This is a genomic window from Haloarchaeobius iranensis (genome assembly GCF_900103505.1).
Classification (GTDB): Archaea; Halobacteriota; Halobacteria; order Halobacteriales; family Natrialbaceae; genus Haloarchaeobius; species Haloarchaeobius iranensis.
Genome location: NZ_FNIA01000018.1, coordinates 1 through 55681, shown reverse-complemented (window position 1 = coordinate 55681; position 55681 = coordinate 1). Strand labels below are relative to the sequence as shown.

Below are 55681 nucleotides of genomic sequence, written 5' to 3'. Positions count from 1 at the left end.
AGACCACGTTCGAGCGCATCAACCGCGAGATGCACCGCGGCCACGGCGTGCAGGCGAGCGTCGACGCGAACCGCCGGCTGCGCGACGCCGCGTTCAAGGTCGGCTTCCACATGATGCCCGGGCAGCCCGGGATGTCGCAGGCGATGTGCCTGGAGGACTTCCGGCGCATCTTCGAGGAGGAGCAGTGGAAGCCGGACTACCTGAAGATCTATCCGACGCTCGTCGTCCGCGGCACGCGGGTCTACGACTCGTGGTACCGCGACGAGTACGAGCCGCTGACGAACGAGGAGGCCGCCGAACTGGTCGCCGAGGCGCTGTCGATGGTGCCGAAGTACACCCGCGTCCAGCGGGTCCAGCGGGACATCCCTGCCGACTTCATCGATGCGGGCGTCTGGAAGTCGAACCTCCGTCAGCTCGCGTGGCAGAAGATGGACGAGCACGGCTGGGACTGTGACTGCATCCGCTGTCGCGAGGCCGGGATGAACGACGAGACGCCCGAGAACGTCACCCTCGACACCATCACCTACGAGGCCGGCGGCGGGACGGAGCACTTCATCAGCTTCGAGGACCGGGAGCAGGACCTGCTCGTCGGCTTCTGCCGGCTCCGGTTCCCGAGCGTTGCCACGAGCGGAGCGAGTGGCAGCTCGTCGGACGTGTCCGACGGTGACCCGGTTCGCCGCGAGCTCGAAGACGCCGCGCTCGTCCGCGAGCTGCACGTCTACGGCGACCAGGTCGCGGTCGGGCAGTCCGGCGACGAGGGCGACCAGCAGCACCGCGGCTACGGCCGTCGGCTGCTCGCCGAGGCCGAACGACGCGCCCGCGAGGCCGGCTTCCGGAAGCTCTCGGTCATCTCGGGCATCGGCGTCCGGCAGTACTACCGCGAGAAGCTCGGCTACTACCAGGACGGGCCGTACGTGAGCAAGCGGCTGTAGTCAGGACGTAAGCAGCGCCAGGATCTCCTCGCGCTCGCGACAGTCGGGCAGGAGCTCGCGGTCGACCGTGAGCGAGCCGCCGGCGCGATGGCCGGCGAACTGCGCGAGGGGGAGCGTGACGCTCGCGCCGTTTCTGTACTGGAGCCGGAAGCGTCCCGAGTAGCGCAGCTCCGTGAGTTCGACCTCCATCCCGGTCTCCTCGCGGGCGTCGGTGTAGAAGACGACGACCGACGCGATGCCGGCGATTCGCTCCAGCTGTCCGTCGACGGTCTCGGGCGGCTCGCTCGGGTCGTGGGGGCGCGCCCCGTGCTCGAACGGCTCGACGGTTCGGTCGGTGTCCCACCGGTCCCGGAGGTCGTCGAGCACCGGTCGGTCCGGTCGGCGACTCGTTCACGGAGGGTGGGCCAGTCCTCGGTCATCGAGGTGTCGGTACTCCACTCGGCCATTTCCAAGGTATGTGATGAACGACCATGTGGTACTCTATCACGCCGCTCCAGTCACGCGGGAACCGGCATCGCCCGGCAGCAACGGGTGGACTGAAACCCCCGGCCGCTGTTGGACGGGTATGGTCAGGACGGTGTCGAGCGACCGGCTCCGGGAACGGTTCGAGGCGTTCAACGAGATCGGGACGACCGAGCGCGGCGGGGTGAACCGGCCGTCGCTCTCGGACGCGAACCGGCGCGCCAGGGACACGCTGGTGGAGTGGTTCGAGGCCGCCGGCCTCGGGGTCACCGTCGACGAACTCGGGAACATCTTCGGCCGCCGGTCGGGGCGGAACGACGACCGGTCGCCGGTGCTCGTCGGCTCGCACGTCGACAGCCAGTACAACGGTGGACGGTACGACGGCGTCGTCGGCGTCCTCGGGGGATTGGAGGTCGTCGAGACGCTGAACGACGCGGGCATCGAGACGGAGCGACCCATCGAGGTCGTCGCCTGGAGCAACGAGGAGGGCGTGCGCTTCCAGCCCGACATGCTCGGGAGCGGCGCGTTCGCGGGCAAGTTCGACGCCGACTTCGCGTACGACCTGACCGACAAGGCGGGGAACCGCTTCGGCGACGAACTGGAGCGCATCGGCTACCGGGGCGACGCGCCCTGCGAGCCCCGCGACCTCCACTGCTACCTCGAACTCCACGTCGAACAGGGGCCGAAACTGGCGGACGCCGGCCACAGCGTCGGCGTCGTCGAGGGCGTCTACGGCTTCGTCTGGCTCGACGCGGCGTTCGAGGGGACGGCCGACCACGCCGGCCCGACGCCGATGCACCAGCGGCACGACGCGCTCGTCGCCACGGGCGACGTGGTCGAGGCGGTCCGGCGAATCGCCGGCACGGGCGGCGACGACCTCGTCGGGACCGTCGGCTCGGTCGACGTCTCACCCAACGCCATCAACGTCATCCCCGAGCGCGTGGACTTCACCGTCGACTTCCGGTCGTACGACGACGGGACCGTCGAGCGGGCGGCCGAGAAGGTCCGGAAGGAGATTGCCCACGCCGCGGACCGCGAGGGCGTCGACTGGGAGTGCGAGGCGGTCATGCGAATCGAGTCGCAGTCGTTCGACGACGACCTCGTCGAGACCGTCGCCGGTGCGGCCGACGACCTCGACGCCGAGTACACCCGGCTGGTCAGCGGGGCGGGCCACGACGCCAGCTACCTGAACCGGGTCTGTCCCACGGCGATGGTGTTCGTCCCGAGCGTCGACGGCGTCAGCCACACCGAGGCCGAGTTCACCGAGTGGGACGACGTCGTGACCGGCACGAACGTCCTCCTGAACGCGGTACTGGCGGAGGCAGGCGGGGCGGCGGACGCGGCGTGAGCGTGGCGTCGGGCCTCGGAGACTCGACGAGGTCGATGAGATGGTCACAGCCGACGAGCACCGGCCCGAGTGCGACGAAGCGGGCGACACCGAGCACCCGGGGCGGCAGCGGAAGCAGCGGGCCATCGTCGCCCGAGCCCGAGGAGCCGGAGATGGGGCCGCCGTGCATCTTCGTCCCCGCTGCCACGTCGGTTCGGAATCGTCCTTTCGAAGCCCGCACACACGAACGACAGGCCCTTACCCCAGCCACGAAAAATCGGGAGCATGGAACCGAAGCGCGAGCTGACCAGCGTCGACCTCGCCGCGCTCGTCTCCGAGCTGAACGCCTACAAGGGCGCGAAGCTCGACAAGGCGTACCTCTACGGCGACGACCTGGTCAGGCTGAAGCTGCGCGACTACGACCGGGGTCGCGTCGAACTCATCCTGGAGGTCGGCGACGTGATGCGTGCCCACGTCGCCGCGCCGACGCACGTCCCGGACGCACCCGGTCGGCCGCCGAACTTCGCGATGATGCTGCGGAACCGCCTGTCCGGCGCTGACTTCGAGGGCGTCGAGCAGTACGAGTTCGACCGCATCCTCGAGTTCGAGTTCTCCCGCGAGGACGGCGACACGAAGATCATCGTCGAGCTGTTCGGCCACGGCAACGTCGCGGTCTGCGACGAGACGTACGAGGTCATCGACTGCCTCGACACCGTGCGACTCAAGTCCCGCACGGTCGCGCCGGGGTCGACCTACGGCTTCCCGGACTCCCGCATCAACCCGCTGACGGTGGACTACGAGGGCTTCGCCCTGCAGATGGACGACTCCGACACCGACGTCGTCCGCACCCTCGCCACCCAGCTGAACTGGGGCGGGCTCTGGGCCGAGGAGCTGTGTACCCGTGCGGGCGTCGAGAAGACCCTCGACATCACCGAGGCCGGCGACGAGGAGTACGAGCAGGTGTACGAGACCGTCCAGCGGCTCGCCGAGTCGCTCTCGTCGGCGGACCTCGACCCGCGAGTGTACTACGAGGTCGACGGGGAAGACGCCGGGGACGCCCCCCGCAACGTCGTCGACGTGACACCGGTCCCGCTGGAGGAGCACGAGATGGACGACGCGCTCGCGAGCGACGCCTACGAGACGTTCAACGGCGCGGTCGACGACTACTTCTACGAACTCGACCGGAGCGAGGACGAGGGCAGCGAGGAGATCGGCGACACCGGCCCCGACTTCCAGGAGCAGATCGAGAAGCACGAGCGCATCATCGAGCAGCAGGAGAACGCCATCGAGGGCTTCGAGGAGCAGGCCGCGGAAGAACGCGAGAAGGCCGAACTCCTCTACGGCAACTACGGGCTCGTCGACGAGGTCATCTCGACGGTCCAGGCCGCCCGGGACGACGACGTGCCCTGGGACGACATCGCCGAGACGTTCGAGGCGGGCGCGGAGCAGGGCATCCCCGAGGCCGAGGCCGTCGTCGACGTCGACGGCTCCGAGGGGACGGTGACGCTCGAGCTCGACGGCACGCGCGTCGCCGTCGACGTGCAGGACGGCGTCGAGAAGAACGCCGACCGCCTGTACACCGAGGCCAAGCGCATCGAGGGCAAGAAGGAGGGCGCGATGGCGGCCATCGAGGACACCCGGGAGGAACTGGAGGCGATCAAGGAGCGCCAGGCGGCCTACGAGGAGCGCGACGAGGACGGCAGCGACGGCGAGGAGGGCGACGAGGACCACGAGGTCGACTGGCTCGCCCGCTCCTCCATCCCCGTCCGCCGCGACGAGAAGTGGTTCGAGCGGTTCCGCTGGTTCCACACGAGCACCGGCTACCTCGTCATCGGCGGCCGAGACGCCGACCAGAACGAGGAGCTCGTCAAGAAGTACGTCGAGGGCGGCGACAAGGTGTTCCACACGCAGGCCCACGGCGGCCCCGTCACCGTGCTGAAGGCGACGGACCCGAGCGAGCCCTCCCGGGAGGTCGAGTTCGACGACGAGACGCTGGAGCAGGCCGCCCAGTTCGCGGTCACCTACTCCTCGGTCTGGAAGGACGGACGCTACGCCGACGACGTCTACATGGTCGACGCCGACCAGGTGTCGAAGACGCCCGAGAGCGGCGAGTTCCTGGAGAAGGGCGGCTTCGCCATCCGCGGCGACCGGACGTACTTCCGTGACACCCCGGTCGGCTGCGCGGTCGGCATCCAGTGCGAGCCCTCGACGCGGGTCATCGGCGGCCCGCCGGCGGCCATCGCGGACCGCGTCGAGACGAGCATGCACGTCGAGCCAGGGCGGTACGCGCAGGGCGACGTGGCAAAGCGCATCTACCGCGAGTTCCGCGAGCGCTTCGCCGACACGTCGTTCGTCCGGAAGGTCGCCAGCCCGGACCGCATCCAGCACTTCCTGCCGCCGGGCGGGAGCCGCATCGCGGAGGAGTGATCGGCATGCGGGCCGGGATTCGGCGGGGGACCGACCGTGGTCGCTGAGTCGTTCCTCTACCCGTTCCGCGACGGGAGCGACCGGTCCGCCCTCGCCGCGTTGTTGGGCTGCGGCCTCGGCACCGCTATCGCCGGCCAGCTCGCAGTCGCGCTCTACCCGGCGACGCCGTGGCTCGTCCCCGCGCTCGTCGCTCCCCTCCCGCTCGTCGCCTGGGCGGGCTACTGTCGGCACGTCGTCGCGTCGACCGTCGCGGACCGGGACGCTCCACTCCCTTCGTTCGGCGACGCCCGGGCGCGACTGCGCGACGGCGTCGTCCTCCTCGCGGTGACGGTCGCCTACCTCGCCGTGCCGGCCGGAATGTTGCTCGTCACGGTGCAGGGCGCGACGCGCATCGACCCGGCGACAATCACGATGGAGACCGGCACGGTGGTCCTCCTCGGCTCGACACTGACGATGTTCGTCGCCCTCGCTGTCGGCTACGTCTATCCCGCCGTCGTCGCCCGACGGCTGGACCGCGAGGACGCCCCGCTGTTCCACCCGGGCGGGCTGCTGTACGTCATCCGGAACCCCTCCTACCTGGTCGCGTGGGCCGCCGCGATGGTCGTCGCCTTCGTCGGCTTCGGCGTCTCCGGCCAGCTGTTCGGCGGTCGCGGGGTGCCGGGCCTGCTCGCCGGGCTGGTGGCGGTGTACGCGAGTGTCGTGGCGGCGCGGTTGGTCGGTATCGGGTACGTCCGGTCGCGGTAGTCGGGCTGTCGGCGCTGGAGCCCACCGCGGAGACGCCCACCGAACCACACCGAAAGGAAAACCATGTACCTGCGGCACCCGCATTCGGAGACATGCAGGTGAAGAGCCGGGTCCGCGTCGAGGGCGGCCGCGAGCGCATCACGCTCGTCCCCGAGAGCCTCGACGACCTCTGGCACCTCCAGTACGTCCTCGAGCCCGGCGACCTCGTCGCCGGCGACACCACCCGCCGCATCCAGCGCGACGACGAGGAGTTGCGGGATACGGGCGGCGAGCGCGAACATATGCACGTCACCATCGGCGTCGAGGAGGTGGAGTTCCACAAGTTCGCGAACCGGCTGCGCGTCGCGGGCACCATCGAGGACTGCTCCCGGGAGGACCAGCTCGGGCTGCACCACACGCTCAACGTCGAGGACTACGACGAGGTCGAGGTCACGAAGGACTGGAAGCCGGACCAGCTCGACCGCCTCGACGAGGCCGAGGAGTCCGCGGACAACCCCGACGTCGTCATCGCGACCGTCGAGGAGGGCGAGGCGCACATCCACACCGTCACGCAGTACGGCACCGAATCCCGGGGCACCTTCACCGGCACGACCGGGAAGGGCGAGTACGCCCGTGGCCGCGGCGAGCTGTTCGCCGAGCTGGCCAGCGCGCTGGCGCGGATGGACGCCGACGCGTTCATCCTCGCCGGGCCGGGCTTCACGAAGCAGGACGCATACGACCACATCGAGGCCGAACACCCCGAGCTCGCGGAGAAGATGACCGTCGTCGACACCGCCTCCGTCGGCGACCGCGGGGTCCACGAGGTGTTAAAGCGGGGCGCGGTCGAGGACGTCCAGCGGGAGACGCGCATCGCGGCCGAGGCGGACGCCATCGACGAGCTGACAAAGCGCATCGCGACCGGCCACGAGGCCGCCTACGGGCCCGAACAGGTCCAGAAGGCGGCGGAGTACGGCGCTATCGACGAGCTCCTCATCCTCGACGAGAAGCTCCGGGAGGAGCGCGGCCCCGACGGCGAGTGGGACATCGACGTGAACGACCTGATCACCGATGTCGAGCGCAAGGGCGGCGAGATTACGGTGTTCTCGAGCGAGTTCGACCCGGGGCTGCAGCTCCGGAACCTGGGCGGTGTCGCGGCGCTGCTGCGGTACCGACTGGAGTGACCGCCTACACGGTTCGGGGTCGGTTATTGGGGCGTGGCGGACCGAGTCCCGAGTGCGGCGTTCAGCCGCCGGCAGTTGCGGACTGCCGAGACGACGACCCCCTGCCAACCGTCGATTCCGTCCCCCCTCGCTTGTCCGTTGTCACGCGGCCCGGACGGCCCTACTCCGGCCGTCCGGCTTTCGGTTCTGGCTAGCGGTCGACCGGCGAGATGGTCGTCTCGACAAGCTGGACCAGCACCTCGGCGAAGCCGGTTCTGGCGCTCCAGAACGCGGTCTCGCGGTTGATACCCGGCAGCTCCTCGTCGTTGCCGAGCACGCTCAACAGCAGGATGTCGTCGTCGCCGAGCAGCGCGCGGCCGGTGTGCTCGTCGTTGACGTGGTGGTCCGTCGCCGGCTCGACCGCCCGGACCTCGTCGTGGTCGTCGTACAGCGCGCGGACTGCTGGGTCCTCGCTGAACACGACGACGGCGAGCCCGTCCTCGGCTCGCTCTCGCAGTGCGGTGTCGATGTCTTCCCCGACGAGTTCGGGTGACCGGGCGGCGAACAGCACCGAGTTCTCGGCCCGGCGGATCAGGTCGGCCGCGCGGTCCGCGATGCGGTCCTGCCCGCGCACCATCCAGATGTCCTCCTGTTCCTCCTCCTGGTCGGGGCCGAACTCCTCGTGGACCGTCTCGACGTAGTCGAACGCCCGGTCGGACTCCTGCTCGAACCGCTCGCGCAGCGTCGAACGGGCCTCGTCGATGCTGACCGCCCGGTACTGGATGGGACTGGACTGCTGGACCTCGACCAGGCCGCGGTCCTCGAGGCTCTCGGTGACGCTGTACACCTGCGACCGCGGCACGTCCGTCACCCGTGAGACGTCGCGGGCGGTGCCGGTGCCGAGCTTGTGCAGGGCGACGAACACCTTGCCCTCGTAGCTGGTGAGGCCGAGGCGTTCCAGCGACTCGATGGCGTCGTCCTCGTCCACAGCCATCACTCGTCCCCGTCGAGCCAGCGGTCGTACAGCGACTCGAGCTCGTCGCGGGTGAGGTCCCCGTCGCTCGCGAGGTCGCTGGCGCGGTCGAGCGTCTCGCGGGTGACCGGCCCGTCGAGCGCCTCGCGAAGGAACGGCGTCGTCACCGTCAGCGCCGCGGGGCCGTCGAAGGTGGCCTCGCCCGACGCCGAGGAGAGCGTCGCGTCGAACGACAGCTCCTCGCCGGCGGTCGCGCCGGCCGGGACGGTCGCCTCGTAGGTCAGCGTCAGCTCGGTCGGTTCGTCGAACTCCCAGGCGACGTACAGCCGGCGGCCGACCATCGAGTGCGAGGTCGGATTCGGCGAGAGCGTCGTCACGCGCCCGCCGGAGCCGGGGACCGTCTCGGAGAGCACGACCCGCCCCTGGACGTCTTCGACGGACAGCGTGACCTGGAAGTCGGTGCCGGGCTCGGGGCGCTCGTCGGAGACCGTGCGGGTCGCCGTCGGGTTGTCGTCGTCGGCTGCGACCCCGGCCGCGGCCGCACTCCCGACTGCGGTGGCGTCGGGTGCGTCGTCGGTCGCCTCGGGGTCCATGACCGCCGACTCGCCGTCGCTCGTCGTCTCGCCTGTGTCGGCCGTCGCCTCTGCCTCGGTCACGTCGGCCAGCTCGGTCCCGTCGCCGCCGAGGTCGAGGTCGTTCGATGGGACGGCCTCCCCGGACGCGGACTCTGCGGCGTCGTTCGACGTGCCGGACGTGGTGTCCGACTCCGCCGTCGCGGGCCCGGTAGCGGCCGTCGTGTCGGCCTCGGTGGTCTCTCCGGGGGTGGGCGTGGGGTCGCTCGTCCCCGACTCCGCCGTCGTCTGTTCGTCGGTCCCGCCGTTGGCAGTTGCCACGGCGTCGCCGGCGTCCGTATCGTCGTCGAACATCGACTCGGTCTCCTCGGGGCCCAGGTAGCGCTGCCAGACGACGAGCAGGCTCGGCAGCACCAGCACGCTCGCGAGGAACGCGTAGATGATGGTGAGCGCGGTGATGACGCCGAACTGCTGGAGCGCCGGGAAGATGGCGAAGCTCAGGACGCCGAAGCCGCCGACCGTGGTGGCGGCGGAGCCGAGCAGCGCGCCGCCGGTGCCGGTGATGGTCTTGTCCATCGCGTCCCACTTGGTGTCGCGGCGGCCGAGTTCGAGGTTGAACCGCTCGGAGACGTGGATGCTGTAGGCGACACCCAGCCCGACGGTCAGGCTGGTGATCATCCCGGTCAGCACGTTGAACGGCATCCCGATGAGGTACATCGTCCCCAGGATCCACGTCACCGAGAGGGCGACGGGCAGCAGGGTGACGATGCCCAGCGTCGCGCTCCCCTCCGTGATGCGGTAGGCGATCATGAGGAACGCGAACACGGCCACGAGCGTGATGACGAGGCTCTGGATGACCGTGTCGAGCAGCTGGTTCTGGACGACCTCGTTGACGACCGGGGAGCCGGTCGCGATGACCGTCACCGAGTTCCCGCCGTCCTCGATGGCGGTCGCGATTGCACGCATCTCCTCGGTCTGCTCGGTGGTCGTCGTACTGGCGTCGGTGGGCACGACCAGCCGCATCGCCGCGTAGTCGCCGCCCTCGGTCCGGTAGATGACGTCGCCGGCCTGCTGCGGCGCGACCTCGAACAGCTGGTCGTACAGCGCCGTGACGTTCTCCTCGGGCACGCCGTTCGGGCCGAGCGAGGCCCGATAGCTCTCGTTGAAGCTGGCGTTCTGTGCCGCGACCGTCTCCATGACCGTCAGCGGCGAGCGGTAGGCGACCTCGTCTGTCGCGCCGACGAACGGCGTCTGGTAGGTGGCGTTATCGCCGAGTAGCTCCTGTTGTTCGTGCAACGCCTGCAACGTGGCGGGGTCGTCGATGCCGGTGCCGTCGCCACCGGCCTTTATCAGCACCTGCGCCTGCGAGTCCTCGCGCTGGAAGTTGTCGTTGACGTAGTCGAGGTTGGACTTCGCGGAGTACTCGCCGGGCGCGAGCGGCTCGGGCAGGTCGTACATCCAGTTCGGCGGTTCGTCCGCGATGAAGTCCTCGTTCTGGAACGACGTGTCGACCTGCGTTGCGCCGGCCGCTCCCCCGACGGAGAGCAGCAGCGCGACGAGGATGACCGCGACGGGCGCCTTCTTGGCGAGCGTCGAGCCGACCGAGAGCACCTGGCTGAAGCGGCCGCCGCCGGTCCCGAACGCGCGCTTCTTGCGGTCCCAGCCGAGGCGCTCCTCGAGGAACCCGTCGAACTCGACCTTCAGCGCGGGGATGAACGCGCCGAAGACGACGAGCGCGGCGACGATGCCGACGGACGAGACGACGCCGAACTCCTGGATGGGTGCGAGCGGGCTCGTCAGGTTCGAGAGGAACCCGATGACGGTCGTCGCGGTCACCCAGATGAGGGCGACGCCGACGCCGGCGAGCGCGTAGCTCATCGAGCCGCGCACGTCGCTCGGCGTGTTGTCGTCGAGGCGCTCCTCGCGCTGGCGCATGAAGATGTGGATGGCGTAGTCGATTGAGAGCCCGATGAGCAACACCGGGACCGCGATCATGATCTGGTTGAACGAGATGCCGGCGTAGCCCATGTACCCGAACGTCCAGGTCAGGACGACGCCGATGCCGAACAGCCCGAGCACGATGTCGAGCGCGTCGCGGTACGCGACGGTGAGCGTGATGAGGACGAACAGGATGGCGAGCGGGCCGACGATGGCCAGCGAGTCCTCCATCGACTGGTCGATCTCGTTCGAGATGATGCCGAAGCCGAAGACGAGGTAATCCTCCCCGGAGTCCACGTTCTGAGCGTACTCCTGCATCACCAGCTGTGCGTCGATGGTCACGTCGCTGACGCTGGCGCCACCGCCCACGTCGCTGCTGGACTGTGCCGCCTGCTGGATGACCATCGTCCGTGCGTTGGCCTCGGTCGAGCCCGGCGAGTACTCCTGCTCCATCAGCCGGATGGCCTGCCCGGCGAACGGCGAGTTACCACCCTCGCCGCCGCTGTTGCCAAGAACCGTCTCGAGTACGGAGTCGAGCTCCGACTCGTTCATCGACTCGAGCTGCTCGCGCTGCTCGGCGAGCGTCGGCGTCGAGGCGCTCTGGAGCGCTGCCTGCTGCTCCTGGAACGCGGCGAAGTCCGCCTCCAGTTCCGCGCCGCGCTCCTCGAGCGAGTCGCGCTGCTCCTGGAGTTCGGCCGCGCGCTGCTGGAGCGCCGCGCCGCGCTGTTCGACCGCCGCGTACTCGTCCTGCAGGACGCCGACGGTGCCGAGCTGGTACGCCCGCTCGACCTGCGACTGGTTCGTCGCGTTCCGGATGTCCTGGCCGGCCTGCTCGAAGACGGCGTAGTGGGACTCGTTCAGCGTGACCGAGCTGTTCGCCCGGACCCCCTCGAACTGCGTGCGGATGCTCGCGTTGGGGTTCTCCCGAACCTCGGTGAGCGCGGCCTGGAGCTGGTCGGCCGTCGCGTTCAGGGTGTCGGTGCGCTGCTGGAGCGCCGCCCGGTCAGCCTGGAGCTGCTCGAAGGCGTCCTCCAGCGCCGCCTGGTCCGCCTCCAGCTGTTGTTGGCGCGCCTGGAGCTGTGCGCCCTGGGCCTCCAGTTCGGCGATGCGCTCGCCCTGGATGGACGCGATAGCGACGATGTTCGAGACGCCGACGATGGGCCGCTCGTCGATCAGCGTCGCGTTGATATCGGCGTCGTTCCGCAACGTCTGCTGGAACTCGAGCGAGCGGAGCAGCGACTCCTGCGAGAGGACGTTCCCGTTCTCGCTCCTGACGATGACCTGTGTCGTCTGTGTCTCCTGGTCACCGCTGGTCAGGTTCTCGCTGATGTAGGTTTGTGCCGCAGCCTCCGGCGTGTCACTCTCGAACTGACTGAGCCCGGACTCGCTGCTGACGCTGCCCGCCCCCGCGCCGAGGACGACCGTCATGACCAGCATCACCGCGATGATTAGCTTGCTGTACGACGTGATTCCATCCGTGAGCCGGCGCAGCGCCTTCATTCGGCGCCCTCCGTACCGAACGCGCCGCCGACCTTCCTGTGTGTTCGAAGCATAACGACAGTGGTGTTGTTATGGCGCTACTAACAAACTCTCTGAGATAAAGCTGTCGCTGTCCGAAGAGGAACGCGAACGCCGGGTGGGCACAGTTCACTCGATGGTCAGCGAGAGCATGTCCTCGGCGAAGCGGACATCGCCGTCGTAGTGCTCGCCGATGGAGGACAGCATGGCGTCGTGCTCGCCGGTCGTGTGCGGGTAGAGGTGCGTGAGGTACACCCGGCCGATCTCGTGGCCCGACAGCGCCCGGCCCAGCTCCGACGGAGTCGGGTGGTTGTCCACGTCGACGCCGTCCGGGAAGGAGCAGTCGTGGGCCAGCACCGCCGCGCCCTCCGCGAACGCCGCCAGTCCGGGGAACGCCTCCGTGTCGCCCGAGAACGCGAACGCGCCGTCGAACTTGTAGGCCAGACACGGCAGCGAGTGGCGCACCTCGAACCCCTCGACGTCGAAGCCCGCGACGGAGAACTCGTGGGGCCCGACCTCCCGCACCGTGAGGTCCACCCGGCCGTCGAGGTAGTCGTGCACGTCCAGCAGCCCGTCGACCAGGTCCTTCGTGCCGGTCGGGCCGACGACCTCGAGGTGTTCCTCGCCGGCCAGCCAGCGGGCCTTCAGCAGCGCCAGCAGGTCCGAGACGTGGTCGAGGTGGTGGTGCGTGAGCAGGACCGACGAGACTCCCTCGTAGCCGACGTTGGTGCGGGCCAGCCGGTGGAGCGACCCCGCCCCGCAGTCGACCAGGAGCGGCTGCTCGTCGCCCTCCAGCAGGATGCCGGTCTGGTGGCGGTCCGCCGTCGGCATCGCACTCCCGGTTCCGAGAAACGTGACGCGCATGTATGTCCTGTCGCGTGGGGTCCGTGAAATGTGTGACGCCACTCGTTCGAGCTGTGTGCCGCTCCGGCGGGGATTCGTCGGTGACGACAACACCCAGAGAGCCCCGAGGCGCTCTCGGTCCCACCCCGCACGCCACACGGCTGCCCGGTCGACGTCGACCCGCCATGACGGGGACGCACGACTTCGCGAGTGCAAAGGCACTTGCCGGTCCGTCCCTCAGGGGCCATCAATGGACGCGAGGGCGTTGCTCGCCGCCCTGGATGGGTTCGAGGGTGACCCCGAGGCGGTCGGTATCGACGACGAGGACGTGTTCGAGCTGCTGGACCCCGCCGTACAGGAGTGGTGGGTCGAGCAGTTCGGCGCGTTCGTCCCCGAGAACGGCGGGTTCTTCACGCCGCCACAGAAGGGAGCCATCCCGCACGTCCACGCCGAGGAGAACGCCCTCATCTGCGCGCCGACGGGCAGCGGGAAGACGCTGGCGAGCTTCACCGCCATCCTGAACGAGCTGTTCGCCAGAGAGCGCGAGGACGGCCTCGAGAACGCGGTGTACTGCCTGTACGTCTCGCCGCTGAAGAGCCTCGCGAACGACATCCACCGGAACCTGGAGGAGCCGCTGTCTGGCATCCGCGAGATCGCCGAGGAGCGCGGCGAGCCCGTGGGCGAAGTGCGCCACGCCATCCGCCACGGCGACACCGACCAGTCCGAGCGACAGAAGATGCTGGAGGAGACGCCGCACGTGCTGAACACGACGCCGGAGACGCTGGCCATCCTGCTGAACGCGCCGAAGTTCCGCGAGAAGCTCCGCACCGTCGAGTACGTCGTCGTGGACGAGATACACAGCCTCGCCGAGAGCAAGCGCGGGACGCACCTCTCGGTGTCGCTGGAGCGGCTGGAGGCGCTGGCCGACGGCTCGCCGACCCGCATCGGCTGCTCGGCGACCATCGACCCCCTGGAGGACGTGGCGGAGTTCCTCGTCGGGAACGACGTGCCGGACGACCCGGACGCCGCCGACGGTCGGGGCGGGTTCCCGGAGCCCGAGCCACGGGACTGCGAGATAGTCGACACGCGCTTCGCCCGCGAGTTCGACCTGCAGCTCACCTGCCCGACGGACGACCTCGTCGACACCCGCCGCGACGTCGTAACCGAGCGGTTCTACGGTCAGCTGCACGACCTCATCCAGGCGCATACGAACACGCTCGTCTTCACGAACACGCGGTCGGGGGCCGAGCGCGTGCTCCACCGGCTCAGGGAGCGCTTCGACGGCTACGACGAGGCGAACTCGGGCTGTCACCACGGCAGCCTCTCGAAGGAGGTCCGCGAGGACGTGGAGTCGAAGCTCAAGTCGGGCGAGCTGGACGTGGTCACCTCCTCGACGAGCCTCGAACTCGGCATCGACATGCCCCACGTCGACCTCGTGGTGCAGGTCGGCTCGCCGAAGTCCGTCGCCGCGCTCCTCCAGCGCGTCGGCCGGGCGGGCCACCGCGTCGGCCAGACCGTGACCGGCCGGGTCGTGGCGCTGGACCGCGACGAGCTCGTCGAGTGCGCGGTGATGCTGAAGAAGGCCGACGAGGGCTTCGTCGACAGCGTCGACGTGCCCGAGCGCGCGCAGGACGTGGCCGCCCAGCAGGTGTACGGGATGGCCATCGCGGACATCAGGCCGGAACGGGAGCTCCGCCGCATCCTCCGGTCGGCGTGGCCCTACCGCGAGTACGGCGAGGCCGAGTGGGAACAGCTCATGCGCTACCTCACCGCCGACTACGACGGGCTGGAGGAGAAGAACGTCTACGCGAAGATCTGGCGCGACACGAACGACGCGCCATCGGGTGAGCATCACTACGAGGAGTACCCGGTGGGGGAGCACCTCGTGGGGAAGCGCGGCCGGCTCGCGCGGGTCATCTACATGACGAACATCGGCACCATCCCGGACTCGTTCACGTGCGACGTGTTCACCCGTGGCGGCGACGAGTGGGTCGGCCAGCTCGACGAGGAGTACCTCGACACGCTCGAATCCGGCGACGTGTTCGTGCTGGGCGGCCAGCACTTCGAGTTCCGCTACCGCCGCGGCTCGAAGGTGTACGTCGACCCGACGAGCGCCGCGCCGACCGTGCCGTCGTGGTACTCGGAGCGCCTCCCCCTCTCGTACGACCTCGGGCGGGAGCTGGCCGCGTTCCAGGGCGAACTGCTCGACCGCCTCGCCGACGGTGGGGCACCCGCCGTCCGGCACTGGCTCCGGGCGTTCCCGCTGGACGACAACACCGTCAGGGCGGTCACCCGGATGTTCGAGGAACAGGTCGCCTACGCCGGCGTCGAGAGCGTCAGCACGAGCGACCGGCTCGCCATCGAGGAGGTCGTGGACCGGAACGACTACGAGCGCCGGTACCACGTCCACTCGACGTACGGCCGGCGGTTCAACGACGGGCTCTCGCGGCTGCTCGCCTACCGCTGTGCGCAGGCGACGAACGCGAACGTCTCCGTCAGCGTCGCCGACAACGGCTTCACCCTCTCGATGCCGCTGAACCGGAAGGTCGACATCGTGGGCGTCGTCGAGAGCCTGGACGCGGGCGACGTGCGCCCCGACCTGCGGGCGAGCCTGCAGGGCACCGAACTGCTCCAGCGCTACTTCCGCATCGACGCGACGCGCTCGCTGATGATTCTGAAGCGGTACAAGGGCTACGAGAAGTCGGCGAAACAGCAGCAGGTCTCCAGCGAGATGCTGCTCGGTTTCGCCGAGGACCTCGACGACTTCGCGGTGATGGAGGAGACCTACCGCGAGATTCTGGAGGACAAGCTGAACGTCGCGGCCGTGCAGGCGGTCGTCCGCGCCATCGGGGCCGGCCGGATACGGGTCACCCACACGCGCGTCGAGTCGCCGACGCCGCGGGCGTTCGGGCTGGCGACGCTGTCGGCCAGCGACGTGGTGCTCGCCGAGGACGAGAGCGCGGTCCTCCAGGCGTTCCACGAGCGCGTCGTCGAGGCCATCGGCGACGAGGCAGGCGGCGTGGACGACCTCGCCGGCACCATCGAGTAGTCGGCGGTGCGTCGCGAGGCCGTCGGACGACGGCAGGGGGACGACAGGAACGAACGTCGCGCCGGACTAGCTCGTCATGCCCGTCGAGACGATGGGACAGTTCACCGTCGCCGCGTCGTTGTTCAGGATGTTCGCCTCGCTGGCGGATTCGAGGTCCATCACGGCGTCGAAGTCGGCGTTGTCGTAGACTGCGACCTGCCAGAGCGGCGAGTAGCCGTCGTCGCCGGGGAGCGTGGCGACGACGTTGTGGGTCTGACTGCTGCCCATCTCGGTCATGAACCCGGATGCGGGACCGCCGCCGTCCTGTCCGGGGTTCGCGTTGAACGAGACGAAGATGGGGGAGAGCGGGACGGACCCGTCCGTCACCGTCAGCGACGCCTCGACGAAGGTGAAGTAGTGGACGACCTGGCCGTCGTACCAGCCCTGCACCAGGCCCGTGTCGCCGTCGCCGGCGCGCTTCGTCGCGGTCGAGCCCTCGGGGACGATGGGGCAGTTCACCAGCATGTCGGTCGCCTCGACGTCGTAGTCGCCGTCCATCACCGCGGCGGCGCTCGTGATGGTGTTCGCGGTGTAGTCCTCGGGGACGGTCACACGGTGGACCTGCCAGAAGTCGTTGTAGCCGTCGTCGCCCGGGACGACGCCGACGACGTTCAGCTGCCCCTCGACCGGTGTGTCCTCGCCCTCGTGGAACAGCACGTAGATGGGTGCGGGCGCGGTCGTCTGGACGTCGAAGTTGTAGTACTCGACGGGCTCGCCGCCCGGCCCGAGCCCGCGGGTGACGAACGGAGCCTGGTCGAAGTCGATTGCCTCGCCGGGGCCGGGGAGGCCGTTCTCCTCGGTCCGGACCATGAGGGTGCCGGCGTCCTCGCTGAATCGGTCGATGGTCGGCCGGGGTGCAGAGGCGGGGTCGGCCGCCTCCGACTCCATCATCTCCTCTTCGGTGGCCATGTCGTCGTCGTCGGTCATCCCGTCGTCGGTCATCCCGTCGGTCATTGCATCCTCCGCTGGTTCGTCGCCGCCGAGACAGCCGGCCAGGGCCGCGAGGCCGGCCGCGCCGGTCACCGAGACGAACGTCCGTCGCGTGTGGTCTGGATTCGACATCACATCCGTCCGGGACGGCGAACCGGTAAAAGAGGGTTTTTCGAGTTTCGAGCAGACTCTCCACCGACTGGGTCCGAACTGGTTCTAGATTCCGACTCGATTCAGACGGCGATGTCGGGCGACTCGCGGTGTCCCGTCAGCCGGCCCGCGACGAAGCCGAGCAGGTAGCCGTAGGCGATGTGGGTGGCGACCGACGTGACGACGAACACCGCGAGGTCAGCCCCGGCGTACCTGGTGCCGAACGCGACGACGAAGCCGGTCCAGAGCACGAGCGCGAAGACGATGCCCTGCTGGGCACGGGTCCCGCCCGGCAGGTACGCGCCGAGCGTCGCGAACGTGAGCGGCCAGGCGAGCGCCCCGGCTCCGAGGAACATCGCCATCCCGAGCGCGACGTTGTCGGCACCGACGCCGGCGAGTTCCGCGAGCGTCGCGAACACGCTGATCTCCGGCGCGTAGATCGCGTTCACCGCGAGCAGGACGCCCGTCATGACGGTAGTGCCGACGATGCCGCCGGCCACGGCACCCATCGCGGCCCGGAGCTCGTCCTCTCGTTCGGCCGCTCGGTCGAACCCCTCGTTCTCCTCTTCTGCACCCGAGTGACTGCTTGCCATGTCACGACATACCACCGCCACAACTATAAACGATTGGCCGCGCGGACGAATGTGTTCGGGACGGCGTTTATACGCCGCTCACGTCGCCCGACCGGTGAGGCGGCGGACGACGGCGAAGGCCCCGAGACGGTCGAGCGACGCGGGGAGCGCGAGGATGGTCGCCACGGTCACCACACCCAGGACGAACTGCGCCGGCCCGTTCGTCTCCAGTACGCCGCGTGCGACCACCAGACCGAGCGCGAGCAGGACACCCACGGCGAGCAGGAACGCCAGCTCGGCGCGGTCCGGGTCGCTGGGGAGCGGCGTGACCGTCCGACACGCCCAGACACCGCCGAGACAGGAGCCGAGCAGCGCCACCGTCTGGGGGTCGCCGTCGGAGACGAGGACGGCCGGCGCGGCGACGACGGCACCGAGACCGTAGCCGACCGCTGGCCGGTCCCGCCAGAGCGAGTGTCCGGCGACGAGGACGACCAGGCCGAGCGCGGCCCCGACCAGCACGTCCCCGAGGTAGTGGACGCCGAGGACGATCCGCGAGAGCCCGACCGAGAGGGCAAGCAGTCCCGCCCCGAACGCCTTCGGCGGCTCCTCGAACCAGTCGAACTCGAGCGCGAGTCCACCGTAGACGACGACCCCGGCGATAGCGTGACCGCTCGGGAAGCCGTAGCCGTCCTCCCCCACGAGCATGACCGACTCGGGCGGACGCGGCATCGCGAAGAGCTCCTTCAGGAACAGCACGAGCGCGAACGCGAGGAAGGCGTAGCCGACGACCGTCGCGGTCCCCTCGCGGCGGTAGCCCCAGTAGACGAGCGCCAGCAGCACCGTCAGCACCCCCGGGTTGCCGAGGGCCGTCACGCCCGCGTACACGTCGACCAGCCCGTTCGGGAACGTCGTGCGGATGGCCTCGCTCGCGGCCTCCAGTCGAACCATACCTTGCACGTTGCCCGGCCGTGAACTGAACGCTTTCGCTTCAGCGGTCGGCCCAGTCCACCATCCGGCCGTACACCTCGTCGGTCGAGAGCGTGTCGCTGTCGCCGACGAGGACGAGCGAGCGCTTCGCCCGGGTCAGCGCGACGTTCACGCGCCGGTAGTCCTCGAAGATGGGGCTGTCGAGGTCGTCCGAGGCGACGAACGAGACGACGATGACCTCCTTCGCCGACCCCTGGAAGCGGTCGACCGTGTCGACGGCGACGTCGTCGGGCACGTCGCGGGTTATCTCGGCGACCTGCGCCCGGAACGGCGCGATGACGCCGATCTCCTCGGGCTGCAGTCCTGCCTCCAGGTGGGCATCGACCACCCGCCGGACCTCGGCGGCCTCGACGGCGTCGGTGTGGCGGCCGTCGTCGCCCGGTGTGTCGACCATCGAGACGCCGCCACGGAGCGAGTCGGGGAGCGCCGTCACGTCGACGTGGTCGAGGTCGGCGAGCGAGCGCCCGGCCACCGCGCCCGTTGCGGGCCTGAGCTTGCCGTCGTAGAACTCCCGCGACGGGAACGCCTGGATGCGCTGTGACATGCGGTACTGCCGGTCGAGCAGTACGCCCGCATCCGGGTGGGTGTCGATGAGGCGCTCGAACAGCGACCGCGAGAGGTCGGTGTCGGCGCGGACGACCGGCGGGAGCTGCTGGTGGTCGCCGACGAGGACGAACCTTTCCGCGAGGTTGACCGCCGCGAGCGTGCCGGGCTCGGTGAGCTGCCCGGCCTCGTCGACGAGCGCCACGTCGAACTCCTGTTCGCGCATCACCGTCGAGCCGCAGGTGGCGGTCGTCGCCGCGACGACGCTTGCGTCCTCGAGTTCGCCGGCGCGCTCCTGGGGGTCGCCGTGACGGCGGAGCCGGAGGTCCTGCATGTCCTCGCGGACGCCCGACTTCGTCCCGATGCGGACGATGTCGCCGCGGTCGTCGTCCTCGAAGCCGGCGTCCCGGATGGCCTCCAGCGCGTTGTCGACCGCGCGGTTCGTGAAGGCCGAGAGGAGCACCCGCTCGCCGCGCTCGACCATCGCCCGGACCGCCTGCGCGATGGTGTAGGTCTTCCCCGTCCCCGGCGGGCCGTGGATGAGCGCGCAGTCGTCGGCGGTGACGGCCATGCGGACCGCCTCGTCCTGGGCGTCGTTGTTGTCGACGAACGTCTCGTCGGTGGGGTCGAAGGAGGGGGACTCCCGCCCGAACAGCACGTCCTTCCGGCGCTCGTCGCCCTTCAGGAGCGCGTCGTGGACCGCCGTCAGCAGCCGTGACGGGCCGATGTCGGAGGGGTAGACGTCGAGGCGGTGCACGTCGACGGGCTCGTCGGCGGTGAGGACGACCTCCTCGTCGCCCAGCCGCTCGACGGTCGCGAGTTCAGCGTGGCCGCGGATGGGGTCGCCGTCGCTCGCGAGCACGTAGTCGCCTTCGCGTATCTTCGAGACGGCGGCGGAGGTGCGCCGGGCCGTCAGCTCCCAGCGGCCCGCCGGCAGCTCGCGCTTCTCGACCGGTTCGAGGTCGACGAGCGCGCGGTCGTCGTCCGCGCGCTCGGCGGGGGTCTGCCGCCAGAGCTTCACGAACTCGTCGTGGGCCGCGTCGCGCTCGGCCTCGATGGCGTCGTAGGTCCGCTCGAAGTACTCGCGTTCGTCCTCGGGGATGGCGGTGCCGATCTGGCCGGCCTTGGACTCCTGGTCCAGCCGCCCCGAGACGACCATGCAGGTGTCCTGCTCGAAGCAGTACTCGCATTTCGCGTCGGCCTCGTAGCCCGTCGGCACGTCGGCGTCGAACTCCATCGCGGCGATCTCGTTGCGCGCCCGGACCACGAACCTGAGCAGGCCGTCGCCGATGGAGAACTCCTTCGCCGGCGAGAAGTCGCCGGTGAACTCGTCGCGGTCGAGCGCCTCGTTCTTCGTGTACAGGAGCGTACCGGTGTCGGCCGGCACGCCGCGCTCCCGGAGCAGCAGCGCGTACGCCGCGGCCTGTATCTTGTCGTGGAACCGGGGCTCGCTCTTGAGGTTCTTCCCGGTCTTCAGCTCGACGGGCTGGCCCCGGCGGATGGCGTCGGCCCGGCCCTTGATGCCGAACGTCTCCGAGACGAGCAGGCGCTCGGAGCGCCACTCGTCCTCGTCGGCCAGTCGGCCCTGCTGGAGCCAGCCCGCGATGGCCTGGGCGTTCTGGGCGACCTCGCGCTCGACGTCCGCGGCGGTGTAGTCGAGCAGGCCGAGCTCGAGCGCCTGCTCCGCGACGCGGTCCTCGACGGCCTCGTCGAATTCACGGCCGCGGAGCAGGTCCCCGAACACCTCGTGGACGACGGTCCCCTTCACCACCGGGTAGGCGAGCGGGACACTGGAGAGCTTGTTCAGGTAGTACATCCGGGGGCACTGGACCCACTGGCGCACGTCGGTCACGTTGACGAGGAAGTCCGGCTCGACGACGACGTAGGAGTCGCCCGTCGTCGAGAACGAACGCTCGCCCTCGTACTCCTCCCGTTTCGGCTCGGTGACCAGCAGCTCCATCCCCGGTTCGAGCACCGCGGCGGTCTCGGTCCAGCGTCCCCACAGCGTGACGGTCGTCGGAGTGTCCTCGGGCCGCTCCAGCCCGACCTCCACGAGCTCGCTCGTGCCGTGGCTCGTGTCGACCGACCGTTCCTCCCCGACCGTCGTGACGATACCGCGAACGCTCACGTGCACCCCTCGGTCGTCACCGGTCATAAACCCGGCGCGGTCACGCGCCCTCGTCGTGTCGGGGTTTGATATGGGCCGCGGCAGAACCCTGGGAGCATGTCACAGTCGGACGACGGCGTCCCGGTGCTCACACCGATCGCCGACGCGCTGGAACGGGTCGTGTTCGCTCCGTGGTACCGGTGGTTCGTCCGCGGGCTCCTCGTCGCGGCCGCGCTCGTCGCGCTCGTCCACTTGGTCCGGGCGACCACGGACGCGCTGGCACTGTCGCCCAGCAACACCCAGTTGCTCGCACAGCTCACGAGCGTCGTCGTCACGCTGTTCGTGCTCGCCGGCGCGCTCCAGCTGCTCCTCGTCGCCCGCGGGGTCCGCCGCCGCGAGGAGACGGTCGCCGAGTCCGCAGCGGGCGTCGAGCAGTCCGCCGAGCAGGTCAGATCCGCCGCCGAGGAGCTGGAGGAGACCGTCGAGCAGTCCGTCGAGGAGACAGGCGCATCCGAGGAGACCGCCGAGGAGCTCACCGAGCGCGCGAAACACGTCGAGGAGCAGGCCGACGAGGTCAAGGAGACCGTCGAGGGCGTCAAGGAGGAGCTGCAGGGGTCCGAGGAGACGGACGAAGAGAACTGATTCTGGGTCGTTACTCCCGATTTTCATCACCGGCGCGCGGCTGGCGTGACGCGCGACCGCCAGGGAGCGCGTCGCGCCGCACTCGTGCGAGGGATGAGCATCACAGCGAAGCGAGAAGCGCAATCGGCTGGGGAGGGTGAGGCGCGGTGCGGGTCGGGACTGAAACGGGCGACCGTCTCGACGAACCCCGACGAAGTAAGCACCGCAGCGCAGCGAGGAGCGCAGCGAGTCGCGGGAGTCGAGACGGTCGGGGGTTTCTGGGCGTTCGTGGGTGCGGTTGTTCGCGGGACGGTCGGGGGTTTCTGGGCGTTCGTGGGTGCGGTTGTTCGCGGGACGGTCGGGAGTTTCTGGGCGTCGTCGAGACACTCGATGGACACCGGGTTTCCGGAACAGCCGACCGCAAGGGCCGCTGTCACAGCGTTCAGGCACCGATACGTTCTTGCGACAGTACGAACTAGCCCCGGCCATGCGCGTTCGAGACTGGGACGACATCGTCGCGGACGTGGTCGATTCGGGAGCGGACCCGGAGGGCTGGCGCGCGGTCGCAGGTGACCGTGCGAACGGCCTCGGCGAGGACCTGTACCTCGGACACCCGAACAGTGGCGTCTACCACCTGAAGACGTACGCGAAGAACCCGTTCGAGGTCCACGGCGTCGGGACCCAGGTGGCGCGACGGCTGGACGACGAACTGGCGCCGCTGTTCCCGACGAAGACCGACGGGAGCCGCTTCGCGGTGCAGTCGCCGCCGGAGGACGAAGCCGAGGCCGAGGACGCGGCAAAGCGCCTGGAGGCGGTCGTGGAGGCGCACGCGGACGCACCCACGACGCCGGGTGATTTCTTCGACGACGTGATGGACGCGCTCGACAGCCCGGCGTTCGGGCCGATGGAGTTCGACAACTACGACCGGCCGGCGGGACTGGACGACCTCGCGACGACGTTCGAGGACGCCGAGGCGGTGCTGGACGCCGAACTCGACGATGTCATCGAGGACGACGGGGTCGACCGCGGCTTCATGTGACGGCGGGGCCGGGTCGACACACCGGGGAACGGGGGTTTCAAACCCGCCCGGGCCGTTGCTGGAGGTATGACTCCGGAGGAGACCGTTCTGGACTACTACGAGGCGTTACGCCGGGGGGAGCCGCTGTACCCGTACTTCGTCGAGCGCGCGGAGACGTGGAAGGCGGCGATAAGCACCCAGTACAGCGGCTACGACGCGGTGAGCGAGGCGCTACGCGAGCAGAGCCGGACCACCGACGAGTGGACCGTCGAGAGCGAGGCGCTGTCGGTCACCGAGCGCGACGGGTTGGCGCTGTTCGAGGACGCCGTCCGCCTCGCCTGGACGGACACCCGGACGGGCGAGCGGCGCGGCTTCGACTCGCGCTGGAGCGGTGTGCTGGAGGCACTCGACGGGGACGACGAGGAGTGGGAGTTCCTCCAGCTGCACGTCTCGGCCCCGCGGTCGATCTGAGATGGTCGGGCCATCGATGACCGACGAGGACCGCGAGCGTGGGATGCAACGCATCCGGTACACGTTCGTCGTCATGGTCGCCGCGTCGGGGGCGCTCGTCGCGCTGCAGGCGGAGGCGTCGCTGGCGGTCATCGCGGCGGCGGCAGCCGGCGGGGCCGTCGTCGGCGCGCTGCTGTGGTGGTACCTCGTCAGCACGTTCCACTCGGCACAGCGGGAGACGGAGTCGCGGTCGCGTCGGTAGCGACGCTGTCGGCGGCGGCAGGAATCAGACGCCGACGCGGCTGACCCACGCGCCGGGGTCGTCGAGTTCGTCGTCCGTGGGCAGCTGCTCGGGGGACTCCCAGACCGCCCCGGCCGCCTCCAGTCCGCGCAGGGCAGCGACACCCTCGAAGAACTCCTTGCCGCGCTCGTACTGCTGACGCTTGAGTCCGAGGCCGAGCAGCCGCTTCGCGAGCTTCGAGAGCGGGCCGCCGGCCTGTCTGCGGGCGTCGACCTTCGCGCGGAGGTCGGCGTACTCGTCGTCGAAGGCGTGGTCCATCAGCAGTTCCGCGTAGCCCTCGACGACGGTCATCGCGACGTTCATCTCGCGGAAGGCCTCGCGGTCGAAGCCCCCGTGGGAGAGGTCCTCGAGACCCTCCTCCATCCTGTCTTCGAGGTAGGACGAGAGCCAGGGTGCAGCACCGAACTCGGCGGCGTGGGTCACCTCGTGGAAGGCGATCCAGCGCCGGAACCGGGGGAAGTCGACCTGGAGGTCTGTGGCGACCTGCCGGATGTTCGGGTGGACGAAGTAGAGCGCGTGGTCGGCGTCGGCCTCGTCGGCGAGCAACAGCGGGTCGTACTGCCCGAGGACGTTCCGCGCGAGGAAGCCGAGCATGAACGACATCGTGCCGGTGTTCACCGTACGGGCGACGCCGGGGAGGAACTCCGACTGCTGGGCCTCGAGCGGGCCGAGCACCCGGCGGAACGTGGCGACGTTGGCGTCGATCCAGTGGTGGCGGTGCTGTATCTCGATGGTGTCCGGCACGTCGAAGTCGACGGCGGCAACCTCCCGGACGCGGTCGCGGGCGTCCCGCACGTCGGTCGCGTAGCCGGACCGCTCGGCCTGGGTCAGCTCGACGGAGCCGGGGTCGGTCCCGGCCCGGGCCGCTTCGACGACGGCGTCCCAGTCGATGGCACCCTCGCCGTCGCCGGAGGATGCGACCGCCCGGACGCTATGAAAGAGGTTCACACGGCCGGGTTGGGACCGCGTACGCAAAACCCTTCTGTGTGCCGGAAACGCCTCTACTCCTCGATTTCGACCATCTCGGGCTCGAAGTCCTCGGTCTCGGTCTCCTCGCTACCGCCGAGCGCCTTCTTGACGCCGACCGCGACGAGGACGAGCAGGACGAGCCCGACGAGCACCGCGACGGGGCTCGGGCCCGGGAGGCCGGTGGACTCGGTGTCGTCTCCCCAGTCGATGTCGCCCTCGTCGTCATCGGTCTCCGCCACCTCGGCGGCGTCCTCGTCGTCGCCCCCGCCGAACGTGGGACCGAAGCTCGTGTCGCCGTCGAAGTGGAGTTCGAACAGTGTAATCTCCATACGAATCAGTTCTTCGACAGGCAACTTAGCGGTTGTGCCTCGGCAGGTGGGGACGCCGGGCGGTGTCCCCGCGACCACTGCTGGTGCGACCACCCCATCGGGGCGCGCCGGGACCGTCGGGTTCAAACGGGGGCCGTCCCATCGACCCGTATGGACGACACCGAACGCGGGTTCCTGACGGAGCTCCTGGAGACGCCGAGTCCGTCGGGCTACGAGACGCGCGGGCAGCGGATCTGGGTCGAGTACGTCGAGCAGTTCGCGGACGAAGTACGGACGGACGCCTACGGCAACGCGGTCGCGGTCGCCGAAGGGAGCCCGGACGCCCCGACGGTGGCCTTCACCGGCCACGCCGACGAGATCGGGTTCTCCGTCAACCGCATCGACGACGACGGCTTCCTCCACCTCGCGCCCATCGGCGGCTCCGACCGGACCGTCTCGAAGGGCCAGCACGTCACCGTCCACACCGGCGACGGCCCGGTGTCCGGTGTCGTGACACAGACCGCCATCCACCTCCGCGAGCGCGACGGGGACGAGTTCGAGGACATCTCCCAGCAGACCGTCGACATCGGGGCCGCAGACGGCGAGGCAGCGCGCGAGACCGTCGAGGTCGGCGACCCCATCACCTTCTCCAGCGGCGTCGAGGGGCTCATGGGCAGCCGGCTCGCGGGCCGCGCGCTGGACAACCGCGTCGGGACCTGGGCGGCCGCCGAGGCGCTCCGAAGGGCCGTCGCGGCCGACGTCGACGCGACGGTGTACGCCGTCTCGACCGTCCAGGAGGAGGTCGGCGCACAGGGGGCGAAGATGGTCGCCACGGAGGTCGACGCCGACGCGGTCGTCGTCGTGGACGTCTCCCACGTCTCGGACTACCCCGGCGGGAAGGCCGACAAGGCGGGCGACACCGAGCTCGGTGGCGGTCCCATCGTCGGTCGTGGCGGCGCGAACCACCCGGTCGTCGCACAGGCCGTGCGGAAGGCGGCGGCCGACGCGGACATCGCCGTGCAGCTGCAGGCCGACCCGAACGCCGGCGGCACCGACGCGCGCTCGTTCTACACCGCCCGCGGTGGCGTCCCGACGCTGAACCTCGGCGTCCCGAACCGCTACATGCACACGCCGGTCGAGGTCATCGACACCGACGACCTCGACGCAGTCGCCGACCTGCTCGCCGCTTTCGCCGACCAGAGCGCCGAGTACGAGACGTTCGGCGTGGACGTGTAGGAAATCCGATATCCCGTCCGCGACTCGGTACGTTTATGAAGGCGTCGCAAGGCCGTGTGAGTATGAGTGAATCGAGTGGCAGGCCGCTTGACGTGCTCGAAGCCTCCGTGGGCGAGCAGGTCACGGTCCGACTGAAGGACGGCGAGGAGTACGACGGCGAGCTCACCGGCTACGACCAGCACATGAACCTCGTGCTGGACCGAGGCGACAACACAACCATTATACGCGGCGATAACGTCGTTTCGATAACTCCATGACTGGTGCAGGAACCCCCTCCCAAGGCAAGAAGAACACCACGACGCACGTGAAGTGCCGACGGTGTGGTGAGAAGTCCTATCACGTGAAGAAAAGCGTCTGCTCCTCGTGTGGCTTCGGCAAGTCCGCCAAGCGCCGCGACTACGAGTGGCAGTCGAAGGCCGGCGAGTAACTCCCCGATTCTCACTCGCGTTCTCCACCGACCACGAGCCCCGGCTCCGTGGCTCGGGCCAACATTCTATGCAAGAAAGTGCATACATCTTCCTGTAGCAGCGGTCAGGAGAACACAACCACGGGGATTTTTACCGTCCGGAACCTGACCCTCTCACATGACACACGGGTCGGGGCAGTCCCCGCACCGGAGCGGACCAACCGAGAAATGCGGCGTCGTCGGCGTCGCGCTCGACGACCGCGCCGCCGCGCGGCCGCTGTACTACTCCCTCTACGCGCTCCAGCACCGCGGGCAGGAGTCCGCGGGCATCGTCACCCACGACGGCTTCCAGCAGCACGACCACGTCGAGATGGGGCTCGTCGGCGACGCCTTCGACGAGGCCGACATCGAACGGCTCAACGGCGACTCCGGCATCGGCCACGTCCGCTACCCGACGGCGGGGAGCGTCGACAAGTCCTGTGCGCAGCCGTTCACCGTCTCGTTCAAGTCCGGCTCGCTCGCGCTCAGTCACAACGGGAACCTCGTCAACGCCGGCGAGATCCGCGACGAGCTGGCGGGACTCGGCCACGCGTTCACCTCCGACGGCGACACCGAGGTCATCGCCCACGACCTCGCGCGGAACCTGCTCGAGGCCGACCTCGTGCGCGCGGTCAAACGGACCATGAGCCGCATCCACGGCTCCTACTCGCTGACCATCATGCACGACGAGACCGTCCTCGGCGTCCGCGACCCCGAGGGCAACCGCCCGCTCTGCATCGGCGAACTCGACGACGGCTACGTGCTCGCCAGCGAGTCCGCCGCCATCGACACGCTCGACGGCGACCTCGTCCGCGACGTCCAGCCCGGCGAGCTCGTCGTCCTCCACGAGGACGGCTCCGGCTTCGACTCCTACCAGCTCGTCGAACAGGAGAACACCGCGCACTGCTTCTTCGAACACGTCTACTTCGCCCGTCCCGACTCCGTCATCGACGACGAGCTCGTCTACGAGGTGCGACGCGAGCTCGGCCGCCACCTCTGGGACGAGTCCGGCATCGAGACCGACGTGGTGATGCCCGTGCCAGACTCCGGACGGGCGTTCGCATCCGGCTACGCCGAGGCAGCACAGGAGGCCGGTTCGACCACCGAGTTCGCGGAGGGCCTGATGAAGAACCGCTACGTGGGTCGGACGTTCATCATGCCGACCCAGGACGAGCGCGAGCGAGCCGTCCGCCTGAAGCTCAACCCCATCAAGTCGACCGTCGAGGGCAAGACAGTCACGCTCATCGACGACTCCATCGTCCGCGGCACGACCTCGACCCAGCTCGTCGCCCTGCTCAAGGACTGCGGGGCGGAGGAGGTCCACATGCGCATCGGCGCGCCGCCCATCGTCGCGCCCTGCTACATGGGCATCGACATGGCCACGCGCGAGGAGCTCATCGCGGCCAACCAGGACGTCGAGGACATCCGCGAGGCCATCGAAGCCGACTCCCTCTCCTACCTCTCCATCGACGCCGTCGCCGACGCGCTGAACCGCTCGCGGGCCGACCTCTGTCTCGGCTGTGTCACCGGCGAGTACCCGTACGACATCGACGGCGAGTCGACCGACCGCGAGGTCGAGCGGCCAGTCATCGGTGGGCAGGACCTCGCTGCCGACGACTGACCCGAGAGCCACGTCCCGTGGTACCACACGTGGCCGGCCGTTTAAGAGCCGTCCGCGTGACGGTGTTCCTATGCCCGGAGCAACCTTCCTCGAAGGCGACCGCGTCGACCTCTGCACCATCGAGACGGAGGACGCCGAGTTCCTCACCGAGGCCCTGAACGACCCCGAAGTACGGGTCCCCCTGGGTATCGCCGAGCCACAGAACGAGACACAGCACGAGGAGTGGATCGAGGAGGAGGTGTCGAGCGACGACGGCTTCAACCTCCTCGTCGTCGCTGGTGACGAGCCCATCGGTGTCATCAACTCGAACTGGATGAGCGAGCGCCACGGCCATGCGGTCATGTCGGCGTGGATTGCGAGCGACGCCCACGGACAGGGCTACGGCACGGACGCGACCACCACCTTCATCGACTTTCTCATCGGCGAACGACGCATGGAGACCGTGCGTGCGGAGGCGTTCGCGTTCAACGAGAAGTCCAACGCGATGCTGCAGTCCATCGGCATGGAGCGCGTCGGTACCATCCCGAACTGGGCGTTCGTCGACGGCGAGCACCACGACTCGCACATCTACGCCGTCACGGCCGACCAGTGGCGGAACCGGGACTGATCAGTAGGCGCTCGCCGGCACCAGGTACAGCATGACGTAGACGACGGTGCCGAGCACGAACGATATCAGCCAGAGCGGGGCGGCGATGCGGCCGATTTTCGGGTGTACCGTCTCGGAGAGCTCGCTCATCGGCCGGGTCACCGCGAGCAGGAGCACGTAGTACAGCAGCGGGATGCAGGCGATGGCGAGTATCATGTGGATCGCCAGGATGGCGAGGTACGCCAGCTCCGCGACGCCCGAGCCCGGGAACGTGTTCGGGCCCTTCAGTGCGACCTTGTAGAGGTAGAGCGCGAGGAATATCACGAACAGGACGACGCCGGTTCCCATCAGCTTCCGGTGGCGGTCCCACCGGTCCTGCTTGATGGCGCGGAGGCCGGCGAGGATGACGACGACAGCGACGACGCTGATGACCGCGTTCACGTGCGGGATGGCCGAGACGAGCCAGTCGGGCGCGGCCGGGAGCAGCGACTTCGGGATGAGCTGCCGCGCCGCGCCGAAGACCAGCGCGAGGGAGACGATGGAGAGGACGGCTGTCACCGCCGGGACGTTCCGCTTGACCATCTGTTGCATATCCGGCGCTCGGGGCTGGACACCCAAAGCCGTTACTCAGTGGACTCGACGAGGAGGGTGCCGGTCATGCCGATGGCCTCGTGTGGCTCGCAGTAGAACTCGTAGCGACCCGGCGTCTCGAACGTGTGCTCGTACTCGAAGCCAGCGTTCTCGACGAGCTCGTGGTCCGTCCACGACGACCCCGCCGGCGTCTCGTCCATCCGCAGGTTGTGGTTGTCGGAGTCCCAGACGAACGTCACCCGCGTTCCGGGGGGCACGCTCACCGAGCGTTCGGTGCCCGGTTCGAAGACGAAGTCGCCGTCGGCACCGACGAGTATCTCGGCGGTGCCGTCGTCGCCGAGGCGGACGGGTCCCTCGGTGCTGGGCTGTTCAGTCTCGGGTTCGGGCGGCCGGCCGGTCTCGTTGACGACGATGGTGCCGGTCATGCCGAGGCTCCGGTGCGGCTCGCAGTGGAACCGGTACTCGCCGAGCGTCTCGAACGTGTGTCGGTGCGTGAACCCGGCGTCCTCGACCGTCTCGTGGCCATCCCACGTCGCACCGTCTGGCGTCTCGCCGACGACGATACTGTGGCTGCCGGACTCCCAGCCGAACAGCACCTCGGTCCCCGGCGTGACGTACAGGGGCTCCTCGGTACCGGGCTCGAAGACGAAGTCGCCGTCCGCGCCGACCTCGACGACCGTCTCCGCCGTCGACTGCCCGGCCGAACCGCTCTCTGTCCTCGGTTCGGGTTCGTCCGTCGCGGTCGGTTCAGCCGTGGCCGTCTGGGTATCGGTCGGGGTGTCCGTCGGCGTCGACGTTCCATCGCCGTCCGCACTACAGCCCGCGAGCCCCCCGAGCAGGAGGGTCGTTCCGGCCGCTTTCAGTACTGTGCGCCGTCGCGTCGCTGGTGTGTCGTCGGAGTCGTACATCGGGGACCAGACCTCGGTCAACCTTCCGAAGCCAGGGTAAAAGTATCCCGGAACACGTTCCCACCGACTGGGAGCCCGAGTACACCGGAACCCTGCACTGTCAGGTTCGATACGGACGGCGAGCCGGCGTTCCGGGACAGCGCACCGTCGGGGACCACCTCCTTCCCGACGCTCGGCCCGGCCCAGAACACCGTCACGACCGCCACGAACGCGATGGCCACGATCGACACGACCGCGACCTGCGAGTTCATCCCTCGGTCGTCCGTAAGCCGCATCACTCTCAGCCGGAAGTATCAGCAGGAGTACGGCGTTCGCGCGGCCCGCCGGCCGTCGAGGCCGCGTCCGGCGTCGGAGACGACGGCACCGCTGCTGTTCGTGTGTTGCGCCGAAAGGATTGTGCGTGGGTGCTGTCCACGAGGGAGAGCACCCGCATCGTGTCGGTGGTCGAGTTGGTGACCACCTGTGCGATGCGTGGGACCGGATTTGAACCGGCGGACCTCTACAGGACAGCGCCCTCAACGCTGCGCCGTTGGCCTGGCTTGGCTACCCACGCTCGCTGTGTCTTGCTGCATTCCTGCGTTTCACCGGGATAAATAAAAGCGTGTCCTTTTCCCGCCGCCGGAGGCCGTGGTAGCGACCAGCAGGGTGCGTGACACGAGACGGCAAAGCGGGGTATTCAAATGTACGCCCCGGATAGGGGTGCGTATGGCGAAGTACTCGACGGGTGACTCGTCGGGTGGCGGCGACGGTGACACCTGCGAACTCTGCGGTGCGGCCAGCGACCGACTCCGGATGGCGAACGTCGCCGGAGCGGAACTGGAGGTCTGTCCCGACTGCGCCCCGCACGACGACGCCCAGAAGACGACGAGCGGTTCCAGCGGCGACGGCAGCAGTCGTGACTCCGGCGAGCGCAAGCGCAACGCCGCCCGGAACACGGCAAAGACATCCAACTGGGACGGCGACACCTCCCACTGGGAGGAGGGCGGGACGAACTACGACGACGACCAGCTGCCCTACCTCGTGAAGGACTACGGCAAGACGCTGACCGACGCGCGCCAGGACGCCGGCCTCCAGCGCGACGAGCTCGCCGACGAGCTGGATACGGACGAGGCGGACATCATCGCGGTCGAGCAGGGTCGTGCGGCCCGCGCCGGCATCGGCGGCGGCCTCATCGCGAAGCTCGAGGATAGACTCGATGTGCAGCTCTCTGAGGGCTGAACTGTTCTATCGGCGGTCGGCTGCTGTCGACCGACTGGACGCCGGTGGGACCGTCCCGGTTCCGGTTCGATGTCGGCAGGCGAGCCGGTATCGCGCCGTCTCGACCACGTCTCCGTCCTCGTTCCGGAGGTGGAACTCGAACGTGACCGTCCACTCGTCTGGCGTCGCCCGCTCCCAGACGAGTTCGTAGCTCCCGTCGGCGTTCGGCGTCGCTCTCGTCTCAGTCGACCCGTTCGAGCGCAGGACCAGCGTCGTGTCGTCGGTCCCGTTCCGGACGTCGACGGCGGCCTGGATGGCACCGCCCGACACGTTCATGTCGGTTATTCTGAAGATGTCGGCGTCACCGCCGACCTGCCGTGTGCCACATCGGCGCTGCTCGATGGTCTGCGTCAGACAGCCCGTAGTAGAGACGACCAGCACGCAAACGAGGAGTAGCCAGCGAGCGGTGCGGACCGAATCCTCATGTGTGGCCCGACACCGACTGGGGAGTTATATCGAACGGAGTATCTGTCTTCCAGGGAGATCGTCGACCTCACCCGGCCGTCTCGTTACTCGTACAGCGGGTTCGCGTCGCACAGCTCCGCGACCGTCGCCTCGGCCTCGGCCTTGACGTCCTCGTCCTCGGGCGCGTCGACGACCTGCTTGATGCAGTCCGCGACGACCCGGAGGTCCTCCTCGTCGAACCCACGCGTCGTGAGTGCGGGTGTGCCGATGCGGATGCCCGACGGATTGAACGCCGAGCGCGTCTCGCCGGGGACGGTGTTCGCGTTCAGCACGATGCCGGTCTCCTCCAGGGCCTCCTCGGCGTCGCCGCCGGTGGTGTCCGGGTGGGACGGCCGGAGGTCGACGAGCACGAGGTGGTTGTCGGTGCCCTCGGAGACGAGGCTGAAGCCGTGCTCCTGGAGCCGGTCGGCGAGCGCCTTCGCGTTCCGGACCGTCTGTGCGGCGTACTCCTCGAACGAGGGGTCGAGTGCTTCCTTGAAGCCGACGGCCTTGCCCGCGATGTTGTGCATGAGCGGACCGCCCTGCCCGCCGGGGAAGACGGCCTTGTCGATGTCCTCAGCGTACTGCTCGTCGCACATGACGATGCCGCCGCGGCCGGCGCGGATGGTCTTGTGCGTCGAGCCGGTGACGAAGTCCGCGATACCGACCGGCGAGGGGTGTGCGCCGCCCGCGACCAGCCCGGTGATGTGCGCGATGTCGGCGAGGTGGAGCGCGTCGACCGCGTCGGCGGCCGCCTGGATGCGCTCCCAGTCCACCGTGCGCGGGTACGCGGAGTAGCCCGAGACGACGATGTCGGGCTCGAACTCCTCGGCCATCGCGTGGAGCTCCTCGTAGTCGATGTAGCCCGTCTCGGGGTCGACCTCGTACGACTCGACCTCGTAGAGCTGGCCGGTGAAGTTCGCGGGGTGCCCGTGGCTGAGGTGGCCGCCGTGGCTCAGCTCCATCGAGAGGATCTTGTCGCCGGGGTCGAGCATCGCGAAGTAGACGGCCTGGTTCGCCTGCGTGCCCGAGTGCGGCTGGACGTTGACGTGCTCGGCACCCCAGAGCTCCTTCGCGCGCTCGATGGCCAGGTTCTCGACGTCGTCGGCGTACTGACAGCCGCCGTAGTAGCGCTTGCCGGGGTAACCCTCGGCGTACTTGTTCGTCAGGGCCGAGCCCTGGGCCTCCAGCACCGCCTCGGAGACGTGGTTCTCGCTCGCGATCATCGCCAGCGTCTCGTTCTGGCGTGTGACCTCGCCAGAGAGGGCGTCTGCGACCGCCGGGTCGACCTCGCGGACGTGCTCGTAGTCCATGCGAGAAGACCCGGTCGGTTCGGGCATAAGTGTACTCGTCTCCGGGCGATACTGCCACCGAATATGTACTCTCGTACGTCTCCCGATACATCTAACTGCTATTAGTTACATCTACCAACGCGAATGATAGAGTGGGAGGTGACGGCCACCGGTCTCCGGGTGGTCGACCCGGGGAACTCGGAGTTCACGGTCGAAGGGCCGAACCTCTCCGTGGCCGACGATGGCGTCCCCCTCCCACGACCGGTCGATGCGACCCTCTCCTGTCGAACCGACGAAGTCCGCTTTCCCATCTCGGTGGTGTACGTCGCCTCGGAGTCGAGCGACGCCACCTACGAGCTTGAGAACGACACCGGCCCCCTCGAGCTGCCGGCAGGGGAGTACATCGTCGACCTCGATACGGACATCAAGACCTACCTGCGCGCGGAGGGGCCGCTGGCGATCTCGAAGACCCCGGACTTCGAGGAGGTCGTCGTCAGCTTTGCCGACGAGACGGAGGTGACGCTCGGGTTCCGGAGCAGGAACGTCCGGCCGTCGGGTAGTATCACCGTCCCACCGACGCCGAAGGGCCTGGCGGTCGCGCTCAGTCACCTGCCGGCCTCGCACAAGACCACCGCGCCGGACCGCACCTACCCGACGCTGCGTGGCCACCCGCCGCTCATCGAGGCGGGTGACACCGTCGAGGTGTCCTCGACAATCAGGAACGCCACACCCGATGTCGGCATCGAGCTGCTGGTGCCGCCGTCGTTCGACGAGCTGTACGTCACCGCGCCGCTGGCGTACTATCTGCAGGCCGACGTCGAGACCGTCCCCGACATCGAGGCCCCGATGCTCTGTGCGCCGGGGGCGGGCATCCGCCACGACCTCGGACCGCTGCCCGACCTCGAACGCCGGACGACCCGGCTCCTCCGGAAGACGTTCTTCCTCGACTGCCTGGTCCGGAACGCCGGGCCGTACGGGACGAACCTCGCCGAGGAGAGCCTGCTCGACGCGCTCGACCTCGACGCCGAGGCACTGTACCACGGGACGCCCGTGGACCGGCTGGAGACCTACCTCGACGTCCCCTACGCCGCGCTCGAACACCGGCTGCCGGACTGGCACCTCTCGATGTACGTCGAGCCGAGCCCGGAGACCTTCGAGACCATTCCGTTCCTGCTCCACGACCTCGCGGCGATCTACATGCCGCGGACGTCGGAGCTGGCGGGCTCGGAGCTGGTCGAACGCTCGCTCGACGACTTCTACCGCGCGACCGGCCCCGGCGAGGTCGCCTCGGTGGACGTCGTCAAGCCGGAGCTGCGCGGGGGCCGGGTCCACGGCTGGCTGGCGGACGGCGTCCCCATCGACGTGTTCAAATGTACGCCCGCTGCGTACCGGAACCGGCTGTCGGTGCTCGACCGGCAGCACGAGAGCGCCGAGGTGACCGTGGTGCTCAACGACGAGAAGATGGACGACGAGCACATCGACGTGGGCCGCATCTACCGGGAGCACGCGACCGACCTGCCGCTGTCTGTGAACGTCGTCGACCACCTCGGGACCGCAGAACTCGCGCGGGTGTTCGAGGGCGAGAACGACTTCGTCCACTACATCGGCCACTGCGAGACCGACGGGTTGCGCTGCCCCGACGGCTACCTCTCGGCCAGCAGCCTCTCGTCGTGTGGCACCCGGACGTTCTTCCTGAACGCCTGTGGCTCGTTCCACGAGGGCATGGAGCTCGTCGAGAAGGGTGCAGTCGCCGGCGGCGTCACGTTCACGCAGGTGCTCAACGACCACGCCGTGAAGGTCGGGTCGGCGTTCGCTCGCCTGCTCATCCACGGGTTCAGCTTCGAGCGCGCGCTCCGCATCGCCCGTCGACGGATCATGATGGGCAAGGACTACGCCGTGGTCGGCGACGGCACCTACACGCTGACCCAGACGACGAACCGGCTCCCGACGACGGCCGAGCTCGAACGGCTGGACGACGACCGGTTCTTCCTCACGTTCGACCAGTTCTCCCTCCAGCACGCCGGCAGCTACTACCACCCGTACGTCGAGGGCAACGAGTACTCGTACCTCTGCGGGAACGAGTCGGAGTTCGCGCTCTCGAAGGCGTCGCTGCTCGAGTTCCTCGAACGGGCGGACACGTCGGTCATCTACGACGGCGAGTTCTGCTGGTCGGACGACCTCTACGCTCGGCTATCGAACGAATAGCGCGGCACAGTGGACCGAACTCAGGGGCCCGTGTACGGGCTGCTGCCGCCGTCGAGTCCGACCGTGGGTTGCCGGTTGGAGCTGGGGATGCCACGTCGCATGCGAGAGTACCACATCCTGTCTCTCGACCCGACTTATAGATTGTGGAGCGGGGCTCCGCTCGGATCGATCGTCGGTTCGGCCAGCGAAGCGAAGCACGATAGCTGCCCTCGAAGCTGAAGCCGTGGCCACAGCCGTCGATTTTTGAAACGAAAGCATTTCGGCGAAATATGTTATAATAACCCACGTGAGGAACTCACAATCTTCCTCTCGATTACATTGGCTCGGAATCAAGAGCAGATTGCCAAGATTTGAGGCCACGATGGCCAATAAAATTAAGTAGCGCGGGGGCGTTTTGTTGTGCATAGGCATGAGTTCGAATTTACTCGACAGACAGATTGACGATATCCTCCAGACCGTGCTGGAGGATACCACGGGCGACGTGTTCGTGGTGAACCCGTCGGCCGACGCGATCGAGGAGTTCGTCCGCGTCGCGACTCGCTTCGAGGGCGAGCTTCCGACGGTGCACATGCTCGCCGACGAACGCACCCTGAAGGACGTCATGGACGACTTCATCGTGGCGTCGAACGCGGCCGACCTCGTCGACCGCGACTCGCTCGAGCTCCGGACGGTCGAGGAGACCCCGGAGAACTCGCTGCTGGTCACCGAGGACAGCGTCGTCGCGCTCGTCACCGCGGGCAACCGCGTCGGTGGGCTGACGACAGCGGACGACGAGTTCGTCTCGACCGCCTACGACGCCTACACGGCGGCGTGGGAGGAGGCAGCGGCGTTCAAGCTCCGAACCCCGCCGATTTCGCGTGTCCGCGAGTCGCTGGAGTCCGACATCAGCCCCGAGGCCGAGGCGGACTTCACGAACATCCTCGACTCGCTCGAGACCGCCCGCGGTGACGGTGAGGGCCTCGACGAGGTCACGATTTCACTGCTCGTGGCCGCGAAGAACGAGGCGCTCCTGTACGACATCAGCAAGTGGGGCGAGGACGTGGGCATCGCGAGCAAGGCGACGTTCTCCCGCACGAAGACGAAGCTCGAGGACATGGGCCTCATCGACACCGAGAAGGTCCCCATCGACGTCGGTCGTCCGCGCCTCCGCCTGAAGATCGGCGACGACCGCCTGCGGAGCGCCGACAACGGCCAGCTCGCGACGGTCGCACAGTCCATCCTCAACTGAGCACCTCCCTCGTTCTTCGGTCACACGACCCGACCAGTGCCGACGCCGTCGGCGGGGTTTCTGTCCTCCGCGAGAGGGCACCAGACTGGCCGTTTGCGGTACCTTTAAGAGTCTGGCACCGATTGTTTCAGGTGACGCTTCGCTTGGAGGGCCGAAGCGTCAGCGGGGACCAATTCAGGGCGGCAAGCGACCACGCGGGCCCACTATTCCCGCGTGGTCTGCTTTCCTGTTTCGGACACAAAACGCTGAGGAGCACCTCCGTCGTGAACGACGAGAAAGACCGTCGCCGAGCCACAGCCCCGTCGATTACTCGATAGCGAGGTCGCCGGTGTCGCCGGCGCTGCCGGACTGCCGTTCGTCCCACTCGAGCTCGAACTCGATGCTGAGTTCGCCCTCGCTTGCCCCCGTGCTCGTCTCGCGCTCGGCTTTGACCTCGAACTCGACCCGCTCCGGGGGGTCGAGCGTGACCGAGTCGTTGCCGGCGGTCAGTGTGAGCGAGTCGCCGCCGTCGAGTTTGTCGGCGACGGTCCGCAGGTAGTCTGCGACGTCGCTTCGGGTCCGTATCGCCTCAGTCTTGAACAGCACTTCTTCTGGCATACCACCCGGTACGCGCCGAGGGACTATAAGTGTCCCAACTCAGACGACATAGACAGATTCCGTATGTTTTTGCCTGTTCCGCCGCGAGCAGTCACTATCGGTGAGTTCCTGTAGCTACAAGAAACAGGATAAATAAGGCAATATCCGCGGTCAGACATTGAATATGCATGGGTAGGCCGACATACTTAATAATAACCGACAATAAATCGCGAGCGACGTTCCCCCAATGCACGACCTGACAGGATTCCAGCGCGATTTACTGTATGTAATCGCCGGGAAAGACGAACCACACGGACTCGCGATCAAAGAAGAGCTCGAGAACTACTACGAGAAGGAGATCCACCATGGTCGCCTCTACCCGAACCTCGACACACTCGTCGACAAGGGCCTCGTGGAGAAGGGACAACGGGACCGCCGGACCAACTTCTACACGTTGACCCGCCGTGGGCGCAGGGAGATCAGCGCACGCGACGACTGGGAGTCGCAGTACGTCGAGTAACGGGCACAACGACGGGTGACCAGGCACTCACCCGTCACTCCCACCGACAGGGGAGCCACCGGGCACATCTTCTGTTCCAGTCTCCGCGGACGCCTCCGTCGCCGTCTCGAAGCGCGATGGGTCGACCGCGTACGGCTGGACTCGTTCCGCGTCGAGTAGCTCCGGCAGCACCAGCCGTGCGAAGTGGACCGACCGCACCAGCGGCATCGGTCCGAGGAAGACGCTGTCCCAGCCGACCGGGAGCGAAGTATCACCCGTGCGACCACCCCCTGCCGAGGACAGGTTTTTTACATGGGAGCGGGGTATGATGTGGGGTGAACATCCTACTCCAGGGCTCCGCGAGCCTCTCGCTGGACGGTTCGGTCATCCAGCTGATCCTCGCTGGAGCGCTCGGGATGTTCCTCGGGCTCGAACGCGAGTGGTCACAGAAGTCGGCCGGGGTCCGGACGTTCTCCCTCATCGCGGTCGCGGGCGGCGTGTTCACGCTGCTGGCCATGGAGACGCAGTGGGGAGGTCTGCTGCACGTCGTCGGTGGCGTCCTCGTCGTCGCCCAGGGCGTGTTGCTGGCGGTCCGCGGGCTGATGGAGGGCGGGGAGAGCGGGCTGGCGCTGACCACCTCGATGTCGATGCTCGTGACCTACGGGGTCGGCGCGCTCGTCGTCGTCGGCTTCGTCCTCGAAGGGGTCACCGTCGCAGTGCTCTCCTCGATGCTGCTCGTGCTGAAGCGGGAGCTGCACTCGTTCGCCGACAACCTCTCTCGTGAGGAGGTGCGCTCGGGTGCCGAGTTCGCAATCCTGGCGTTCGTGGTCTACCCGCTGTTGCCGACCGGCGAACGGACCTACGCGTACGAGCCACTGGGCGTCGAGGGAATCACGATAGAGCCGCGTGTCGTCTGGCTGATGGTCGTGACGGTCGCGGCCATCGGTATCGTCAACTACGCGGTCGTGATGACCTACGGGAGCCGCGGTATCGCGGTCACTGGCTTCTTCGGCGGGCTGGCCTCGTCGACGGCGGTCGTCGGCTCGATGATGGACCACGTCCGCCAGCAGGAGAACGCCGTCGCGTACGCGGTCGCCGCCATCCTGCTCGCGGACGCAGCGATGGCACTCCGGAACCTCTTCATCGTCGTCGCGTTCTCGGTCTCGACCGACGTTCTGGTCCCGACGGCGGTGCCGCTCGTGTTGCTCGTGCTGGCCTCGTTCGGGGTCGCGGCGTGGTCGGCCGACTGGCGCGACAGCGTCGAGATGGAACTGGAGAGCCCGTTCTCGCTCCGGTACGCGCTCGGCTTCGGCGCGATGTTCCTCGCCGTCCTCGTGGTCGGTGCGGTCGCCGAGGCCCGGTTCGGCCAGGAGGGGTTCATCGCGACGGCCGCCGCCTCCGGACTGGTGTCGAGCGCCGGCGCGACCACCTCCGCAGTGCTGCTGCACCGCGGCGGGACCCTCAGCACCTCGACGACGGTCATCTCGGTGCTGCTCGCGACGGCGTCGTCGGTGCTGGTCAAGGCGGGGCTCACCGCCGCGAGCCCGAACCGACAGTTCGCTCGTCGAGTCGCCGTCCTCAGCGGGGTGCTCGTCGTCGCCGGCGGTGCCGGCGCTCTCGCCATCCTGTTCGTGTGACGGCCCCGCGCAAATGTTGTGTGGAACTAAACGAATGTATTAAACGAGCGGTCCCCATAGCGTGGATATGGACAGAGAAACGGCCGAGCCACGGGTACGAGAGATGCCCGGGGAGAAGGCGAAACAGTGGGTGAAGTACCACCAGCAGTTCTCTGCACCGAGCACCTACGTCTACGACTTCGTCTGGGATATCACCGAGGAGTCGGAGGGCCCGTTCTGTACCGACGTCGACGGCAACGTCCTGCTCGACTTCACGAGCCACGTCGCCGCCGCGCCGCTCGGGTACAACAACCCGAAGGTGATGGAACCGCTCTCGGAGCTCGAACTGATCGACCCGGTGAAGATCGCCGGCCAGGACTTCTACGCCAGCGGTGGCTGGCCGCCGGAGGACCCCGACATTCCGACGCCGACGCAGCTGATGGACCGGCTCGTCGACGCGACGGACCACTACGACATGGACCGCGTGTTCCTCTCGAACTCCGGTGCCGAGGCCGTCGAGAACGCCATCAAGATCTGCTACAACCAGCGTGGCCACCGCGCGTTCACCTTCGAGGGTGCGTTCCACGGCCGCACGCTCGGGGCGCTCTCGCTCAACCGCTCGAAGACGGTCCACCGCAAGGGCTACCCGGAGGTGCCGGGCGTCGTCTCCGTGCCCTACATCTCGACCGAGGAGGAGTACCAGCAGCGCTGGTGTACGGACGGCCACGGCGGGAACGTCCTCGCCGACAAGCTCCACGCGGCCGGCAACGTCGACCCCGACGAGGTCGCGTACATCATCCTCGAACCCGTCCAGGGCGAGGGTGGCTACCGCGTCCCCCACGACGGCTTCATCCGCGATATCGCCGACATCCGCAAGGAGCACGGCATCTACGTCATCGCCGACGAGATACAGGCGGGGCTGGGCCGCACCGGCGAGATGTGGGGCGTCGACCACCTCGACCTCACGCCCGACGTTATCACGTCCGCGAAGGGCCTGCGTGTCGGTGCGACGGTCTCGCGTTCCGACGTCTTCCCCGACGAGAAGGGTCGCCTCTCCTCGACGTGGGGTGCCGGTGACATCCTCTCGGCGGCACAGGGCGTCGTCACGATGGACGCCATCGACGAGTACGACCTCCTCGAGAACGCCCAGGTGCGCGGTCGTCAGCTCTGGGAGACCATCGCCGACGCCGATCTCGACTCTATCGTCGACATCCGTGGCCGCGGTCTGATGTTCGCCGTCGAGTTCGACAGCAAGGACCGCCGCGAAGCGGTGGTCAAGGAGGCCCTCCACCGTGGCCTGCTCACGCTCGGCTGCGGCTACAAGAGCCTGCGCCTGCTCCCGCCGCTCGACGTCACCGAGCGCGAGATAGAGCTCGGTGCGAACCTGTTCATCGAGGCCGCCGAGGCCGCAGAGCGCGACGCGGCCGTCGCCACGGCGGACTCCAGCGACGCGTACTGAGACGGGCCGCGACTCGCGTCAGAACTGGTAGCGACGGTCGTCGTTCGTCTCCGGCTGTGGGAAGCTCCCGCCGGTCATCTCCTCGTAGGTCATACCGGAGAGGTACTCGTCGTAGGTCACGTCGTACGCCGAGCGCAGGTGGAAGTCCAGCTTTCCCGAGTCGACGGTGGTCTGGAACAGCAGGTGCACCGCGCGCTCGACCAGCTGGTCGGTGTCGGTGCCGAGGCCGGCGGCGAGCATCGCCAGCTCGTTCGTGGTCTCGCGGTCGAGGTCGAGCTCGCCGTCGATATCCTCGTAGGCTTCGGTCACGTCGGCTTGCAGGTCGTCGAGTCCACTCATGCCACGTCCGTAGTCGTTCGTGACTGAAGCGCGTTTCGTGTCGGTGTCGTGCCCCCGAGCGTCGGTGGGGTCGCTGGGGGTGGTGACCGAACCCGGGCGGGCCGGTAGGACACCGGGCGGAGTGACCTCGCGGCGTGGGGACGACTCGTGCTCGGGGTGTCACCGCAACTCCGGACGAGTGGCAACCCGCGGGAAATCTCGCCGACAGCAAGCGCACTGGGCCACGTCGTCGGCGGGAGCGACTACAGCAGCCCCCGCCAGGCGGCGACGGCGAGTCCTCGCAGCGACACGTCGGCTTCGTAGCCGGCCGCCGCTGCGAGCCTGGACGGCGTCACGCCGGCCCCAGCCCGTGCGACAGGTGTGTGTCTGACACGGACCTCCACTGTGAGGTCGGTGGCCGAGAGCGCCCCCGTCAGGCGTCGCCGTGGCAGCGGGAGCGCGTCCACTCCAGAGACGAGGCTCCGGGCCGCCGACAGCGTCGGCGCGTTGACGACGAGCAGGTCGGACTCGTTCCAGACCGCACACCGGCTGCCGTCGACCGTCACGTCGAGCGAGGCGTCGACCGACAGCGGTTCGACCGCGGTCGTCATCAGTCCTCGTGTGTCCTGATGCTGACCGTGCCGTCGACCTTCCAGTGTGCGTGCTCTGCGTCTTCGCCTGCCTTGCTCGGCACCGCGACCTCCATCTCCTCGAAGACGTACTCGATAGTCGCGCCTCTCCCGGTCAGTCGCTCGTACAGTGCGATGCCTAACTCCGGCCAGGTGGTGGTCTCGGAGATCTCCGCCGTCGACTCTGTGTTGTCTGTGCTCATACCTCGTGGTACTGTTCGCGTCGGAGGCGGATAAGCACCAGCCCGCAACCGCGGGTCAGGGGGACGTCCTCGAGCGACCACCCGCGACGGCGGCTGTGCGTCCCGGTCGCGGAACCGTACCCCTTTTTGCCGCTCCGCTCCCACGAATGTGTATGTCGGTCACATCTGTACCCGACCGTATCGCCGTCGACCACCACCGGTCGAGCACGGCGTGTTGCTGTCCCTCGTCGGGTGCGCGTGACCGCGGGGTGGGACGCTGATGCTGGCCCGACTCCGCGAGGACGTGGCGGCGGTGCTGGAGCGCGACCCTGCAGCGAAGAGCAGCGTCGAGGTGCTGACCTGCTACGCGGGCCTGCACGCCGTCTGGGCGCACGTCGCCATCCACCGGCTCTGGGAGGGAGGCTTCCATCTGACGGCGCGGCTGCTCTCGCAGTTCGTCCGGTTCATGACCGGCGTCGAGATCCACCCCGGGGCGGAGCTGGGTCGCCGGGTCGTCATCGACCACGGGATGGGCGTCGTCATCGGCGAGACGGCCGAGGTCGGCGACGACGTGCACATGTACCACGGCGTCACCCTCGGCGGGAACTCGCCCGACCCCGAGAAACGGCACCCGACGCTGGGCGACGGCGTCGTCGTCGGTGCGAACGCGACCCTGCTGGGAGACATCCGCGTCGGGGACGACGCGCGGGTCGGGGCCGGCTCGGTGTTGACGAAGGACGTCCCGGCGGGCGAGACCTGGGCCGGTGTTCCGGCGGTCCACGTCGCCGGCGGTGAGTCGGAGGACGTGAGCGACGACGGAGCGGAGGACGCCGAAACCGGCGAAGTCGGGACCGTCGACGACGACTCCCCGGCGGAGCCGTCACCCGCTGACGGGACCGAGGTCGAGGCCGACGACTAGTCGAGCAGGACCGAGCCGTCGGCGGAGTCACCGCGGCCACAGCGTGGCAGGGCGACGACGACGCCATCGGCGGTTCGCTCGGCCGTCGCCCCGTCGGCCGTTATCGGGAAGGGTGGCACGATGCGAGCGACGCGTTCGCTCCGCTCGACACCGTCTCCGCGGTCGGTTTCGCCGAGCAGCCAGACACACAGCGCGCCGTTTTCGACCCGGATGTCGCCGTGTTGCTGTGCACCCGCGGTGGCGTCGAACCGGACGACGAGCTCGTCGCGCGTGACGGTCACGTCGCCGTCGCCGAATCGCTCGCGGAGGCCGAACAGCCGCCGTGTGACCCCGGCGAGGAAGGGGACGACGAGGCCGGCGAAGAGGCCGTTCCCGCGGAGCCGCTCCAGGGTGTACGAGGGGGCTGACGCGGGCGGTGTCGGCGGTCCCCGGCGCCCCTCGCGGACGAAGCTGTCGCCGTCGCGGCGGAACGTCGCCTCGTGCGCGACGGCGTCGTCGGCCGCGCAGGTCCGGAACGTCGGCCGGACGAGTCGGACGTCGGACGCGGAGCCGGGCAGTTCGGTGACGAGGACGCGGGCACAGGCCAGCGTGACGTGGTGGTCGAGCTCGGCGGTCGTCGTCAGCGCCTCGTCGGCGTGCAGCACACGCTCGACCTCGGACCCGTCCTCGGTCGGCTGGACCCGGAGAGTAACCGCTTCGGTCTCCCCGACGGCGGACCGGAGCCGACAGGTGAGCGCCGCCGGCGAGACGCTCGTGGGTCGCTGGTCGGTCTGCTCGTCGTCCCGTCCGTCGGACCCGCCGGTGCCGTTCCGGTCCGGGTCGGTCCTGCCGGTGGCCATCGGTGAGGCCAACGGGAGCGACGATAATAATTTCAGGGGTCGCGTGCGGGAAACGACTGGCGCGTCGGAACGCCTCAGGCGTCGTCGCCGAGCAGGTGCCGCGCGATGATCTTCTTCTGTATCTCGGTGGTGCCCTCGTAGATGGTGAGGATCTTCGCGTCGCGGTAGAAGCGTTCGACGGGGAAGTCGGTGGTGTAGCCGTAGCCGCCGTGTATCTGGACGGCCTCGTTGGCCACGTCCATCGCGGCCTCGCTGGCGAAGTACTTCGCCTGGCTCGCGAGGAACGCGGTCTCCATGCCCGCGCCGGCGGCCTTCTTCTGGGCGGCCTCGCGGGTGAGCAGGCGACCGGCGGTGACCTTCGTCTGCATCTCCGCCAGCTTGTGCCGGATGGCCTGGAAGTCCGCGATGGGCTGCTCGAACTGCTCGCGCTGCTGGGCGTACTCGACGGCGGCGTCGAGGGCGGCCTGGGCGAGCCCGACGGACTGTGCGCCGATGGCGATGCGCCCGCCCGTCAGAATCTGGAACGCGGCGGAGAGCCCGCGGCCCTCCTCGGTGAGCTGGTACTTGGCCGGGATGCGTGCGTCCTCGAAGATGAGCGTCGTCGTGTCCGACGCCCGGAGGCCGAGCTTGTCCTCCTTCTTCCCGACGCTGACGCCGTCGGTGTCCGCGGGGACGAGGAACTGGGTGATGGAGCCGGGGTCGTCGCGGTCGGTCTTCGCGAAGACGACGTAGACGCCGGCGCGGCGGCCGTTCGTGATCCACTGCTTCTTCCCGTTCAGGACGAACTCGTCGCCCTCGTGCTCGGCGACGGTGGACATCTCGGCGGGGTTCGAGCCGGCCTCGGGCTCCGAGAGGGCGAACGCGCCGACGGGGCGGCCGTCGACCATCTCGGGGAGCCACTCGTCGCGCACGTCCTGGGTGCCGAACTCGTCGATGCAGGAGGTCGCGAGCCCGTGGACCGACAGCGCGGTCGCCACTGCGAGCATCCCGTGGGCGAGCTCCTCGTTGATGATGGCGTACGTTACGGGGTCGGCGTCGTAGCCGCCGTACTCCTCGGGAACGGTCAGCCCGGTCAGGTCCAGCTCCGCCAGCCCATCCCAGACGTCCTCGGGGAAGGTCTGCTCTGCGTCGCACTCCCGGGCCACCGGCCGTAGCTCCTCGGCCGCGAACTCGCGCACCACGTCGCGGACGGCGGCCTGCTCCGAACTCAGATTCATACCACTGCCTTCGGGAGCGAGTGGAAAAAGTTGCCCCATTCTCGCGGCGGGGACGTCGACCCCGACCGGGGACCGGCTCAGTCCTCGACGAGCGCCTCGACGGGCGTCGCCCGCTCCCAGATTCGTGCGAACAGCGTCGCCCCCCAGTCGGCGGCCGCGTCGGACTCCCTGACGAGTTCGGTCTGTGGGTCGTAGGTGCCGTCGAGCGTCGGGAGCGAGAGGAAGACGCCGGACTCGGTGACGGTCATCGCGAACTGGACCTCGGCGACGCGGATGTCGACCAGCTCCGTGAACGGCGGCGGCTCGTCGGCGTTCGCGTCGTCCTCGGGCGTGAGCTCCAGTATCTCGGGGTCGATCACCAGCCGCGCGGAGTCGGGGTCGCCCTCGAGCAGGGCGTCGGCGAACCGGTCGTCGTACACCGGCGCGAGGATCGAGACGTGGTCGGCGTCCGCGATGGCGGTCCGCACCCGTCGAGCCGCACGGAACGGGTCCGTCTCTGGCGACTCCACGACCTCACAGCCGGCGAGCCGGTGGAGTTCCTGGCGGTCCGCGTCCGGGAGGACGCCGAGGTCGTGCTCGTCGAAGTAGGGCCGGGTGCCGTCGACGACGGACTCGACGGTGCCCACACGGCCGAGCAGGTCCGCGACGGCCCGTCCCGTCCCCGTGAGCGCCCAGTAGCCGTCGTCGCGTTCGTAGCAGAAGCCGCGGTCAGAGAGCCGGCTTATCGCGTCGTACACCGCCGATTCGCTCGCGGTGGTCGATGCGACGACCGCCTGCCGCTCGCGTGGCTCGCTGGCGAGGGAGAGGAGCACCTCCTGACGGGAGCGCGAGCCACAGACGAACTCGACACGCTCGGTCGGTCCGACCATACGGGACGTGACGACGCGGCGGGCATATGTGTTTTCTTCTCGGCTGTATTATCAAACTTTCCGAGTACGTCGGAACGTTCCGGCAGTCGTCGGCTCTTTCGTTCAGGCCGGAATGATAACCTTTAGACAGCATGGTTCGGTACTTTCCACTGCTGTCTGTCGGTCCTTCCGGCGTACGTCCCCTCGTCGTACGCCGTCTACACTCGTGGCCGAACCGGGGGTTCAGCTGCCCTCGCTGCCGAGCCCCTCGGCCACCCTCGCTGGCGATGCGTCGATGCCGCCGCCCTGTGCGAACGACCCGCTGCCACCACCACCTCCGCCGTAGTCGGCCGTAACCGCCTCCACCACGGCCGACGCGTCGTGGTCCGGCCCGGCCGCGACCGCGACGAACGTGCCTCCGGACTCGCCGACCGCCACCACGACATCCGCATCCCGCCCCGCTGACGCCCGAAGTGGTTCTCGGCAGTCGTTCGCTTCGACGTCCTCGACGGTCGCGACCAGCCAGGTCGCGCCATCGCGCTCGACCGGGTCCGCCGCCGACAGCGCCGACGCGACGAGCTCCCTGCGAGCGGACGCGAGCGACTCCTCCAGCTCCTCGACCTGCCCGGAGAGCCGCGCCGCCGCGTCGGCGAGGTCCGTCGGTGCGGCGTCGAGCACCCGACCGGTGTCGAGCACGGCCCGCTTCTCCGCGGCACGGTGTTCGATGCCGCGGTCGCCGACCGCGAACTCGACCCGCGTCATCCCCTGGCCGGGGTTCGAGCGCGAGAGCAGGCTCACCGGCCCGATCTCCCGGGTGTTCCTGACGTGGGTTCCGCCGCAGGCCGCCACGTCCCACGGGCCGTCGGTCGATTCGCCCGGCACCACGTCGCCCTCACCGACCGTCACGACGCGCACCTCGTCGGCGCCCTCGAACACGCCCTCCTCGGTCTTCGTGTTGAACGCGACGAACTCGTCCTCGCGGAGCTCCGCGAGCGGCACCGACTTCCAGCCGACCTCGCGGGACTCCCACACCGCCTGGTTCGTCAGTCGCTCCAGTTCGACCAGCGTCTCGTCGGTCACCTCGCTGGACGTCGTCAGGTCGACGCGGACCTTCTCCTCGTCGATGCCGAAGCCGCCGTAGCCGAGGTCGTCACAGACCCGTCGCGCCGCGCCGTACAGCACGTGGCTCGCGGTGTGGGCCCGCATGCAGTACAGCCGGAACGCCCGGTCCACCTCACAGACCACCGACGAGCCCTCGCGGAACCTCGGCTCCTCGGCCAGCGTGTGGACGTGCTCGCCGCCCTCGACCTGGACGTCGACCACCGGCACGTCGCCCACGGTGCCGCGGTCGCTCGGCTGCCCACCGCTCTCGGCGTAGAAGTAGCTGGTCTCCAGCCGGACCTCGCGGCCGTCGACGCCCGCGACAGTGGTCTCGAAGCGTGTCGTGTACGGCTGGCTCGCCGCGAGTTGTCCCGTCATTACGCGACTGCAAGACGTGCGGACGAGAAAAACGTGCCGCCGTTCCGGGGTCTCGTGTGAGTCCCCTGACGAACGTCCTCCGGTGACGTGCGGTCGGTCTGACCGGGCGAACTGCGCCCGGTACAGGCACGGCGAGTCGCTGGCAGTGTCGTCACTGGCTGAGACGGGCACAGGGAGGAACGTCGACCCGAGACGCAGCGCCGCCTTCAGGCGAAGGAGTTCGCTATCTCGGCGACCGCGGCGTTCAGCACGGCGTCGCGCTCGCCGGCCAGGAACTCGACGTGGCCGTCGCGACCGCCGACGACGCTGACGCCGCCGCCGTCGACCTGTGCAGCGACCTCGTCGCCGACGGTGCGGACGTCGATGGGCGAGGTGCTCCGGACGTGGAGCTCGTCCTCGTCGAGGCCGAGTGTGACGAGGTCGTCGTCGGTTTCGGTGGCCTCGGACCGGTGGAGCGCGTCGAGGAGCAGCTCGGTCGGCGGGAAGTCGAACCGGTTGCTGAACGCGTCCGCGTCGAGGATGGCGAACTCGACACCGTCGGCCGAGCGCGTCGAGAGGTTGCGCCGGGCGGTCTGGAGCTCGCGGTCGAGCTTGGTACGGAACTGCTCGCTGACGTGGCCCGCGAGTCCGTCGGCCTCCTCGAACAGGATGTCGGTGATGAGCTCGCGCTTGTCCTTGTAGGACTGGTAGAACGCTTCGAGGCCGACAGCCTCGCGGAGCTCGTCGGTATCGTCCTCGGCGAAGCCGGCCTCGCTGGCGAGGTCGGTGTAGGCCTCGGGCGTGTCCTGCCAGTAGCTGACGGCGGGCAGGTGTGCGAGGTCGTCGCGCACCTCGTCGTTGACGTGGGCGGCGACGTTGGCCGCGAGCGCACTCGTCGTCACGTCGGTGACGTCGTCGCCCGCGAGGTGTGGGTCGACGATGCCGTCGAGGTCGTCGACGACCGTCTCGTCGGGGTAGCCCGAGTCGACGACGAGGCACTCGGCGCCGTAGACGTCGAGCAGCTCGTAGCCCTCGCGGGACTCGAGCGTGCTGCCGAGGTCGACGAGGAGCACGAGCGGGAGCTGCTCGCCGTGGCGCTCGCGGGCGTCGAGCATGTTCGTCACGTCGTCGGTGGCGGCGTCCATGCCGTAGACGGTGTCGTCGAGCGGGCGGCGCTCGCAGAAGTGGTACTGGGCGTCCTGGCGCTCGTGCTCCGCCGCGACGAGCGGGAGGACGGCGCGCTCGATGGCGGCACCGGCCACGTAGCCGTCGGCGGTCGCGGTGTGGCGGACGACGACCGGGCGGCCCTGGATGACGGCGCGACGGATCTCGGTCGCCACGTCGCGGATCTCGTCGGCGACGGCGGCGACGGCGTCGTGGTCGGCGAGCAGGTCGACGCTGCCGGGGTCGGCCTGCTCGTCCAGCGCGGCGTCCATGCGGTCGGCCACGGTGGCGGCGTCCTCATCCTCGAGCGTGCTCAGGACCTCGGTCTCGATCTGGACCTCGTCGTGGTGGCGCTCGACCTCGCCCTCGAGGCGGACGACGTCGTCGACCTCCACGTCGGGGTAGGCGCGCACGCCGGCCTCCTCGAAGGCGGCGACCTCGACGACGCCCGTCTCGTCGCGGACCTCGAAGACGGTCGGGCCGGAGGTCTGTCGGACGCTGATGATCTCGCCCTCGATGCGGACGACCTGGCCGACGAGGTCGGTGACGCTATCGACCGTGCTGCGTGCGAGCTCGGAGTGCTCCTCGGTGTCGTCGGTCTCGGCCGCGGCGCTCGGTTCGTCGTCGGCCACGTCGGTCGCTTCGGACTCGTCGACTGCCTCGGCGGTCTCGTCGCTGCCTTCGGCCTCGCCTTCGGAGGAGGCCTCCTCGGTCGTGTCGGACTCGGTCGTCGCGGGGGCCGCGTCGTCAGCGTCGGGCGTGCGGACCTTCTGCTTCGCGGCGGCGTTCCCGCCCGCGGCGACCGGCTCGGCCGCCTCCTCGTCGGGCTCGTCGGGCATTTCGTCGCCCTCCGGTGTCTGGACGAGCTTGCCGCGGAAGTCGGACTCGCGCTGGCGGATGGACCAGCCCAGGTCGACGTTGCCGTTGTCGCGGATGTCGGTCACCTGGACGTAGACCGAGTCGCCGGCGTCCCAGTCGAGACTGTCGAGTCGGCGGTCCAGTTCGCTTCGGTGCAGCAGGCCCGTGACGGAGGTCCCGATGTCGACGAACACGCCGAACTCGGCGAACCCGTCGACCGACCCCTCGTAGTAGCGGCCGGGCTTCAGCTGGTTGGCTCGGTTGCCTTCGAAGGTGAAGACGACGTCTTCCTCGTGGCTCGAACAGATGTGCCCGTCGACGGAGGCACCACAGATGATACAGTTACCCATTTGACCGAGTAGAGTAGACCCGGCCTAAAACGGTTGTCGAATCTGTGTCAGCGATAGAGCGAGAGGTACAGCATGCTGAACCCGACGATGAACGGTATCGTCTCCGCGACCTGGAAGTACGTCGCGGTCTCGGCGGTGGCCTCTCGGGTGATCTGTGTGCTGATCGTCGTCAGCGCGACGCCCATGCTGATGAACGCGAAGCCGATGAACGCCGACTCGAGTCGCTTGCCGCCCTTCTGGTTGTACGCCTGGAAGCTGATGAACGTCAGTCCGAGCGCCAGCGCGAACAGCACGAGGCGCAGTCCCATCAGGAGCACGTCCGCTATCGCGCTTACCTCGACCACCAGCGCTCACCCCCCGCTGGCGGCCGTGGCTGGCGGTCCCGACGTGATGGCTCACCGACCGAGCTCGTCCCAGAGACTGGAGAAGCGGTCCGGCAGGTTCTCCTTCCGGTAGATACGGATGTCGTACTCATCTTCTTTGAGCCGAATGACAGTCGCGTCGAAGTTCGATTTGAACGCGTCGTAGTGGTTCCCGTCACGGGCCACGAGCGTCTCTGACGTGATCAGCTCGTGTTCTTTGAGCATCTCGATGCGACGATACACCGTCGGGAGCGAGAGGTCACAGAACTCCGCTACCTCTTTCGCCGACCGTGGTTCCTCACTCACGGCTGCGAGGACCTCTCGCGCGGTCTCGTCCCCGATTGTATCGAGTATCTCTTCGATTGGCCGCTCGTCGTCCACGAGTTTACGTGACCGGTTGGTGACTAAAAGGTTTGTGTCCGAAGAGGTTCAGTTACCGAGTCGCGACGATAAACTGTCTCGATAACCCGGTTATTACATCGGATGAAAACGCTAACTGGTCGTTATATGGATAGCGGACAATCCCCATATATGGCAACGACTGACGACTCAATAGATGGGTTGACCGAACACTGTGACCACTGCGGCACGGAGACGCTCCACAAGGTGTCCGTCCAGATCATCACGGAGAGCAGCAAGCAGGAGAACGCCCAGTTCTCCCGCGAGCCGTACCGCGTCAAGGAGTGCCAGACCTGCGGCGACCGTTCCAGCCAGCGGATGAACAACGCCTGAGCCGGTCGGTCATCCCACACCGGAGCCGTGGCGGTCACTCGAACACATGGGAGTCGGCCGCCAGCGACTCCACCTCTGCTGCCATCTTCTCTGCTTCCTCGGGGAACAGGGACACCTGTACCTCGTTCCCGGAGTCGTCCTCGAAGACGAACTTGAGACGCTTGTCGCCGAACTCCCGGACGTCGGCCGACTCGACGTCGAACAGCTTCGCCGAGGCCGACTTGTTCGTCGGGCCAACGTTCTTGATGCTGCCGTCTTTCAGTTCGACCATGAACTCGTCGAGTTCGAGTGCGAGCATAGCCACCCGTTCTCCACACCGGACCATAGTCGTGGGTGGTCGGGCACGCCCGGCGGCAAGTCCCTGCCCCTGCGGTCGGTTTCCGACGACGGTCCGCGTACCTTGAAGTGGCTACCGGACGAACCCCTGGGCGTATGGAACTCACCTGGTTCGGACACTCGACGTTCGGTGTGACAGTCGGCGAGACAGAACTGCTCATCGACCCCTTCTTCGACAACCCGAAGACCGGCACCGACCCCGAGGAGCTGGACCCGGACTACGTCCTGCTCACGCACGGCCACGCCGACCACATCGGCGACGTGGACCGGTACGAGGGGACGACGCTCGTGGCGACGCCGGAGGTCGTGGAGTACTGCCGGGACGAGTTCGGCGACTACGAGGCCGTCGGCGGGATGGGCATGAACGTCGGCGGGACGGTCGAGTGCGGTGACGCCTACGTCACCATGCACCGGGCCGACCACACCAACGGGATGGAGACCGGCTACGGCACCTCCGGCGGGATGCCGGCCGGTTTCGTCGTCTCCAACACGAAGCCCACGCAGGTCGCAGACGAGGAGTCCGAGACGTTCTATCACGCGGGCGACACCGGGCTCATGACCGAGATGCGCGACGTCATCGCGCCGTACCTCGAACCGGACGTCGCCGCGGTACCCATCGGCGACCACTTCACCATGGGTCCGTGGCAGGCCGCCATCGCCGTCGACTGGCTCGACGTCGACTACGCGCTGCCCATCCACTACGACACGTTCCCGCCCATCGAGCAGGACCCCGACGACTTCGCCCGCGAGGTGCGCGGGACGGGTAGCGACGCCGAGGTCGTCGTCCTCGAGGGCGACGAGAGCTGGACCCTCAGCGAGAACCTGCTCGACTGAGCCGCGAACGACTCGTCCTCGACCCGACCCGAACTCCGGCGGTGGCCGGAGCTGGGCACCTACTCCGCGAACTCGACGCCGACGATCTCGAACCGGAGGCCGTTCTCCGGGGCCTCGAGGGTGATCTCCCAGCCGTGTGCCGTGACGATCTCCTGGACGATACCGAGTCCGAGCCCGGTGCCGTCCGGCTCCGTCGAGAAGCCGGTCTCGAACAGCCGCTCGGGCTCGATGTTCGGCTCCGGCAGGCCCTCACCGTCGTCCTCGACGACTATCGCGTCCGCCGCGGACTCGACGGAGACGGTGAGGTCCTCGATGGCGTCCGACTCGTCGGCCGGTGAGCCGTGTTCCACCGCGTTCCGGAACAGGTTCTCGAACAGCTGTCCGAGCCGGCTCCAGTCGGCCAGGACGATGCCCGAGGTGTCGTTCTCGATGGTCGCGCCACCGGTCTCGACGTTGCTCCAGGACTGCTCGACGAGCGTCGACAGCGGTGTCGGCTCCAGTTCCTCGCTCCGCTCACCTTCGCGAGCGAGCGTGAGGAGCTGCGTCGTGAGTCGGTCCATGCGGTCGAGGCTGCGTTCGATCTCGTCGAGGTGGTCGCCCGCCGGGTCGTCGCGGGCGAGCTGCAGGCTCGTCTTCGCGACGCTGAGCGGATTCCTGAGGTCGTGCGAGACCACGGAGGCGAACTCCGCGAGGCGTTCGTTCTGCCGCTCGAGCTCGGCTTCGCGGGTGGTCCGCTCTGTCACGTCCCGGTACACCCAGATGTTCGCCTCGCCCGTCGGGGTGTCGTAGGGGATGTAGCTCCGTTCGACCGTCCGCCCGTCCGCGAGGCCCAGCTCCTCGCCGTGGACCGGCTCGCGCGCGTCGAGCAGTTCCGCGAGTCGCGGGACGAACTGCTCCGGTTCGGCGAACCGGTCCGAGATCCGCTCCCCGGCCGCCGCGCAGTCGCTTCCGAGCAGTTCGCGTGGCCCACGAGAGAGTTCGAGAAGTTCACAGAGCCGGTCGTTGACCAGCAGTATCTCCCTGGAGGCGTCCTCGACGAGCACGCCCTCGGGCAGGTTCTCGACCAGCGTCTCGAGGACGAGGCCCGAGGATTCCAGAGAACCGTCTGTCATGAGACCCGTATTCTGTACGAAGCGGAATAACCGTTCCGTCCGTCCGACCGGGTCCTGCGAGGGAGTCCGGCCGCGGTGGCCGGGCCGTTACTCGTCCGTGTCGCCCTCGACAGCACCGGCGAGGTGGTCCTTGCTCACCCAGCCGACGGCGAGGCCGAGCGCGATGGCGAAGCCGAGCGCGAACGCCTGGATGATGGGGAACGCGATGCCGCCGGCACCCGTCGAGGACGCGAGCGCCCCGAAGCCGACCGCGATGGCGATGAGGTAGACGAACACCTGGACGGCGGCCCCGAACAGCGCGCCGACCTGCCCGTCACCGAGCTCGGAGTCGCTCATGCGTTCCTCGACGAGGTCCGCGAGCCAGAAGCCGAGCGCCACCACGACGGCCGCGATGATAGCCGTGGGGAGGAACTCGACCGCGCCGTTGAACGCGGCCGCGAGGCGGCCGACGCCCAGTTCCTGCATCACCAGCAGCCCGACGAGCAGGTAGATGTACAGGGTCGCGAACTGGCCGAGCAGCTGGCTCGGGTCGCGTCCGGGGAGGAACTCCCCGACGGGCGAGTCCTCGGCCATCTCGTCCAGCCCCATCCGCCGCGTCACCTTCACGACGGTGCCCGAGACGAACTTCGCGACGAGGAACCCGGCGACCAGGTAGATGAGGGCGTACAGCAGGTTCGGCGCGATGCCCTGGAAGTCGGTGACGACCCTGGAGAACACCTCGTCCAGCCACCGGATGAGCGGCGTCGGCGTGATATCGAAGTTGTCCTGGAGCGGAATCACGCCGACCACCCCACCGTCGTCGTAGCGTTCCGACCGTCCCCTATCCGTATCTTGCTTTGAGCTGTCATGGCTCGTTCAGTCTGTCTCCGGTCCTGTAAGTAAAGTTTTCGTACACGATTCGCCTGAGACAGAGTCGCGCCACCCGCAAGAACAAGTATGAAGGCGCTGCCGGGCGTCACAACGAACGCAATGTCCAAAGAAGTCCACAGCGTCTCAGAGGAGGGCTACAGCACCGAGAACACGATCCGCGACTTCGAGACGACCGTCGACGCGACCGGCGAGGCTGCGCCCGACACACTCGAGGCGCTGCTCGCCGCCTACGCCTCCTGCTACGTCCCCGCGCTCCGCGTCGGTGCGGAGCAGCGGCAGGCCGGCGACCTCGGCCACATCGAGATCGACACGACCGGCGAACTCAACGACGACGACAAGCTCGCGTCGGTCCACTTCGACGTGAAGGTCGCCGGCGACATCGGCGACAAGGGCGACGCCATCGCCGAGCGTGCCCACGAGCTCTGCAAGGTCGGCGACGCGGTGAAGCCGGAGCTCGAGGCCGAGGTCGACATCGAAGGCGACGCGTTCTGAGGCCGGCGTCGAGCTGTCGCCGCCCGGCTCAGCCGTCGTCGTTGGGCCGCGGGAGGGCCGTGAACGACCGTTCGACGACCTCGAACGGGTCGTAGACGGACTGATGACAGCCGCAGTAGCTCTTGTTCGCGGCACCGAACTTCGGGGCGTCGGCGCTGTCCTTGAACCCCGGGATACAGCAGAAGTGCGTGCACTTGTTCAGGAAGGCGATGAAGCCGTCGACCGTGCTCGCGGCGAGCCACTCGTCCTCCTCCGCGGCTCGCTCGACGCGCGCACTGCGGATGACCTGGATAGGGAGCGTCTCCTCGCTGTCGACGTCCTCCGAGCGCCAGGTGCAGTTCGCGGGCTTGCCGTAGCCGTCATCGCCGATGCCGTTGCCCCACTCCGCGTAGTCCTCGAAGTGGTCGACGTGGACGCGCTCGCCGATGCTGGTCTGGTCGCTCTGCCAGCCGAGGCGTGTGTTCGCGCTGTAGCGCATGTAGTTGTCGTAGTCGCCGTCGGGCTGGACGTTCTGGAAGGTCTGGCAGCCGCAGTACTGGAACCACTGGGTGGAGTAGGTCACCCCGCCGAGCTCCATCTCGGCGACGGTGATGGTGCTGCCGTCCTCGAGTTCGCGCTCCTCGGACTCGGGCCAGACGCCCTTCAGGTAGCCCTCGTCGTCGAGTTCGAGCGGTATCTGTGGGAGGCCACGGGGCGCAGGGCCGTCGGTGTTCTTCGCCGCGCGGTAGGTGACCGTCCCGCCGCCCGTGCCGATCCCGGTCGTCGTGCCCTCGATGGCGGCACCGGCGGCGGTGCTGATGGCGGCCATCGCAGCCCCGCCCGCGACGCCCTTGACGAACCGTCGTCTGTCGCTCTCCGTCGGGTACTTGTCGGAATCCATGGGGACCACTCGACGCTACACCGGCCGAGGAGCATATCCGGGGGTGGTCGTTCCCAACGGGTGTGAACGGTCGCGTTCAGATTAGCTGATTCCATGCGAAGGCGAATGATTTGAGCCACTCGTCAGCAGTTTCAGCTTCGGCGTGACTGAAACAGTTCGAGAAAGCGTTAGTTCTGCGTTTTACCTCTCGAAAGACACGTTCGACGCTGTTGCGATTTCCGTGTTTCTCGTAGCGGAAATCGAGCCCGTGACGGTTGCAAGCGTCTTTCAGCGGCGTCGCACCGTCGACGAGAAACACGGCGTCATCGACGTCGTGTTTCTCGCGTAACTCCGAGAAGAACGCGTGCGCGAGCACGTTCGTCCGTGTCGGTTCAAGCTTTGTATGCAGTAATTCGTTGG

General features: G+C 68.3%; 55 protein-coding genes, 1 tRNA gene and 2 pseudogenes (1 of these 58 cut by a window edge). 25 read left to right on the top strand and 33 right to left on the bottom strand.

Translation table 11 applies throughout. The features are described 5' to 3' along the window. Positions 1-932, top strand: partial view of a tRNA uridine(34) 5-carboxymethylaminomethyl modification radical SAM/GNAT enzyme Elp3 gene (locus tag BLT27_RS14415; RefSeq protein ID WP_089735109.1) — the 3' portion only. Its footprint begins 775 nt before the window's first position; 932 of the gene's 1707 nt are visible here — the last part of the coding sequence; its start codon lies off the left edge, out of view; it ends in the stop codon at positions 930-932. On the opposite strand, the gene BLT27_RS14410 is transcribed toward BLT27_RS14415, so the two are convergent. Continuing rightward, positions 933-1298 (bottom strand): hypothetical protein, encoded by a 366-nt coding sequence (locus tag BLT27_RS14410; protein ID WP_089735107.1) that lies wholly within the window; start codon positions 1296-1298, stop codon positions 933-935. Between the two features lie 199 nt (positions 1299-1497). On the opposite strand from BLT27_RS14410, the gene BLT27_RS14405 reads away from it, so the two are divergent. From BLT27_RS14405 to BLT27_RS14390, 4 genes are all read left to right on the top strand, one after another. Continuing rightward, a complete protein-coding gene (locus BLT27_RS14405; RefSeq protein WP_089735105.1) occupies positions 1498-2742 on the top strand; it encodes a Zn-dependent hydrolase in 1245 nt (414 codons plus the stop codon). A gap of 264 nt (positions 2743-3006) precedes the next feature. Further along, complete coding sequence (gene rqcH / locus BLT27_RS14400) at positions 3007-5148, top strand: ribosome rescue protein RqcH (protein ID WP_089735103.1); 2142 nt, start codon at positions 3007-3009, stop codon at positions 5146-5148. A 36-nt stretch (positions 5149-5184) separates the two neighbouring features. Then, positions 5185-5892 (top strand): DUF4013 domain-containing protein, encoded by a 708-nt coding sequence (locus tag BLT27_RS14395; protein WP_089735101.1) that lies wholly within the window; start codon positions 5185-5187, stop codon positions 5890-5892. Positions 5893-5984: 92 nt separating this feature from the next. Next, the gene (locus BLT27_RS14390) at positions 5985-7052 is read left to right on the top strand and encodes an mRNA surveillance protein pelota (protein ID WP_089735099.1); all 1068 of its coding nucleotides are present in this window, start codon (positions 5985-5987) and stop codon (positions 7050-7052) included. Between the two features lie 190 nt (positions 7053-7242). On the opposite strand, the gene BLT27_RS14385 is transcribed toward BLT27_RS14390, so the two are convergent. The 3 genes from BLT27_RS14385 to BLT27_RS14375 all read right to left on the bottom strand — a co-directional run bounded on the left by BLT27_RS14385 (position 7243) and on the right by BLT27_RS14375 (position 12896). Beyond that, complete coding sequence (locus tag BLT27_RS14385) at positions 7243-8025, bottom strand: TrmB family transcriptional regulator (RefSeq protein WP_089735097.1); 783 nt, start codon at positions 8023-8025, stop codon at positions 7243-7245. After that, positions 8025-12014 (bottom strand): MMPL family transporter, encoded by a 3990-nt coding sequence (locus BLT27_RS14380; RefSeq protein ID WP_089735095.1) that lies wholly within the window; start codon positions 12012-12014, stop codon positions 8025-8027. The genes BLT27_RS14385 and BLT27_RS14380 overlap by 1 nt, the downstream gene beginning before the upstream one ends. Positions 12015-12161: 147 nt before the next feature. Beyond that, positions 12162-12896 carry an MBL fold metallo-hydrolase gene (locus BLT27_RS14375; RefSeq protein WP_089735092.1) on the bottom strand — a complete coding sequence of 245 codons (735 nt, stop codon included), beginning with the start codon at positions 12894-12896 and terminating at the stop codon, positions 12162-12164. Between the two features lie 229 nt (positions 12897-13125). Between BLT27_RS14375 and BLT27_RS14370 the strand changes: the two genes are divergently transcribed. Continuing rightward, the gene (locus BLT27_RS14370) at positions 13126-15924 is read left to right on the top strand and encodes an ATP-dependent helicase (RefSeq protein WP_089735090.1); all 2799 of its coding nucleotides are present in this window, start codon (positions 13126-13128) and stop codon (positions 15922-15924) included. Positions 15925-15990: 66 nt separating this feature from the next. Here BLT27_RS14370 and BLT27_RS14365 read toward each other — a convergent pair whose 3' ends face one another. The 4 genes from BLT27_RS14365 to BLT27_RS14350 all read right to left on the bottom strand — a co-directional run bounded on the left by BLT27_RS14365 (position 15991) and on the right by BLT27_RS14350 (position 21273). Continuing rightward, positions 15991-17025 carry a hypothetical protein gene (locus tag BLT27_RS14365; protein WP_089735088.1) on the bottom strand — a complete coding sequence of 345 codons (1035 nt, stop codon included), beginning with the start codon at positions 17023-17025 and terminating at the stop codon, positions 15991-15993. A 101-nt stretch (positions 17026-17126) separates the two neighbouring features. After that, entirely contained in the window at positions 17127-17636 is a 510-nt protein-coding gene (locus tag BLT27_RS14360) for a DUF6789 family protein (protein ID WP_089735086.1), read from the bottom strand. Between the two features lie 78 nt (positions 17637-17714). Beyond that, on the bottom strand, positions 17715-18563 hold the full coding sequence (locus BLT27_RS14355; RefSeq protein ID WP_089735084.1) for a phosphatase PAP2 family protein: 849 nt from the start codon (positions 18561-18563) through the stop codon (positions 17715-17717). Between the two features lie 40 nt (positions 18564-18603). Then, complete coding sequence (locus tag BLT27_RS14350) at positions 18604-21273, bottom strand: AAA domain-containing protein (RefSeq protein WP_217639159.1); 2670 nt, start codon at positions 21271-21273, stop codon at positions 18604-18606. 96 nt (positions 21274-21369) lie between these two features. On the opposite strand from BLT27_RS14350, the gene BLT27_RS14345 reads away from it, so the two are divergent. The 4 genes from BLT27_RS14345 (at position 21370) to BLT27_RS14330 (ending at position 23603) form a co-directional block, all read left to right on the top strand. Further along, on the top strand, positions 21370-21894 hold the full coding sequence (locus BLT27_RS14345) for a DUF2561 family protein (RefSeq protein ID WP_089735081.1): 525 nt from the start codon (positions 21370-21372) through the stop codon (positions 21892-21894). Between the two features lie 466 nt (positions 21895-22360). Beyond that, positions 22361-22912 carry a hypothetical protein gene (locus BLT27_RS14340; RefSeq protein ID WP_089735079.1) on the top strand — a complete coding sequence of 184 codons (552 nt, stop codon included), beginning with the start codon at positions 22361-22363 and terminating at the stop codon, positions 22910-22912. A 66-nt stretch (positions 22913-22978) separates the two neighbouring features. Next, the gene (locus tag BLT27_RS14335; RefSeq protein ID WP_089735078.1) at positions 22979-23362 is read left to right on the top strand and encodes a nuclear transport factor 2 family protein; all 384 of its coding nucleotides are present in this window, start codon (positions 22979-22981) and stop codon (positions 23360-23362) included. 1 nt (position 23363) lies between these two features. Continuing rightward, positions 23364-23603: a hypothetical protein gene (locus BLT27_RS14330; protein ID WP_089735076.1), complete on the top strand. Its 240-nt coding sequence runs from the start codon at positions 23364-23366 to the stop codon at positions 23601-23603. Positions 23604-23627: 24 nt separating this feature from the next. Here the strand turns inward: BLT27_RS14330 and BLT27_RS14325 are convergent, their stop codons facing one another. Together BLT27_RS14325 and BLT27_RS14320 are read right to left on the bottom strand one after the other, a co-directional pair. Continuing rightward, positions 23628-24590 (bottom strand): zinc-dependent metalloprotease, encoded by a 963-nt coding sequence (locus BLT27_RS14325; protein ID WP_089735074.1) that lies wholly within the window; start codon positions 24588-24590, stop codon positions 23628-23630. Positions 24591-24643: 53 nt separating this feature from the next. Continuing rightward, positions 24644-24940, bottom strand: coding sequence for a hypothetical protein (locus BLT27_RS14320; protein ID WP_089735072.1), 297 nt, complete (start codon positions 24938-24940; stop codon positions 24644-24646). Positions 24941-25090: 150 nt separating this feature from the next. Between BLT27_RS14320 and BLT27_RS14315 the strand changes: the two genes are divergently transcribed. The 5 genes from BLT27_RS14315 (at position 25091) to BLT27_RS14295 (ending at position 28828) form a co-directional block, all read left to right on the top strand. Further along, on the top strand, positions 25091-26155 hold the full coding sequence (locus BLT27_RS14315; protein WP_089735070.1) for a M20/M25/M40 family metallo-hydrolase: 1065 nt from the start codon (positions 25091-25093) through the stop codon (positions 26153-26155). Positions 26156-26217: 62 nt separating this feature from the next. Further along, entirely contained in the window at positions 26218-26412 is a 195-nt protein-coding gene (locus tag BLT27_RS14310) for an LSM domain-containing protein (RefSeq protein ID WP_089735068.1), read from the top strand. Then, complete coding sequence (locus tag BLT27_RS14305; RefSeq protein ID WP_089735067.1) at positions 26409-26582, top strand: 50S ribosomal protein L37e; 174 nt, start codon at positions 26409-26411, stop codon at positions 26580-26582. The genes BLT27_RS14310 and BLT27_RS14305 overlap by 4 nt, the downstream gene beginning before the upstream one ends. Positions 26583-26739: 157 nt before the next feature. Then, positions 26740-28221 (top strand): amidophosphoribosyltransferase, encoded by a 1482-nt coding sequence (purF, locus tag BLT27_RS14300; RefSeq protein ID WP_089735065.1) that lies wholly within the window; start codon positions 26740-26742, stop codon positions 28219-28221. Positions 28222-28291: 70 nt separating this feature from the next. Continuing rightward, complete coding sequence (locus BLT27_RS14295) at positions 28292-28828, top strand: GNAT family N-acetyltransferase (RefSeq protein WP_089735063.1); 537 nt, start codon at positions 28292-28294, stop codon at positions 28826-28828. Here BLT27_RS14295 and BLT27_RS14290 read toward each other — a convergent pair whose 3' ends face one another. From BLT27_RS14290 to BLT27_RS14275, 4 genes are all read right to left on the bottom strand, one after another. Further along, positions 28829-29398: a DUF420 domain-containing protein gene (locus tag BLT27_RS14290; protein WP_089735061.1), complete on the bottom strand. Its 570-nt coding sequence runs from the start codon at positions 29396-29398 to the stop codon at positions 28829-28831. It abuts the gene before it with no gap. Between the two features lie 32 nt (positions 29399-29430). Next, a complete protein-coding gene (locus BLT27_RS19865) occupies positions 29431-30306 on the bottom strand; it encodes a plastocyanin/azurin family copper-binding protein (RefSeq protein WP_175526473.1) in 876 nt (291 codons plus the stop codon). 17 nt (positions 30307-30323) lie between these two features. Next, positions 30324-30581: a hypothetical protein gene (locus BLT27_RS14280; RefSeq protein ID WP_089735059.1), complete on the bottom strand. Its 258-nt coding sequence runs from the start codon at positions 30579-30581 to the stop codon at positions 30324-30326. 193 nt (positions 30582-30774) lie between these two features. Then, a tRNA-Leu gene (locus BLT27_RS14275) sits at positions 30775-30859 on the bottom strand. A 152-nt stretch (positions 30860-31011) separates the two neighbouring features. Between BLT27_RS14275 and BLT27_RS14270 the strand changes: the two genes are divergently transcribed. After that, on the top strand, positions 31012-31524 hold the full coding sequence (locus BLT27_RS14270) for a helix-turn-helix domain-containing protein (RefSeq protein WP_089735057.1): 513 nt from the start codon (positions 31012-31014) through the stop codon (positions 31522-31524). A 6-nt stretch (positions 31525-31530) separates the two neighbouring features. On the opposite strand, the gene BLT27_RS14265 is transcribed toward BLT27_RS14270, so the two are convergent. Beyond that, complete coding sequence (locus tag BLT27_RS14265) at positions 31531-31944, bottom strand: hypothetical protein (RefSeq protein ID WP_089735055.1); 414 nt, start codon at positions 31942-31944, stop codon at positions 31531-31533. A 128-nt stretch (positions 31945-32072) separates the two neighbouring features. Then, a complete protein-coding gene (glyA, locus tag BLT27_RS14260; RefSeq protein ID WP_089735053.1) occupies positions 32073-33320 on the bottom strand; it encodes a serine hydroxymethyltransferase in 1248 nt (415 codons plus the stop codon). 123 nt (positions 33321-33443) lie between these two features. On the opposite strand from glyA, the gene BLT27_RS14255 reads away from it, so the two are divergent. After that, complete coding sequence (locus BLT27_RS14255) at positions 33444-35504, top strand: hypothetical protein (protein WP_089735052.1); 2061 nt, start codon at positions 33444-33446, stop codon at positions 35502-35504. A gap of 409 nt (positions 35505-35913) precedes the next feature. Further along, entirely contained in the window at positions 35914-36732 is an 819-nt protein-coding gene (tbsP, locus tag BLT27_RS14250) for a transcriptional regulator TbsP (protein WP_089735050.1), read from the top strand. A gap of 306 nt (positions 36733-37038) precedes the next feature. Here tbsP and BLT27_RS14245 read toward each other — a convergent pair whose 3' ends face one another. After that, positions 37039-37329 (bottom strand): amphi-Trp domain-containing protein, encoded by a 291-nt coding sequence (locus tag BLT27_RS14245; RefSeq protein ID WP_089735048.1) that lies wholly within the window; start codon positions 37327-37329, stop codon positions 37039-37041. A gap of 226 nt (positions 37330-37555) precedes the next feature. Between BLT27_RS14245 and BLT27_RS14240 the strand changes: the two genes are divergently transcribed. Next, positions 37556-37828, top strand: a complete 273-nt coding sequence (locus tag BLT27_RS14240; protein WP_089735046.1) for a PadR family transcriptional regulator — start codon at positions 37556-37558, stop codon at positions 37826-37828. Positions 37829-37855: 27 nt separating this feature from the next. Here BLT27_RS14240 and BLT27_RS14235 read toward each other — a convergent pair whose 3' ends face one another. Continuing rightward, on the bottom strand, positions 37856-38035 hold the full coding sequence (locus tag BLT27_RS14235; RefSeq protein ID WP_089735044.1) for a hypothetical protein: 180 nt from the start codon (positions 38033-38035) through the stop codon (positions 37856-37858). Between the two features lie 107 nt (positions 38036-38142). Between BLT27_RS14235 and BLT27_RS14230 the strand changes: the two genes are divergently transcribed. Together BLT27_RS14230 and BLT27_RS14225 are read left to right on the top strand one after the other, a co-directional pair. Beyond that, entirely contained in the window at positions 38143-39444 is a 1302-nt protein-coding gene (locus tag BLT27_RS14230; RefSeq protein WP_089735042.1) for an MgtC/SapB family protein, read from the top strand. A gap of 67 nt (positions 39445-39511) precedes the next feature. Next, positions 39512-40882 carry an aminotransferase class III-fold pyridoxal phosphate-dependent enzyme gene (locus BLT27_RS14225; RefSeq protein WP_089735040.1) on the top strand — a complete coding sequence of 457 codons (1371 nt, stop codon included), beginning with the start codon at positions 39512-39514 and terminating at the stop codon, positions 40880-40882. Positions 40883-40900: 18 nt separating this feature from the next. Here BLT27_RS14225 and BLT27_RS14220 read toward each other — a convergent pair whose 3' ends face one another. The 3 genes from BLT27_RS14220 to BLT27_RS14210 form a co-directional block, all read right to left on the bottom strand. Then, positions 40901-41221 (bottom strand): ribbon-helix-helix protein, encoded by a 321-nt coding sequence (locus BLT27_RS14220; RefSeq protein ID WP_089735038.1) that lies wholly within the window; start codon positions 41219-41221, stop codon positions 40901-40903. Positions 41222-41463: 242 nt separating this feature from the next. Then, the gene (locus BLT27_RS14215) at positions 41464-41811 is read right to left on the bottom strand and encodes a hypothetical protein (protein WP_089735036.1); all 348 of its coding nucleotides are present in this window, start codon (positions 41809-41811) and stop codon (positions 41464-41466) included. After that, complete coding sequence (locus BLT27_RS14210; RefSeq protein ID WP_089735034.1) at positions 41811-42032, bottom strand: hypothetical protein; 222 nt, start codon at positions 42030-42032, stop codon at positions 41811-41813. The genes BLT27_RS14215 and BLT27_RS14210 overlap by 1 nt, the downstream gene beginning before the upstream one ends. 259 nt (positions 42033-42291) lie before the next feature. Between BLT27_RS14210 and cysE the strand changes: the two are divergent. Continuing rightward, positions 42292-42795, top strand: a pseudogene (cysE, locus tag BLT27_RS14205) (serine O-acetyltransferase); the annotation flags it as partial. A 131-nt stretch (positions 42796-42926) separates the two neighbouring features. Here cysE and BLT27_RS14200 read toward each other — a convergent pair. From BLT27_RS14200 to BLT27_RS14170, 7 genes are all read right to left on the bottom strand, one after another. Further along, positions 42927-43769, bottom strand: a complete 843-nt coding sequence (locus BLT27_RS14200) for a hypothetical protein (RefSeq protein WP_089735030.1) — start codon at positions 43767-43769, stop codon at positions 42927-42929. 74 nt (positions 43770-43843) lie between these two features. Further along, positions 43844-44986, bottom strand: coding sequence for an acyl-CoA dehydrogenase family protein (locus BLT27_RS14195; protein WP_089735028.1), 1143 nt, complete (start codon positions 44984-44986; stop codon positions 43844-43846). 77 nt (positions 44987-45063) lie between these two features. Beyond that, a complete protein-coding gene (locus tag BLT27_RS14190; protein WP_089735026.1) occupies positions 45064-45855 on the bottom strand; it encodes a helix-turn-helix transcriptional regulator in 792 nt (263 codons plus the stop codon). 222 nt (positions 45856-46077) lie between these two features. Further along, positions 46078-47313 (bottom strand): alanyl-tRNA editing protein, encoded by a 1236-nt coding sequence (locus BLT27_RS14185; protein WP_089735025.1) that lies wholly within the window; start codon positions 47311-47313, stop codon positions 46078-46080. A gap of 206 nt (positions 47314-47519) precedes the next feature. Further along, complete coding sequence (locus BLT27_RS14180; RefSeq protein WP_089735023.1) at positions 47520-49664, bottom strand: DHH family phosphoesterase; 2145 nt, start codon at positions 49662-49664, stop codon at positions 47520-47522. A 47-nt stretch (positions 49665-49711) separates the two neighbouring features. Next, on the bottom strand, positions 49712-49972 hold the full coding sequence (locus BLT27_RS14175; RefSeq protein ID WP_089735021.1) for a DUF7521 family protein: 261 nt from the start codon (positions 49970-49972) through the stop codon (positions 49712-49714). Between the two features lie 87 nt (positions 49973-50059). Continuing rightward, positions 50060-50407 carry a winged helix-turn-helix domain-containing protein gene (locus tag BLT27_RS14170; protein WP_089735019.1) on the bottom strand — a complete coding sequence of 116 codons (348 nt, stop codon included), beginning with the start codon at positions 50405-50407 and terminating at the stop codon, positions 50060-50062. A 150-nt stretch (positions 50408-50557) separates the two neighbouring features. Here BLT27_RS14170 and BLT27_RS14165 point away from each other — a divergent pair, with 150 nt between their 5' ends. Beyond that, on the top strand, positions 50558-50758 hold the full coding sequence (locus BLT27_RS14165) for a DUF7835 family putative zinc beta-ribbon protein (protein ID WP_089735016.1): 201 nt from the start codon (positions 50558-50560) through the stop codon (positions 50756-50758). A 34-nt stretch (positions 50759-50792) separates the two neighbouring features. Here BLT27_RS14165 and BLT27_RS14160 read toward each other — a convergent pair whose 3' ends face one another. After that, positions 50793-51056 carry a hypothetical protein gene (locus BLT27_RS14160; RefSeq protein ID WP_089735014.1) on the bottom strand — a complete coding sequence of 88 codons (264 nt, stop codon included), beginning with the start codon at positions 51054-51056 and terminating at the stop codon, positions 50793-50795. A 134-nt stretch (positions 51057-51190) separates the two neighbouring features. Here BLT27_RS14160 and BLT27_RS14155 point away from each other — a divergent pair, with 134 nt between their 5' ends. Then, positions 51191-51928 (top strand): metal-dependent hydrolase, encoded by a 738-nt coding sequence (locus BLT27_RS14155; RefSeq protein ID WP_089735012.1) that lies wholly within the window; start codon positions 51191-51193, stop codon positions 51926-51928. Between the two features lie 59 nt (positions 51929-51987). On the opposite strand, the gene BLT27_RS14150 is transcribed toward BLT27_RS14155, so the two are convergent. Continuing rightward, positions 51988-53040, bottom strand: a complete 1053-nt coding sequence (locus BLT27_RS14150) for an ATP-binding protein (protein ID WP_089735011.1) — start codon at positions 53038-53040, stop codon at positions 51988-51990. 87 nt (positions 53041-53127) lie between these two features. Beyond that, positions 53128-53820, bottom strand: a complete 693-nt coding sequence (locus BLT27_RS14145) for a mechanosensitive ion channel family protein (RefSeq protein WP_175526472.1) — start codon at positions 53818-53820, stop codon at positions 53128-53130. A 189-nt stretch (positions 53821-54009) separates the two neighbouring features. On the opposite strand from BLT27_RS14145, the gene BLT27_RS14140 reads away from it, so the two are divergent. After that, entirely contained in the window at positions 54010-54402 is a 393-nt protein-coding gene (locus BLT27_RS14140; RefSeq protein WP_089735007.1) for an OsmC family protein, read from the top strand. Between the two features lie 28 nt (positions 54403-54430). Here BLT27_RS14140 and BLT27_RS14135 read toward each other — a convergent pair whose 3' ends face one another. Together BLT27_RS14135 and BLT27_RS14130 are read right to left on the bottom strand one after the other, a co-directional pair. After that, entirely contained in the window at positions 54431-55282 is an 852-nt protein-coding gene (locus BLT27_RS14135) for a cytochrome B (protein ID WP_089735005.1), read from the bottom strand. Between the two features lie 76 nt (positions 55283-55358). Further along, positions 55359-55681, bottom strand: a pseudogene (locus tag BLT27_RS14130) (IS6 family transposase); the annotation flags it as partial.

Coding starts and splice junctions, on each gene's coding strand:
- BLT27_RS14405 (WP_089735105.1), top strand. CDS start 1,498: ATGGTCAGGACGGTGTCGAGCGACCGGCTCCGGGAACGGTTCGAGGCG.
- rqcH (WP_089735103.1), top strand. CDS start 3,007: ATGGAACCGAAGCGCGAGCTGACCAGCGTCGACCTCGCCGCGCTCGTC.
- BLT27_RS14390 (WP_089735099.1), top strand. CDS start 5,985: ATGCAGGTGAAGAGCCGGGTCCGCGTCGAGGGCGGCCGCGAGCGCATC.
- BLT27_RS14385 (WP_089735097.1), bottom strand. CDS start 8,025: ATGGCTGTGGACGAGGACGACGCCATCGAGTCGCTGGAACGCCTCGGC.
- BLT27_RS14380 (WP_089735095.1), bottom strand. CDS start 12,014: ATGAAGGCGCTGCGCCGGCTCACGGATGGAATCACGTCGTACAGCAAG.
- BLT27_RS14375 (WP_089735092.1), bottom strand. CDS start 12,896: ATGCGCGTCACGTTTCTCGGAACCGGGAGTGCGATGCCGACGGCGGAC.
- BLT27_RS14370 (WP_089735090.1), top strand. CDS start 13,126: ATGGACGCGAGGGCGTTGCTCGCCGCCCTGGATGGGTTCGAGGGTGAC.
- BLT27_RS14365 (WP_089735088.1), bottom strand. CDS start 17,025: ATGTCGAATCCAGACCACACGCGACGGACGTTCGTCTCGGTGACCGGC.
- BLT27_RS14360 (WP_089735086.1), bottom strand. CDS start 17,636: ATGGCAAGCAGTCACTCGGGTGCAGAAGAGGAGAACGAGGGGTTCGAC.
- BLT27_RS14355 (WP_089735084.1), bottom strand. CDS start 18,563: ATGGTTCGACTGGAGGCCGCGAGCGAGGCCATCCGCACGACGTTCCCG.
- BLT27_RS14345 (WP_089735081.1), top strand. CDS start 21,370: ATGTCACAGTCGGACGACGGCGTCCCGGTGCTCACACCGATCGCCGAC.
- BLT27_RS14340 (WP_089735079.1), top strand. CDS start 22,361: ATGCGCGTTCGAGACTGGGACGACATCGTCGCGGACGTGGTCGATTCG.
- BLT27_RS14335 (WP_089735078.1), top strand. CDS start 22,979: ATGACTCCGGAGGAGACCGTTCTGGACTACTACGAGGCGTTACGCCGG.
- BLT27_RS14330 (WP_089735076.1), top strand. CDS start 23,364: ATGGTCGGGCCATCGATGACCGACGAGGACCGCGAGCGTGGGATGCAA.
- BLT27_RS14320 (WP_089735072.1), bottom strand. CDS start 24,940: ATGGAGATTACACTGTTCGAACTCCACTTCGACGGCGACACGAGCTTC.
- BLT27_RS14315 (WP_089735070.1), top strand. CDS start 25,091: ATGGACGACACCGAACGCGGGTTCCTGACGGAGCTCCTGGAGACGCCG.
- BLT27_RS14310 (WP_089735068.1), top strand. CDS start 26,218: ATGAGTGAATCGAGTGGCAGGCCGCTTGACGTGCTCGAAGCCTCCGTG.
- BLT27_RS14305 (WP_089735067.1), top strand. CDS start 26,409: ATGACTGGTGCAGGAACCCCCTCCCAAGGCAAGAAGAACACCACGACG.
- purF (WP_089735065.1), top strand. CDS start 26,740: ATGACACACGGGTCGGGGCAGTCCCCGCACCGGAGCGGACCAACCGAG.
- BLT27_RS14295 (WP_089735063.1), top strand. CDS start 28,292: ATGCCCGGAGCAACCTTCCTCGAAGGCGACCGCGTCGACCTCTGCACC.
- BLT27_RS14290 (WP_089735061.1), bottom strand. CDS start 29,398: ATGCAACAGATGGTCAAGCGGAACGTCCCGGCGGTGACAGCCGTCCTC.
- BLT27_RS19865 (WP_175526473.1), bottom strand. CDS start 30,306: ATGTACGACTCCGACGACACACCAGCGACGCGACGGCGCACAGTACTG.
- BLT27_RS14280 (WP_089735059.1), bottom strand. CDS start 30,581: ATGCGGCTTACGGACGACCGAGGGATGAACTCGCAGGTCGCGGTCGTG.
- BLT27_RS14270 (WP_089735057.1), top strand. CDS start 31,012: ATGGCGAAGTACTCGACGGGTGACTCGTCGGGTGGCGGCGACGGTGAC.
- glyA (WP_089735053.1), bottom strand. CDS start 33,320: ATGGACTACGAGCACGTCCGCGAGGTCGACCCGGCGGTCGCAGACGCC.
- BLT27_RS14255 (WP_089735052.1), top strand. CDS start 33,444: ATGATAGAGTGGGAGGTGACGGCCACCGGTCTCCGGGTGGTCGACCCG.
- tbsP (WP_089735050.1), top strand. CDS start 35,914: ATGAGTTCGAATTTACTCGACAGACAGATTGACGATATCCTCCAGACC.
- BLT27_RS14245 (WP_089735048.1), bottom strand. CDS start 37,329: ATGCCAGAAGAAGTGCTGTTCAAGACTGAGGCGATACGGACCCGAAGC.
- BLT27_RS14240 (WP_089735046.1), top strand. CDS start 37,556: ATGCACGACCTGACAGGATTCCAGCGCGATTTACTGTATGTAATCGCC.
- BLT27_RS14235 (WP_089735044.1), bottom strand. CDS start 38,035: ATGCCGCTGGTGCGGTCGGTCCACTTCGCACGGCTGGTGCTGCCGGAG.
- BLT27_RS14225 (WP_089735040.1), top strand. CDS start 39,512: ATGGACAGAGAAACGGCCGAGCCACGGGTACGAGAGATGCCCGGGGAG.
- BLT27_RS14220 (WP_089735038.1), bottom strand. CDS start 41,221: ATGAGTGGACTCGACGACCTGCAAGCCGACGTGACCGAAGCCTACGAG.
- BLT27_RS14215 (WP_089735036.1), bottom strand. CDS start 41,811: ATGACGACCGCGGTCGAACCGCTGTCGGTCGACGCCTCGCTCGACGTG.
- BLT27_RS14210 (WP_089735034.1), bottom strand. CDS start 42,032: ATGAGCACAGACAACACAGAGTCGACGGCGGAGATCTCCGAGACCACC.
- BLT27_RS14200 (WP_089735030.1), bottom strand. CDS start 43,769: ATGGCCACCGGCAGGACCGACCCGGACCGGAACGGCACCGGCGGGTCC.
- BLT27_RS14195 (WP_089735028.1), bottom strand. CDS start 44,986: ATGAATCTGAGTTCGGAGCAGGCCGCCGTCCGCGACGTGGTGCGCGAG.
- BLT27_RS14190 (WP_089735026.1), bottom strand. CDS start 45,855: ATGGTCGGACCGACCGAGCGTGTCGAGTTCGTCTGTGGCTCGCGCTCC.
- BLT27_RS14185 (WP_089735025.1), bottom strand. CDS start 47,313: ATGACGGGACAACTCGCGGCGAGCCAGCCGTACACGACACGCTTCGAG.
- BLT27_RS14180 (WP_089735023.1), bottom strand. CDS start 49,664: ATGGGTAACTGTATCATCTGTGGTGCCTCCGTCGACGGGCACATCTGT.
- BLT27_RS14175 (WP_089735021.1), bottom strand. CDS start 49,972: ATGGGACTGCGCCTCGTGCTGTTCGCGCTGGCGCTCGGACTGACGTTC.
- BLT27_RS14165 (WP_089735016.1), top strand. CDS start 50,558: ATGGCAACGACTGACGACTCAATAGATGGGTTGACCGAACACTGTGAC.
- BLT27_RS14160 (WP_089735014.1), bottom strand. CDS start 51,056: ATGCTCGCACTCGAACTCGACGAGTTCATGGTCGAACTGAAAGACGGC.
- BLT27_RS14155 (WP_089735012.1), top strand. CDS start 51,191: ATGGAACTCACCTGGTTCGGACACTCGACGTTCGGTGTGACAGTCGGC.
- BLT27_RS14150 (WP_089735011.1), bottom strand. CDS start 53,040: ATGACAGACGGTTCTCTGGAATCCTCGGGCCTCGTCCTCGAGACGCTG.
- BLT27_RS14140 (WP_089735007.1), top strand. CDS start 54,010: ATGTCCAAAGAAGTCCACAGCGTCTCAGAGGAGGGCTACAGCACCGAG.
- BLT27_RS14135 (WP_089735005.1), bottom strand. CDS start 55,282: ATGGATTCCGACAAGTACCCGACGGAGAGCGACAGACGACGGTTCGTC.